The following is a 54,628-nucleotide window of genomic DNA, read 5'->3' as shown; positions in this document are numbered from 1 at the left end:
CAGCTGAAGGCGTCGCGCAGGAACACGTTGAACCGCGTGAACGCCGGCTTGCGGGCGGCAGGGATGTAGTCCTTCAGCGCGATCACGCTGGGCAGCCGCATGGTGATGCTGGGCGAGCGGACCTCGTGGTCGTATTCGTTCAGCACCGACACCCGATCGAGGAACACCGCCTTCACCGCGTCCTGCCAGGACCATACGGACAGGGGGAAGTACGACAGCGGACGGAAATCCGCATTCAGGACAAGCGCTGGAAAATGTCGCCCGCCGTCTGGCAAATCCTGCTCCCTGTCAGGCCAGGCCCAACCGCTGGGGGGAGTTCGCCAAGTCGACCCGCCAGATGTTGTGCGTCGCCGAGAACCTGCGGTTTTATCGCATCGCGGCGAACGCCCTGCAAGCCGCATGCCCACGGTTTCATCCCACCGTCATGTCAGCCGGCCGAGAAAACGCGCTGCAGGAACAACGATCCGGTCGAGAGCCCGGCCTCGTCGATGCCATGGCCGAGGCGCGGGCAGTACAGCGCCTCGACCGGGAATCCGGCGGCCTGCAACGCGGATTCGGCGAGTCGCGACCGCTCCGCGGGCACCACCTGGTCGGCTTCGCCGTGCACCAGCAGCACCGGCGGCCGGCCGGGCAGCTCTGGCACGGGGGATACCAGGGCGCCGGAGTAGGCGAGGATGGCGCGCGGCGGCGTGGCCCGGCGCAGACCCGTGAACAGCACGGCCATCGCGCCCTGGCTGAAGCCCATGAGCGCATAGGCGTCGGGCGGCAGGCCGAGTCGCAGCAGCTCGGCATCGATGAACCGGTCGAGCGGCCCCGCCGCCGCCGCGACCCCGGCCGCCACCCGTGCGGGGGTGCGGTCGGTCAGGCTGAACCATTGCCGCCCGAACGGCGCCATGTCGTACGGCTCCGGCCCGTCGGGTGCGGCGAAGGCGGCATGCGGCAGCGCCGGCGCCCAATGCGGCGCGAGGTCGATGAGGTCGTGTCCGTCCGCGCCCACGCCGTGGCACAGCACGACCAACTGCCGCGCCGCCCCATCCTTCGGCCCCCAGCGCGGGCCGTCCAGTTCCGCCATATCTCTCTCCTCCGACGCAGGCACGCTATACCGGCTCGCATGCCGCCCACCACGCGCTTTGCCCCCAGCCCGACCGGATATCTGCATCTTGGCCATGCACACGCAGCTTTGACCGCGTGGCGGCGGGCGCGTGCCGAAGGCGGGCGGTTCCTGCTGCGGCTGGAGGACATCGACCCCGGCCGCTGCCGCCCGGAATTCGCCGCCGCGATCCTGGAAGACCTGGCCTGGCTGGGCCTGGACTGGGACGGCCCGGTGCGGGTGCAGTCCGCCCACCTGCCGGACTACCAGGCGGCGCTGGACCGGTTGGCGGCGCGCGGGCTGCTGTATCCGTGCTTCTGCACCCGTGCGGACATCCAGCGCGAGGTTGCCCGTTCCGCCTGTGCCCCGCATTCCCCGGATGGCGGGCCGCTCTACCCCGGCACCTGCCGGGCGCTGTCGCCGGCGGAGCGCGCCGACCGCCTCGCCGCCGGCGTGCCGCACGCGCTGCGCCTGGACATGGCCCGCGCCCTTGCGCAGGCAGGCCCGCTGTCCTTCGAGGAGGAGGGGGAGGGGACCATCGCCTGCGACCCCGCGCGCTTCGGCGACGCCGTGCTGGCGCGCAAGGACGCGCCGGCGAGCTATCACCTTTGCGTCACCCACGACGACGCGCTGCAGGGCGTGACCCTCGTCACCCGCGGCATCGACCTGAAGCCGGCTACGCATCTGCACCGGCTGCTGCAGGCGCTGATGGGCTGGCCGGCGCCGCGCTACGCCCATCACGGCCTGCTGACCGACGCCTCCGGCCGGCGCCTGGCAAAGCGCGACAACGCGGCCACGCTGCGTGACCTACGCGCCCAGGGATGCACGCCGGCGGAGGCGCGGGCGCGTGCCGGCGTCACGGACGCTGCCTGGGCGCTGGCGCCGCCCGCTCGCCGATGAAATCTGACGGATGGCTTCTCGGCCTGATAGGCTGGAAAGCAGATGCCGCCCGTTGTTAGATGCCGCGGGCTTCATCCTCCTCGGCGAGGGCTGCCGTGATCGAGCGACGGCTGAGAGTCGCCATCCTCGTGTACCTGTGGGCCGCACTGGCGGAGGACACGCTCCTCTTTGTGCTGGCGTGGGTCATTCCGGATCTGTGGTTTCGGCTCCTCCATGAATCTGCGCCCGCCGGGCTGGAGGTCGCGCTGTTGCGCCGGTCGGCGGGACAGTGGGCAGCGTTCGCATTGGCGCAGGCAATCGCGCTGTGGCGCTGGCGGAAGCAGCCGGAATGGCTGGCCGTCGTCGCTGGCGTACGCTTCTCGGATCTGTTTACCGATGTATCGTACATTCTGGCGGTGCCAGCGCTGACGCGGCTTGGCTGGATCCTGTTGTTGCCGCCTCCGCTGCTCAACCTCGTGGGTGTCGTGATCATGCTGCGGGGCTACAGGCAGGCACGCGGTCCCGTCCGGAGCAGCGCGGAGGGGACGAACGCCCGCTAAGTGCCGAAAGCGGCTCTTTGGGCAGCGGAACAGCAGGGGGCCAGGCGAGGGCACCAGGCGTTGAATTTCAGGCGACTATGCACTTCGCAAACACGCTCAAGCCTGGAGGAAGCCCACCCGGTCGTCCTCCAGCACCGCGCAGGTCAGCCGCCCGCCGAACACCGCGCCCGTGTCGATGCCGATGCGGTTGTGGCGCAGCACCGGATCGGGCTTCGGGGTGTGGCCGTGCACCACCACCACGCCGAAATCGGCCTCGGAATACAGGAAGGCCTGGCGGATGCTCAGCAGGTCCTGCCGCGCCTGGCAATCGATCGCGATCCCTGGCCGGATGCCGGCATGCACGAACAGGTAGCCGCCTTCGCGATGCATCAGCGACAGCGCGCCCAGGAACGCGCGGTCCCGCGCAGGCACCGCGTCCGGCCAAATGCTGCGCGGCGCGTCGGGGTCGCCGCCCCAGCTGCGCAGGGCCTCGCGCCCACCGGCGATCATCCAGTCAGTCATCGCGGCACCCTGTCCGGACAACGCGTCGAGCATGGTCTGCTCGTGGTTGCCCATCAGGTTGACGGTGGGCACGCCCGGCAGCGGATCGCCCGCCGCGAGGCGCGCCACCACGCCGCGGCTGTCCGGGCCGCGATCGACGTAGTCGCCGAGATGCAGCAGCAGCGGGGCCGGGCAGGGGCGGCGCGCGAGGTCGTCGGCGATGGCCGCGTGCAGGGCGGCGAGCAGGGCGTCGCAGCCATGCACGTCGCCGATGGCATAGACGCGGCGACCCGGCGGCAGCGCGGCGGGGGCGGCGATGAACTGCATCACCCCGCCGGGGCGCCGCCTTGCCGCAGGCAGCGCGCGACGGCGGGCAGGAAGTGCTGCACGGGCGGTGTCGCGAGATCCTTCACCTTCGCCGCCTCGTCATAGCGGCGCAGCTGCACGGCGGCCGCGTATTGCGGCAGGGCGCGGAACGCCGTCACCTCGCCGGGCGACATCGGGCCGCCTTGCAGCGACAGGCTCAGCACGGAATCCCGTGACAGTTTCGAGACATAGTCGACCTCGGTCGCGCACAGGAAGCGCTTGGCCGCGACATGCAGGCGCACCGGCTCCGTTACCTCCGGGCCGAACCACTGCACCAGGAAGGCGTGGCCCAGTTCCTCGTGCCGGTCGTCGATGCCCGCCGCGGCCGGGTTGTCGCCGAGATCGTGCACCATGTGGCCGATATCGTGCAGCAGGGCGGCGGTGACCAGCGCATCGGGCCGGCCGTCGCGCTCGGCCATCATCGCGGCCTGCAGGGCGTGCTGGCGCTGGTTGATGTCGTGCAGGCCGTAGCGGCCATGGCCATGACCGTCCAGCAACGCTTCAATCCGGGCGAGGGGTTCGTCTGTCATCGGGGTGTCACTTCCAGCGATGGCTTGTTTGCCGGAAACTACTGGCCCTTTCGTGTTCGGACAAACGCCGCCATGCCCCGTGCCAGGAACGTGCTTCTGATCATCGCCGACCAGTGGCGCGGCGACAGCCTGAGCGTGCTGGGCCATCCGGCGGCGCTGACGCCCGACCTCGATGCGCTGGCCGGCGAGGGCGTGCTGTTCCGCAACCATTTCGGCCAGAGCGCGCCGTGCGGCCCGGCCCGCGCCTCCATGCTGACCGGGCAATACGTCATGAACCACCGGGTGGTGGCCAATGGCGTGCCGTTGGATGCCCGCCATCCCAACCTCGCCACCGAAGTGCGGCGCGCCGGCATGGACCCGGCCCTGGTCGGCTACACCACCACCACGCCGGACCCGCGCCTGGTGCCGCACGCCGATCCCCGTTTCGCCGAGATCGGCGACGTGATGGACGGGTTCCGCACATTCGCGCATTTCGACGAGGTGGATTTCCGCACGTATATGGGCTGGGTGGCGAGCCGCGGCTTCGCTCTGCCGGAAGACCCGCAGGATATCTGGCGGCCGCTGGAAGGACCCGCCGGCCCCTCGGCCGCGCCGAGCCGCATTCCCGCCGCCCTGTCGGACACGGCATGGTCGGGCACGCACGGCATCGAATTCCTGCGCACCACCCGGCCGGGCCGGCCCTGGCTGCTGCATCTCGGCTTCTTTCGCCCGCACCCGCCCTTCGCCGCCCCCGCGCCGTATCACGACATGGTGCCAGAGGCACGTATCCCCGCGCCGCTGCGCGCCGCCACGCGGGCGGCGGAGGCGGCGCAGCACCCGATGCTCGCGCACTGGCTGGGGGCGCAGATGCAGGCGTCGTATTTCCAGGGCGCGACAGGCCCGGTCTCGGCACTCAGCGACCGCGCCGTCATGCTGACCCGGCGCGCCTATTACGGCCTGATCGCCGAGATCGACCATTGGGTGGGCGAGGTGCTGGCCGAACTGCGGCGGTCCGGCCAGTGGGACGACACGCTGATCGTGTTCACCTCGGACCACGGCGAACAACTCGGCGACCACCACCTGCTGAGCAAGCTCGGCTGGTTCGACCAGAGCTACCACCTGCCGCTGATCATCCGCGACCCCTCGTCCGGGGCGACACGCGGGCGCGTGGTCGACGCGTTCACGGAAGCGGTGGACCTGATGCCGACGATCCTGGACTGGCTGGGGCTGGACGTGCCGGCCTGCTGCGACGGGGTATCGCTGCGCCCCTGGCTCGCGGGGGGCACGCCCGCCACCTGGCGGGATGCCGTGCATTTCGAATACGACCTGCGCGGGGGCTGGCCGCAGCCGTCGCGCCTGCCGGCGGACATTTCGCCAGACGTGGGGCCGATGGCGGCGATGCGCACCGCGCGGTGGAAATACGTGCATTTCACCGGCCTGGAGCCGGTGCTGTACGACCTCGCCGCCGATCCCGGCGAACTGCGCAACGTCGCGGCCGATCCGGCGTATCGCGGGCTGCGTGCCGAGGCGGCGTCGCGCATGCTGTCCTGGCGGATGGCGCATGCCGAGGTCGGGCTGACCCGGCTGGTGGCGTCGCCGGCGGGGTTGACGCAGCGAACCTTGCCGGCGCGACACTAGCTTCTTGTTTTCAGTGGCCTGCTGACCCCTGCGTCCGCCGCAAGATGCGGCGAACTTCGGGGGCAGGACACCAGGTCCGGGCCGGTCTTGCAACGCCGCCGCGCCGGCGGGAACCTGTCGGCCGGGCCATTGGGCGGGGAGGCCGTTATGGAGACCAGCGTGCTGGTGGTGGGCGGGGGACCCGTCGGGCTGACTGCGGCGATGGACCTCGCCTGGCGCGGCATCGATGTCACGGTGGTGGAACTGCACCATCGCGGCGCGCCGCCGAACGTGAAATGCAACCATGTCTCCGCCCGTTCGATGGAGATCTTCCGCCGCCTGGGCGTCGCCCGCGCCGTGCGCGACACCGGCCTGCCGCCCGACTACGCCAACGACATCTCCTACCGCACGACCACGCTGGGCACCGAGCTCACCCGCATCCCCATCCCCTGCCGCGCCGAGCGCTACACCGCGACGGGCGGGCCCGATACCTGGTGGCCGACGCCCGAGCCGCCGCACCGCATCAACCAGATCTTTCTCGAACCCGTGCTGTTTGCGCACGCCGCGTCCATGCCCGGCGTGCGCATTCTCAATCGCTGTTCGGTGGACGGCTTCACGCAGGATGCCGACAGCGTGACCGCCACCGTGCGCAACCTCGACAACGGCGCGACGTTCGCGATCCATGCCCGCTATCTGCTGGGCTGCGACGGCGGGCGCAGCGCCGTGCGCAAGGCCATCGGCGCCACGCTGAAGGGCGACGCCGTGGTGCAGCGGGTGCAGTCCACCTATATCCGCGCCCCGAAGCTGATCGGGCTGATCCCGGACCGGCCGGCCTGGGTGATGTTCTCGCTCAATCCGCGGCGCAGCGGCAACGTGATGGCGATCGACGGGCACGAGCGCTGGCTGATCCACAACTACCTCAGGGACGACGAGCCCGACTTCGAATCCGTCGATCGCGACTGGGCCATCCGCACCATCATCGGCGCGCCGCCGGACTTCGAATACGACGTGATCACCAAAGAGGACTGGTACGGCCGCCGCCTGGTCGCCGACCGGTTCCGCGACCGCCGCGCGTTCATCGCCGGCGACGCCGCGCATCTCTGGGTGCCCTATGCCGGATACGGCATGAACGCGGGCATCGCCGACGCCGCCAACCTGACCTGGCAACTGGCCGCCGTGCTGCAGGGATGGGCCGACACCGCGATCCTCGATGCCTACGAGGCCGAACGCCAGCCGATCACCGAACAGGTGTCGGTGTTCGCCATGAACCACGCCGCCGCCATGGCGCGCACGCGGCGCGAGGTGCCCGCGAATATCGAGGCGCCGGGGCCGGAGGGCGATGCGGTGCGCGCGCAGGTCGGCAAGGCGGCCTACGACCTGAACGTCACGCAGTATTGCTGCGGCGGCTTGAACTTCGGCTATTTCTATGCGGGTTCGCCGATCATCGCCGCGGATGGCGAGGCGCCGCCACCCTACAGCATGTACGACTTCACCCCCTCGACCGTGCCGGGCTGCCGCACGCCGCATGTCTGGTTGCGCGACGGACGGTCGCTCTACGACGCGATGGGCCCGGGCTACACGCTGCTGCGCTTCGATTCTGGCCTGGACGTCGCGCCGCTGCTGACGGCCGCGGCGCGGCGCGGGGTTCCGCTCGCGCTGCTCGACGTAGATTCCGAGGAGGCCGCTGCCGTCTACCGGCAGAAGCTGGTGCTGTCGCGGCCCGATCAGCACGTGGCGTGGCGCGGCGACGGGTTGCCTGACGACCCCGGCGGCCTGATCGAACTGATCCGTGGCGCCGATCACGCGGCACGGCGGCTGGCGGCGTAAGCGCCGACGGATTGGATCGAATTTCGGTTGACACCCCTTCGCGCCGGCAGGAATGTCGTTCCCCGGCGGGAACGCACATGCGGTCGCCAGATGCCGCCCGCGCGCGGCCGGCAAAACATCTCCAACAGCCTGACCACACGGCCGGCGGACGCAACCAGGAGTATTCCAGTGCACGACCTTGACGAGTTCACGGTCACCGAGGCCGCCCTGACGCAGATGGCGAACACCCCGGACGCGCGCCTGAAACAGATCATGGACGCCGCCGTCCGCCACCTGCATGCCTTCGCCCGCGAGGTGAACCTGACGCCCGCGGAATGGCTGAAGGGCATCACCTTCCTCACCGAGGTCGGCCATATGTGCACGCCGATCCGCGCCGAGTTCATCCTGTTGTCCGACGTGATGGGGCTGAGCGCGCTGGTCAATGCGCTGCACGACAAGACCGCCCCGGAGAAAGGCACCGATACCAGCCTGCTCGGCCCATTCTACCGCGAGGGCGCGCCGCAGCTGAAGCCTGGCGATTCCATTCTCAGCGAGACTGCGGCGCCGGAGATCGTGTTGTACGGCCGCGTGCTCGATGCCGGCGGCCAGGGCATTCCCGACGCAACCGTGCAGGTCTGGCAGACCAATGAGCACGGGCAGTACGACCTGCAGGCGCGCAGTTCCGAACAGATGGACATGCGCGGCTGCTTCACCACGGACGCCGACGGCAACTACCATTTCCGCACGGTGCGGCCGCTCGGCTACATGGTTCCGATGGATGGTCCTGTCGGCAAGCTGGTGCGGGCGCAGGGGCGGCACGGCTATCGCCCGTCGCATATCCATTTCCTGGTGGGCGCCGCGGGCTATCGCGAACTGGTCACGGCGCTGTATTTCGCCGACGACGACCATATAGACAGCGACACTGTGTTCGGCGTCTCGCGCTCGCTCGTGGTTTCCGCCAAGGCCGATCCGCAGGCGCCGCTCGATCTGCCGGCGGTGCGCTACGACTTCCGGCTCTCGCGCGCAGCCGAGGCCGGCGAATCCCGCGTCGGCGCGGACCCATCGAAGATCGTCAAGGCCGCCGAGTAAGGACGGACGCCGCTTCTACCCTGCCGCAGCCTCGCGCGTGCGCAGCCGCTGCGCATAGACGTTGATGATCAGCGCCAGCAGCAGGATCAGGCCGCGGATCAGGATCTTCAGGAAACTGTCGATCCGCACGTGGTCGAGGCCGTTGTTGAGCACGCCGAGCACCAGCAGGCCGACAACGGTGTTGCCGATGCCGCCCTGTCCGCCGAACAGGCTCGTTCCGCCGACCACCACGGCGGAGATCGAGTCCAGCAGGTAGTTGTCGAATTCGTTCTGCTGCGCGCTGCCGAAATGCGCCACGCCCAGCATCCCCCCGATGCCGCTGCAAACCGCCGAGACGAGCATCACCGCGGCCAGGATCAGCTTGACATTGATGCCGGAATATTCGGCCGCCTCGCGGTTGCCGCCCACCATATAGACGTAGCGGCCGAAGCGCGTATAGGTCAGCACCACATGGCCGAGCAGCAGGATCACGGCCGCAACGACGACAATCCAGGGCAGCGGCCCGATCGCGCCGTTGCCGAGCGTGGCGATGAAGTCGGGCACGTTGTAGGCGATCTGCCCGCGCACCAGCAGCGCGCAGATGCCGGCGCCGATCTGCAGCATCGCCAGCGTCATGATGAAGGATGGGATGCCGATCACGGTGAGGCCGAACGCGTTCACGGCGCCCAGGGCGAGGCTCGCGAGCACCGCGAGCACGACGGCCGCAACGCCGGGGAGCGGGATGTTGGCGATATTCACGCTCGCGTCCTGCGCCGTGAAGAAAGCCAGGACGATGCCGGTCGCATTGGCCAGGCTCGCCACGCTGAGGTCGATCTCGGCGCACAGGATCACGAAGGTCAGCCCGACGGCGATGATGCCGGTGACGGAAACCTGCTGCAGGATATTGGCGAGATTGTCGAACGTCGCGAAAGACGGGCTTGCGACGCTGAACAGGATCGCCAGCGCGAGCAGGGTCGCGAACGGCGCGATGTTGCGCAGCTGGCCGCGCAGCCAGGCCATGGTCGGACCGGTGCGGTTACGTATGGTCGCGTCGGCGGGGGGAGAACTCATGGGCGGAGAACCTTCATGCGGCGGCCAGCAGCCGATCCTTGCTGACAACCTCGTTCGCGAATTCCCGCGTGATGGTGCCCCGCTTCATGACCAGGATCCGGTCGGCCAGCGACAGCACTGTCTCGGGCTCGGTGGACACCACGACGACGCCGATACCCTGCGCGCGCAGCGACCGCACGATCGTCATCACGTCGTCCTTGGCGCCGACGTCCATCCCGCGCGTGGGCTCGCTCAGCACCAGCACCCTGGGCAAGTGCGTCAGCCACTTCGCCAGCGCCACTTTCTGCTGGTTTCCCCCGGACAGCGTGTTCAGGCGGCGCTCGACCCGGGGCGGACGGATCTGTAGCCGGCCGACATGCTGCCGCGCGATCTCGCGCTCGGCGGAGGGCCTGACCCACAGGCGCGAAATGCGATCGAGGATGCTGACGGAGACATTCTTGTAGACCGGCTCCTGCGCGAACAGCATGCTCCGCCGGCTTTCCGGCACGAAGGCGATGCCGGCACGGCGGGCCGCGGCGGTGCTGCGCAGGCGCGCCGCCCGGCCGTCGATGCGCAACGTGCCGGCAGCGATCGGCAGCTTCCCGAACAGCGCGCGCGCCAGCTCCAGCTGCCCCGAGCCCAGGAAGCCATAGATGCCCAGGACCTCCCCGGCGCGCACCTGCAGCGAGACGTCGCGGAATGCGCCGATCGCCGCCAGCCCCTCGGCGGTCAGCACGACCTGCGCGTCGGGGCGGCTGTTGAGCATGATTTCGCCGGTGTAGCTCTCCTCCAGCTCACGATGGCCGGCGCCGATCATCCGCTCGATGATCCATGCCTTGTCGATGTCGCGCGCCGGCGCCGTGGCGATGCGCCGGCCGTTGCGAAAGATCGTGATCGTGTCGGAGACATGCAGGATGTCATCGAGGAAATGGGAGATGAAGATGATGCTGCGGCCGCTGTCGCGCACGCGGCGCAGCAGGCTGAACAGCACGTCCACTTCCGGCGGCGACAGTGCCGAGGTCGGTTCGTCCAGGATGACGATCCGCGCACCTGAGAACAGCACGCGGGCCAGCTCGACCAGCTGCTGCAAGCCAAGCGGCAGGCGGCCGATGGGCGCGCGCGGATCGACCCGGATGCCCAGCCGGGAAAGCTGCGCCTCCGCCTCGCGATACATCGCCTTCCAGTCGATCAGGCCGAGACGATTGGTGGGCTGCACCCCCAGCAGCACGTTCTCGGCGACCGACAGCTCCGGCACGATGCTGAGTTCCTGGTGCACCATGCCGATGCCGGCAGCGAGCGAGTCCCGGATGGAGCGGAACTTCACCACTGCGCCATTGATCCGCATGGTGCCTTCGTACTCGGGATGCACGCCGGCGATGATGTTCATCAGCGTGCTCTTGCCCGCACCGTTCTCGCCGACCAGGCCGTGGATCTCGCCTTTCGCCAACGTGAAATCCACGCCGGCGAGGGCGGCCACGCCACCGAACGATTTCGAGATACCCTGAAGTTCGAGCAATGGGGGTGATGGCGCCACGGCGGGTCAGATCAGGTAGTGGTTCTCCATCCACATCATGCCCGGCGCGTTGGCCTTCGTGACCACCGGCCCGTCGGTGATGATGTTCTTGGGAATCATGCCCTGGCCGTCACCGGTTTTCTCGCCGGAGACGACCGCGGCCACGCCTGCCAGGATGGCGCCGCCATGGATGCGGCAGGAGGGGTTGCGCACGGTCGCGTGCATGCGCCCGTCGGCCACCGCGGTCAGTGCCGGCGGCATAGCATCGCAGCCGCCGATCAGGATGCTGGTGCGCCCGCGCGCCTTCATTACATTGTAGGCCGCCAGCGCCATGTCGTCATTGTGGAAATAGGCGGCGTCGATCTTGGGATATTTGGTCAGCAACGTTTCCCACAGGCGGGAGACTTTCGAGACATCCCAGTCGCCTGGCGTCGTGTCCACGACCTCGATCCCTGGGTATTTCTTCACCACGGAGTCGAACCCGCGGGCGCGTCCCTGGGCGCCGGTGTGGCCCAGTGCGCCCTGGGTCATCGTCACCACGCCTTTTCCCCCGATCGCATCGACCAGCGCCTGCGTGACCGAGGCGCCCATGAATTCATTGTCCGGCGCCAGGAAGCTGTGGACGTTGATGCTGTCCAGCGGGGCGATCAGCGTATCCATGTCGATCACCGGCACGCCGGCGTCGATCATCTTTTTCACCGGCGCCGTCAGCGTGCCGATGCCGAAAGCCTGGATGGCGACGAAGTCCCATTTCTGGCTCGCCATGCTGTCGATGGCGCTGCGTTGCTTGGTGGCATTCAATTCGCCGTCGAACCAGGTGACATCGACGTTGAACAGCTTGCCCCACCACTCCGCCGCCTGCTTGCCTTGTGCGCACCAGGTCGCCTGCAGGCCGGCATTGGAGAAGGCGGCCTTCAGCGGCTTCTCGGACCGGCCCGTTTCCTTCGCCATCTCGGCGGCAATCGCGGGATTGATGCCGAAGCCGCCCAGCAGCCCCGCCGCCATCGAGGCGGTCATCGTTCGCACGAAGCCACGGCGGTCGGGTGTCGCCACGTCGGAGATGTCGACCATCGTTTCCCCCTTCAGGTATAATGATGTTTGTCGGCGTCGGTCTCGGACTTGCGTTCAGTCTGGTTCGCTGCGGGACCGGGGGTCAAGGAAAAGACGAAAACGTAATGATTTCGATGCCTCTGCGCGGCGGCGGTGCGTTGGCCCGGTCTTTTCTCAGTCCGGTGACTCAACAATTCGCAACGCCGCCTGCTGGCCGCTGAGATAGGCGCCGCCGACGGTGCCGGCGAGGCCGTCGGTGCACACGGCCTCGCCGGCGAAGATCAGGCGGCCGCCGGCGAGAGGCGTTGCCAATATGGCGCGCGCCGCGGCGTGCCCGATGCGGGCATAGGCATAGGCGCCGCGATGGGCGGGATCGGTGCCCCATCGCGTCACCACGGCGGGGCCCAAGGTGCGGTCGGCGCGGCTGCCGAGGATCAGGCGCAACTGCGCACGGGCGAAGGCTTCGGTGGCGGCGTCTCCCGCCCTGGCCAGCGCCCAGGCTGCCGGGCCCCCGACGAAGCCCACCACGTGGTCGCGGCCGAACGGCCAGGCGAGGAAAAACATCGCGGGCTCATCGCGCCCCACCTGGCGATGCAAGGACACGGAGTCCGGCAGGCCCAGCCGGTCCGCGCCGGTCGCGCGCAACGCCACCTTGGTCAGCAGCCCCATCGGCAGGGCGGCGATGGCGGCCTGCGTCCGGGCAGGCAGCGGCGGGTCGAAGGCGATGCCGCCGGCGGCCAGGACGCCGGTTGACACCGTGACGATGCAGGCGCGGGCGGTGACGGCGCCGCGTGGGGTTTCGGCCGCCATCTTGTCGCCCCAGGCGATACGGGTGACCGGCCGGTTCAGAAGCACCGGACCAGCGCGCGGGCCGAGACGGCGCTCGACAAAGGCGCCAATGCCGCCATCGACCACGAGGTTGGCGCCGTCCAGCTCGTTGACCCGCCAGTCGTGCAAGCTGAAATCATGCGGGTCGGCGGCGGCGATCAGCGTCCCCTCCCACATTTCGATCGTGGCGGTCCAGGGATTGGCGCGCAGGCCCTCCAGGGCAGCGGAGAAGCCGATATCCTGCGCCTGCAGGGCGCGGGCGCGGGCATGTGCCTCGAAGCGGCCCCAGGCGTCGTCATAATCGGCCAGTTCCGCCGCTGTGGCCGGATGGTCGCCGACGACGATGCGGCGCGTGCGCACCCCGTCGGAGTCCAGCAGCGCGTCGCCATGAGCGCGGGCGATCGGCACCAGCGGATTGCGCCCGGCGGCGTGCAGCCAGGAGGCGCCCTCGTCGAACGGCGCGTGGCCAAGGGCGGCGGGATGGGTGGTCAGCGCGCGCCCGCCGATCCGGCCGGTGGCTTCCAGCACCACGCAGCTTTTGCCGCGCGCGCGCAACTCGGCCGCGGCAGACAGGCCGGCGACGCCGGCGCCCACCACGATCACGTCAACGTCCGATGTCATGGCGCAAGAGATCGTCATCCGCCGCGCCGGGGCAAGAGAGAGCTTGCCGCGCGGGCGCCGCCTGGCACATGAGGGCGCATGGTGTTGCGCGCGCTCCTGCTGCTGCTCCTGCTGGCCGGGCCGGCCGCGGCCCAGGATGCCGCGGGCCATGGCGGGCCCATTCGCGCGGTCGCCGCGACCGGGGATGTGGCGATCTCCGCCGGCTTCGACGGGTCGGCCATCGTCTGGCGCCGTGCCGATGGCAAGGCGCTATCGGTGCTGCGCTTCCACGACGGCGCGGTGAACGCGCTCGCCGTCATTCCCGGTGGCGGCTTCGCGACCGGCGGCGCCGACGGGCGCATCGCGTTGTGGCACGGCGGCGACGCGCCGATGCGCGTACTCACGGGCCATGACGGTCCGGTGGCGGCGCTGGCCGCGTCCGGGGAGCGCATAGCCTCGGCCGCCTGGGACGGCACTGCGCGGGTCTGGGCCGCCGATGGCACCGTGCGGGTCCTGGGGGGGCATGTCGGCAACGTCAACGGCGTGGCATTCGCGCCCGGCGGCGCTGTCGTCACCGCCGGCTACGACGCCACGCTGCGCATCTGGCCGCCCGCCGGGGCGGCGCGGGTCGTCCAGCTGCCGGCGCCGCAGAACGCCGTGGTGGTGGCGCCGGACGGCGGCATCGTCGCGGGCGGGGCGGACGGCATGCTGCGCTTCGTCAACCGCGAGGGCGGCATCGATGCGGAGCTGGAGATCGACACCGTGCCGCTGACCGCGCTCGCGCTTTCGCCGGACGGCGCGCACCTGGCCGTCGCCAGCCTGGGCGGCACGGCGGTGGTGATCGAGCGGACCCGACGCCGGATCGTCACGGTGCTGCATGCCGCGGAACGGCCGCTCTGGGCGGTGGCCTTCGCGCCGGATGGGACGGAGCTGCTCACCGGCGGCGCGGCCGGCGTGCTGCGAAGCTGGGACATCGCCAGCGGGCGGCCGACGCGTGCATTCGGCTCGCCGGGATTGACCGGCGTGCAGCCGGCGCAGGATCGCGGCGCGCAGATCTTCCGCGCCTGCGCGATCTGCCATGCGCTCAGCCCCGACGGCGGCAATCGTGCCGGGCCGACGCTGCACGGGGTTTTCGGCCGCCAGGCCGGCAGCGTTCCCGGCTACCCCTACTCGGATGCGCTGCGGCACTCCGGCATCGTCTGGGGGGCCGACACGATCGCCCGCCTGTTCGAGCTGGGCCCGCAAAGCTACACGCCAGGGACCAAGATGCCCGAGCAGGTCATCGCGAGCCCGGAAGACCGCAGGGCCCTGCTGGATTTCCTGCGCGACGCGGCGCGTTAGCGTTCAAGCCGCTCCAGGCTCCTGGGCGCCACACGCGGCCATCAGTGGCTGACGGATTTCGAGAAGACGTTGACGACAACGACGCCCGAGATGATGAGGCCAAGCCCGATCAGGGCGGGGACGTCGAGTGCCTGCTTGAACCAGACCCACCCCACCGTCGCGATCAGGACGATGCCGACGCCCGACCAGATGGCGTAGGCGATGCCTGTCGGCAGGGTGCGAAGGGTCAGGGAGAGAAACCAGAAGGCAATGGCATAGCCGACGATGGTGACGAGGCTCGGCAACAACCGGGAAAAATTCTCCGACCCTTTCAGGGCAGAGGTGGCGATGACCTCGGCGACAATCGCGATGCCAAGGTAGAGATAGGTCAACGCGCCGTTCATCGTTTCGTTCCTTCACAAGACTCGTCTGCCCGAACGGCCGCAGCATTGCAGCGCGCGGGATGGGCGTCATGGTGTGGTCGCCGAGCAGATCCGATGCCACTGGCCCTGGACGATGATCCGTCCATCGTCAAGGGGCGGCGGGCCTATTCCTCCAGGTCCTCGGCGGTGCGCGGGCGCGGGCGTGCCGGCCCGGCATGCGGGTCGAAGCTCTCGTTCATCACCGCCTCCACCCGGCAATCCTCGCACATCCGCACCACGTCGATGCGCTGCGCGGCGGCGCCGCTGAACATCCAGTGCCGCCCCTGCAACTTTGCAATGATCCGCTCGATGCTGCTGCGCGTCCCGAACGGCCTGCCGCACTTGATGCAGGAATAGGGCTCCTCGGTCTTGATGGTGACGGCCGGCGCCGACCATGCGGCGAGATCGAAACGCGGATCGAGCGCGATCACCTTCTCCGGGCAGGTGGCGCGGCACAGGCCGCATTGCACGCAGGCATCCTCGGCGAAGCGCAGCGTCGGCACGTCGGGGTCGTCGCGCAGCGCGCCGGTGGGGCAGGCGGCCACGCAGGCGAGGCACAGCGTGCAGCCGGCGGCATCCACGCGCAGCCCGCCGAACGGCGCGCCGGCGGGCAGGGGGATCGGCCCCGGTTGCAGCGGCGCGACGCGGTGCAGTTCACGCAGCGCACTTGCGGTCAGGTGCCGCCCTTCGCCCATGGCGATGAAGCGCGACGGTGTGCCGGTGGCCGGCCCTTGCGCGGCAATGGTGCCGAGCGCATCGGGATCGTCGGTCTCCAGGATGGCGCAGGAGCCGGGCGCGAACCCCATCCCCGAGAGCAGCGCCTCGGCGAGTGCGGCGGTCCGGCGCAGCCCTTCGGTGTCATGGCGTGGCTTGCCGCGCTGCAGGAACACCAGGCCGGCCGCCCCCCAGGCGAAGGCACTGGCGACCAGTTCCAGCCCGGCCTGAGTGGTTTCGTTCAGGCGCAGTGGCAGCAGGTTGGCGGGCAGGCCGCGCCCCAGCCGCGCGGCGGCGTCGATCATCGCCTGGCCATGCGCCTGGTCGTGGATCAGCAACACCGGCGCCTCTCCGCCGGCATCGCGGTAGGTCAGCAGCATCCGCCGCAGCCGGCGCAACACGGCTTCCATGGGCGGCAGGGCGTAGGTGGCCGCGCCGGTGGGGCAGACCGCGGCGCAGGCACCGCAGCCCGCGCACACCGCGGCGTCGATGGCGACATGGTCGCCGGCGGGGGTGATGGCGCCGGTCGGGCACAGATCCAGGCAGCGCGTGCAGCCGATGCGGCGGTTGCGCTGGTGCGCGCACAGGCCGGCCTCGAAATGGATGTAGCCGGGCTTGTCGAAGGCGCCGACCAGCCGTGATGCATCGAAGACCAGCCGCTCCACCGTCTCCGGCCGCGCGGGGTCGGCGCGCAGATAGCCGGGGCGCAGCTCGGCGGCCGGGAACAGCGGCGGGTCGCCGGACAGGTCCAGGATCAGGTCGCAGCGCGACGTGGCGCCGTCCCGCGCCGGGCCGAACGCCAACCGGGCGCGCGATGACACGGCGGGGCCCGCATAGTCGTTCACTTTCAGCTCGAACGCGCCGAGATGGCCCTTGGCGCCGGCGATGCTGCCCTTCAGCACCGGGAAATCGGCCAGCGCCGGCGGCACGATGTCGCCGGGGCGGGTCAGCAGCACGGTCACGTCCAGCGTATCGGCCAGTCGGCGCCCGACGGCGATGGCGATCTCGTCGCGGCCATAGATCAGGGCGACGCCTTCGCTGCGGAGCGTCACCAGCGGCGCCGGCGGCATCGGCTCGGACGCCGCGGCCAGCAACGCCGCCATCTTCGGCCCGGCCTTCGCCGCCGCGTCCGACCAGCCGGCCGCCTCGCGGATATTGGCGAAAGCAAGGTCGCTGAACCCGGCCGCATCGGCCACTTCCTGGAACAGCGGCGCTTCCTGGGTGCAGCCGACGGTGATCGGCCGGCCTTCCGCCAGCGCCGCGCGGAACGCCTCCAGCCGGGTGCGGCACAAATGGTCCGACTGCCGCAACTCGCCGCCGCAGCCGCGCAACGCGGCCGTATCCAGCGGCATGGTGTTCTCGCATGAGCAGGCGAAGACGATCCGGTCAGCCTTGGGGCTGATGTCACCGGGTTCTGTCATTTATCGTTCTTCCCTCCGGCGTGCCGTATAATAGCGCCCGGAAACGCAATGCACACAGCGTTGGATCTGCCGCCGCCCTACACACCGATCGCGCTGCGCGAAGCGGGCGACGCCTTTGCTCATGCCTGCGCCGTGGCCGCCGCGCAGGGGGCGGGCACGCTGGTCTGGGTGCGCCGCTTCGACCTCGTGGAATGCGCGGTGGTGTTTGAGCCGGAGGAGGTGCTCGCGACCGCGCGGCAGGTGCTGTTCGCCGGAATGAACGCGGCGGCCGATGCGCTGGCGGCGATCGCCCCGCCGGAGAAGCCGCTTGTGCTCGACTGGCCGGACGCGATCCGCTTCGATTCCGGCCTGATCGGTGGTGGGCGGCTGGGCTGGCCGACGGATTGCGCCGAGGGCGTCCGGCCGGACTGGCTGGTGTTCGGCCTGATGCTGCGCGCCGCACTGACCCGCGAACCGCAGCCCGGCGCGGTGCCGCCGGCGGCGCTGATCGACGAGGGGTTCGAGGATTTCGAAGTGCCAGACTTCATCGCCAGCTTCGCGCGGCACCTGATGGTGGCGCTGGACGAATGGGCGAGCGTGGGGCCGCAGTCGCAGCCGGCGCGCTGGCGCCAGCGCGGCCGATGGCGCGACGGCGACCTGGCCCTGGCGTTGCGGGCACCTTCCTGGCTGGATCCCGCGACCGGCGAGCCGATTGCATGAACGAGTTCTGGGTTTCCTCCGGCCATTTATTGCTGGACCGGTCGGCGGACGGCCAGCTGCTGCTGACCGGCGATTTCCTGAAGGCGTTCCTGGCCCGCCCGGAGCTGATGCCGCCCGAGGAAGCCTGCGCCGCCGAACGCGCGCTGCATGCGCGGCTGCTGGCCGACCCGTTCGCGTGCGCCGGGGGCGCCCACCTCGCGGCGCTCGAAGACGCGGACGCCCGCGAGAACTGGCAGGTATTCCTGGCCCTGCGCGCGGCGCTGACGGACGCACCCACGATCGAGGCCGCCTACATGCGCCTCGTGCGCGACGGGCTGGGCCGCGTGCCGCCGCTGGTGGCGGCGCAACTCGTGCACGTGATCCTGCGCAACGCGCTGCACGACTGCGGCAACGCCCTGGTGGCGCGCGCCGCCGAGCTGTTCTTCCGCCCCCAGCGCGTCAGCACCCAGGACGGCCGCGTCCTGCTCGCCGACGCCGAGGCAATCGCGCAGCACGAAGCAGCGCGCGCCGCCTCCCCATTGCTGGCCATGCTGGGCGGCCCCGCCACCGGCGCGCTCGACGTGCTGAGCGAGGCGAATGCCGATCGCTACTGGGGCCGCAGCGATGCCTTCGACATGGTGCTGGACCTCGGAGTCGGCCGCGCCGCTTTGGCCGAGGCGCTGCGGATCTGGCTGCGCCACCTGCTGCATGTGGACGCCGCGATCGACCCCGTGCCGCGGATCGAGGAGCGCGACTGGCGCTGGTTCATAGGATTGGACGAGGACGCCACCCGTATCGGCAACGCCTTGTGGCACGGCGAGGCGGCGGCCGAAGCCGAGCAGCTCCTGGCGCTGTTCCGCCTGGTGCTGGACCCGTCGGCGTCGGTGCTGGACGCCGCCCGCGACCGGCCCATCTATCTTCTGCTGGCCATGGGCGCCGACCGCATTTTGCGCCTGAAGCCGCAGAACCTGGTCGCCGGATTGCCGCTGGCCGAGGCGGTCGGCTGATGGCGACCGCAACCTATCTGGTGGGCGTCGTGCTGGAACGCCGCAAGGTCGCGAGCCCCTGGATCGACCATGTCTGGTTGCCCGTGGCGGTGCTGCCGGCGGCACCGGATCTCGCGCCCTTGACGTGGCTCGGCGCCACCGACACCGGCGAACGCTTCTTTGCCGGTGGTTTCGAGATGGATTTGCACCGCACGGACACCGCCACCTACCGCGACAACCTCGCCAGCGGCGCCCCGCGCATCTGGGTGGCTGCCCGCCCGCCGGGGAACGACGGGCCGCCGGCCGTTGTCGGCGTGACCCCCGATCCCGCCGAGGGCGAGGCCCTGACCGAGGCCGGCAACGACATCGTGGAGGCCGTACCGATGCCGCCGGAGATCGAGGCGGTGCTGATCCGCTTCATCGCCGATCACCATGTCGAGAGGCCGTTCGTGAAGCGCAAGCGCGACCGCTGGGCCGGGCCGGAGGAGGACGAATGACCGGCAGCTTCGCCCGCCGCTGGTCGCGGCTGAAACGCGCGGCATCGCCCGCGGCGCCGCCTGCACCCGAACCGGTCGAGATCCCGCCGCCCGCCGAGACCATCGACCTCGCGGACATCGCGGGCTGGCTGAAGCGCAATGTGCCGGACGCATGGAAGACCGCCGCCTTGCGCCGACTGTGGCTGTCCGACCCCGCCATCCGCGACTTCATCGGTCCGGCCGATTACGCCTGGGACTGGAACACGCCGGGCGGGGCGCCGGGCTATGGGCCGCTGCAGGCCATGGATGACGTGGGTAAGCTCCTGGCCCGCGCGATCGGCGCGCCGCCGCCCAAGGAGACACCGCCGGAGGCCCCGCCGGCCGTCCAGGCCGTCCCCGCCCCCCAGGAGAAGGTAGCTGTTGCGGCACCGACGCCCAGCCCGCCCGCCCCCGACCCGGTGGAGCCCGTGCGCCGGCGCGGTGGTGGCGCGACGCCCACATGACGAATACGACAAATCGCTTTCTGGAGTGGATATAGGCCCCCCTTATTTGGTAACATGCTTGTAACGGCCTAAGGAGTCCTCCGTCCGCGCCTGGGGAGAAAACCATGCGGGAACGTGGCCTGGATGAGGCGATCGCGGCCGCTGGCGGCGTTACGGCGCTGGCGCGCTGTCTTGGCGTGTCGCAGCCCGCCGTGTCCTGCTGGAAGCGGGTGCCGCCCGACCGCGTGCTGGCTGTCGAGGCCGCCACCGGCATCCCCCGTACCCGGCTTCGCCCCGACCTGTATGCTGCCGCACCGCTCGGAGCCCTTGTCGGTCTCGACGAGGTTTCGGCCGCGCGCGCCGATGCCTATGCACTGCTGGCCACCCTGCTGTGGCGCGCGCCGGACCAGTCGACGCTGGACCGGCTTGCGGTGCCCCCGGTGGGGCAGGGGGAGCTCGCCGCCGCCCGCGCCGCCCTGGCCGACGCCGCCGCCCTGGCCGATCTGGCCGAGGTGGAGCGCGAGCATTTCAACCTGTTCATCGGCGTCGGCGGCAGCGAACTGATGCCCTATGCCAGCTACTACCTGACGGGCTTCCTGCACGAGCGCCCGCTGGCCGAACTGCGCGCAGACCTGCACCGCCTGGGCCTGGCGCGCGCCGAGGGCGTGTCCGAGCCGGAGGACAATGTCGCCTTCCTCTGCGAGGTCATGGCCGGGCTGATCCGTGACGCGATCCCCACGCAAGGCACGCCGCCGATCGACGACGCGGTGTTCTTCGCCCGCCACCTGCAGCCCTGGGCGCGTCATTTCTTCCGCGACCTCGAACGCTGCGAGGCCGCGCATTTCTACCGCCCGGTGGGAACGCTGGGCCGGTTGGTCATGGAGATCGAGGCAGGCGCGTTCGCGCTGCCGGAGTAGGAACGATGGACAAGAGCACCGACACCAGAATCCCGTCGCGCCGCCGCCGCTTTCTCGCCGCACTCGGCATCGGCGGAGTTGCCGCCGCCGTGGCGGCCGCCGCCAGGCCCGCGCAGGCGATGACGCCGCCGGGCAGCAAAGGCGGCACGCATTACCGCGAGAGCGAGCATGTCAAACAGTACTACCGGGTGAACCGCTACTGAGCGAGGCATTGCGATGCTGATCAAGCGCCGTGAGGTCGAGGGAGTCGCAGCAGTACAAAAGAACCGCCTGCAGTCCGCCCTGGGCCTGTCGTCTTCGGGCGAATTGGCCTGCGGCGTGCTCGACCGCCGCAGCTTCCTGCGCCGCGCGGGCTTCACCGCCGGCGCGGTCGGCATGGCCGGCCTCGCGCTGGGCGCAGTGCGCCGCGCCGAGGCCGCCGCCATCGACCCGAAGCTGCAGGTCACGACTGTGAAGGCGGTGTGCACGCATTGCTCGGTCGGCTGCACGGTGGTCGCCGAGGTGCAGAATGGCGTATGGGTGCGCCAGGAGCCGGACTTCGACAGCCCGATCAACCGCGGCAGCCATTGCGCCAAGGGTGCGGCGGTGCGCGAGCTGGTGAAGGGCGCCCGCCGCCTGCGCAGCCCGATGAAGCTGGTCGACGGCGCCTGGCAGAAGCTCGACTGGGAGACGGCGCTGAACGAGATCAGCGCCAAGCTGCTGGAGATCCGCGCGAAGTCCGGGCCGGATGGCGTGTTCTGGCTGGGCTCGGCCAAGTTCTCCAACGAGGGCGCCTATCTGTATCGCAAGTTCGGCGCGTTCTGGGGCACCAACTCGGTCGATCATCAGGCGCGCATCTGCCATTCCACCACGGTCGCGGGTGTCGCGAACGTCTGGGGCTATGGCGCCATGACCAACAGCTACAACGATCTGCGCAACTCCAAGACCATGGTGATCATGGGCGGCAATCCGGCCGAGGCGCATCCGGTGTCGCTGCAGCACATTCTGTCCGGCAAGGAGCTGAACCGCGCCAACCTGGTGGTGATTGATCCGCGCTTTACCCGCACGGCGGCACACGCCACCGACTACATCCGCATCCGCCCCGGCACCGACATCCCGGTGATCTGGGGCATCCTCTGGCACGTCTTCCAGAACGGCTGGGAGGACAAGGACTTCATCGCCCAGCGCGTCTACGGCATGGACGAGGTTCGCAAGGAGGTCGCCAAGTGGACGCCCGACGAGGTCGAGCGCGTCTCCGGCGCGCCGGGCGAGCAGTTGAAGCGTGTCGCCGAGATGATGGCCAAGCAGCGCCCGGCGACGATGATCTGGTGCATGGGCGCCACCCAGAAGACGGTCGGCACCGCCAATGTGCGCGCCCACTGCACCCTGCTGCTGGCCACCGGCAATGTCGGGACCTTCGGCGCCGGCGCCAACATCTTCCGCGGCCACTGCAACGTGCAGGGCGCCACCGATGTCGGCCTCGATGTCACCACGCTGCCCTTCTACTACGGCCTGGCTGAAAGCGCCTGGCGCCATTGGGCCAGGGTCTGGGAGGTCGAGTACGACTGGCTGCTGTCGCGCTTCGAAGACAAGAAGATGATGGAGACGCCGGGCATCCCCACCACGCGCTGGTTCGATGCGGTGTTGCTGCCGAAGGACCAGGTCGAGCAGCGCGACAACGTGCGCGGCATGGTGGTGTTCGGCCATGGCGGCAACACCGTCACCCGTATGCCGGAAATGGTGAAGGGGCTGGAGAAGCTGGAACTGCTGGTCGTCGCCGACCCGCATCCCACCACGTTCGCCGTGGTGTCCGAACGCAGGAACGGCACCTACCTGCTGCCCGTCTGCACCCAGTTCGAGACCTCCGGTTCGCGCACCGCGTCCAACCGCTCGCTGCAATGGAGCTCGCAGGTGGTGGCGCCGATCTGGGAAAGCCGCGACGATTACGAGGTGATGTACCGGCTGGCCGAGAAGCTCGGCTTCGCCGACCGGCTGTTCAAGAACATCAAGGTCGACGGCAAGCATCCCAGCGCCGAAGACATCCTGCGCGAGATGAACCGCGGCGCCTGGTCCACCGGCTATACCGGCCAGTCGCCGGAGCGGCTGAAGGCGCACATGGCCAACCAGAATCTGTTCGACGTCGTGACATTGCGCGCTTCCGAAGGGCCGGTGAAGGGCGACTATTACGGCCTGCCCTGGCCATGTTTCGGCACGCCGGAGATGCGCCATCCCGGCACGCACACGCTGTACAACACCAACCTGCACGTGAAGGACGGCGGCGGCACGTTCCGCGCCCGCTTCGGCGTAGAGCGCAACGGCGTCACACTGCTGGCCGAGGGCTCCTATTCCAAGGGGTCCGAGATCAAGGACGGCTATCCTGAAGTGACCATGGGGATGCTGAAGAAGCTCGGCTGGGACGGCGAGTTGAGCGAAGCCGAACGGGCGGTGATCGCCCGTGTCGGCGGCGCGAACATCGACGCCGTGTCCTGGGCGACCGATCTTTCGGGCGGCATCCAGCGTGTCAGCATGGAGCATGGGCTGGTGCCCTACGGCAACGCCAAGGCCCGTGCCGTGGCCTGGAACCTGCCTGATCCGGTGCCGGTGCATCGCGAGCCGATCTACACGCCGCGGCCCGATCTCGTGGCGAAATATCCGGCGCTGCCGGATTTCCGCAGCTTCCGTCTCGCGAATATCGGCGCCACCGTGCAGAAGCGCGGCGTCGATCTGGGGGTGGCGAAGAACTTCCCGATCGTGCTCACCTCCGGCCGCCTCGTGGAGTACGAGGGCGGCGGCGAGGAGACGCGGTCCAATCCGTGGCTCGCCGAGCTGCAGCAGAACATGTACGTCGAGATCAACCCCGCCGACGCCGCCGAACGCGGCATCAAGGACGGCGCCTGGGTCTGGGTGACCGGCGCGGAATCCGGCAGCCGTTCCAAGGTCAAGGCTTGGGTGACGGAGCGCGTCGGCAAGGGCGTGGCATTCATGCCGTTCCACTTCTCCGGCTGGTTCATGGGGGTGGACCAGCGCGCGAAATACCCGAAAGGCGCGGACCCGATCGTGCTGGGTGAGAGCGCGAACACGCTTACGACCTACGGCTACGATCCGGTGACAGCGATGCAGGAGGCAAAAGTGACCCTCTGTCAGATCGCGGCGGCATAGGAGAGCGAGCATGGCCCGGATGAAGTTCCTGTGCGACGCGGACCGCTGCATCGACTGCAACGCCTGTGTCACCGCCTGCAAGAATGCCAACGAGGTGCCATGGGGCATCAACCGCCGCCGCGTGGTCACCATCAACGATGGCAAGCCGGGCGAGCGCAGCGTGTCGATGGCGTGCATGCATTGCACCGACGCGCCCTGTGCCGCGGTGTGCCCGGTGGACTGCTTCTACACCACGGCGGATGGCGTGGTGCTGCATTCCAAGGACCTGTGCATCGGCTGCGGCTACTGCTTCTACGCCTGTCCGTTCGGCGCGCCGCAGTATCCGCGCGTCGGCAATTTCGGCAGCCGCGGCAAGATGGACAAATGCACCTATTGCGCCGGCGGCCCCGAGGGCGAAGACGGCAGCGCGGCGGAGTTCGCGAAATACGGCTCCAACCGCCTGGCCGAGGGCAAGCTGCCGATGTGTGCGGAGATGTGCTCCACCAAGTCGCTGCTCGCCGGCGACAGCGAGGTCATCGCGCAGATCTACCGCGAGCGCGTGCAGAAGCGGGGTTATGGCAGCGGCGCCTGGGGCTGGAAGACGGCCTACAGGGAAACGGTGGACGTGTGATGCGCATTGTCCTTCTCGCCGTCCTGGCGCTGTGGATCGGCACGTCCCCGGGGCAGGCGCAGCCGCAAAACGCGCCGGTCAGCGGCTTCAATCCGACGGCCTCGTCGGTCAGCGAGGACCAGCTGCTGCAGGCGCTCGACCGCGTCACCGGACGCGTGAGCATTCCCGACAAGAAATCGGCGACGCTGGAACAACCGGCCGGGCGGATCTGGCGTGACTATCACCGCTCGTGGCTGCCCTGGATCGGCGGCGTGCTGGTGTTGGGCACGCTGGCGGCGCTCGCGGTGTTCTACTTCGTGCGCGGCCGCATCCGGCTGGAAGGCGGACGGTCGGGCCGCACCATCCTGCGCTTCACCAGCTTCGAGCGCTTCATGCACTGGCTCACCGCCTTCTCCTGGCTGGTGCTGGCATTGTCCGGGCTGAACGTCGCCTATGGCCGCCGGCTGGTGCTGCCGCTGATCGGCGAGGACGCGTTCAGCAGGTTCTCGCAGCTCGCGAAATATTCCCACAACTTCGTGGCGTTCCCGTTCACGCTGGGCATCGTGCTGATGTTCCTGGTGTGGCTGCGCCACAACATCCCGGACCGCACGGACGTCGAATGGGTCCGCCAGGGCGGCGGGATCATCGGCCATGCGCATCCGCCGGCCGGCAAGTTCAACGCCGGCCAGAAGGCCGTGTTCTGGATCGTCGTGCTGGGCGGCGCCGCGGTCGCGGTCACCGGCTATCTGCTGCTGTTTCCGTTCTACGTCACCGACATCGCCGGCCAGCAACTGGCGCAGGTCGTGCACGGCGTGGTCGCGCTGATGATGATCGCGGCCATGCTCGGCCACATCTATATCGGCACGCTCGGCATGGAAGATGCCTTCGACGCAATGGCCACCGGCGAGGTGGACCTGAACTGGGCGCGCGCGCATCACAGCCTGTGGGTCGAGGAAGAGCTGGCCAGGGCCGCGCGCCCGCCAAGCGGGGCGGCGCCGGCGGAGTAGGGGGGCTACACGTTCTTGCGGAAGAACACCCGGTCGTAGCCGTCCTGCCGGCCGCGGCCGGTTTCGGTCCAGCCCAGATGCGGGTACAGGGCGCGGTTCTCCGTCATCGTTGCATGGGTGTAGAGCCGCATCTCGGCGTAGCCGCGGCGCCGCGCCTCGGCCTCGGCGAAGTCCATCAACGCTCGGCCCAGGCCCTTGCCGTGCCACGAAGGATCAACGGCGATGTTGTCCAGCAGCAGATGGTCGGCTTCGGGCAGCAGCACGACCAGGCCGGCGACCGTGCCGCCCAGCTCGATCACCCAGACCTGGTGCGCACGGACGCGTGCCGCGTAGTCGTCCAGCATCGGGCCGGGCGGCTTGCCGATGCGAGCGGTGTATTTCGTATAGGCGGCAGCGACGATGCGCCGGATCGCGGCAAGGTCCACCCCACTGGCGGGCCGGATATGCACGCTCAGTCCACCGCGTCCAGCCGCGCACCCACCGTGGTGAACGCGACGGCCACCGGCTGCTGCATGCGCTGCAGCACCAGTGCGGCACCGCCGGCGATGACGATCATGGCAAGAACGGCCGCGAGGAAGGCACGCATGGCTGATCTCCCCTGTGCTCGTTTCGATTAAGGGTGCTGGCGCTGCGGATCAAGGGCCGCGCGCCGCCCCACGGACGTTTCGGCGCTGCCGGGCTTCCCCGCGCCGCCGCAATGCGCCACGATCGGCCGGCGAACAGGACAGGGGGCAGGCGCCATGTGGGAACCGAGCGAGCGGTACCCGGATCCGAACGTCGTGGTGATGGACCCGGCCTTCGCCGGATACAAGCTGGCGCTGGCCTCGGTCGAGCGGCTCTACACCGGCTGCCGCTGGTCCGAGGGGCCGGTCTGGTTCGGCGACGGCCGCTTCCTGCTGTGGAGCGACATCCCCAACAACCGCATCCTCAAATGGGACGAGGAGACCGGCGCCGTCACGCCCTTTCGCCGCCCCTCCAACAACGCCAACGGCAACACCCGCGACCGCCAGGGCAGGCTGATCACCTGCGAGCACGACACCCGCCGCGTCACCCGCACGGAATATGACGGCAGCATCACCGTCATCGCCGACGGCTACCAGGGCAGGAAGCTGAACTCGCCCAACGATGTGGTGGTGAAGTCGGACGGCACCATCTGGTTCACCGATCCGCCCTTCGGCATCCTCGGCTATTACGAAGGCCACCGGGACACGCAGGAACTGACGCCGGCGGTCTATCGTTTCGACCCTGCGGACGGCACGCTCGGCATGGTCTGCGACGACGTGCCCGGCCCCAACGGCCTCGCCTTCTCGCCCGACGAGAAGATCCTCTACGTCGTCGCCTCGCGTGCCGACCCGCGCGAGATCCGCGCCTTCGACGTGGTGGACGGGCGCCGGCTTGCCAACGGCCGCGTGTTCATCAACGCCGCCGGCGGCTCTCCGGACGGGTTCCGCGTCGATGTGGACGGCAATCTCTGGTGCGGCTGGGGCATGGGCGATCCCGAGCTCGACGGCGTGCGCATCTTCAACCCCGCCGGCGCGCCGATCGGCCATATCCGGCTGCCGGAGCGCTGCGCCAACCTGTGCTTCGGCGGGCGCTATCGCAACCGGCTGTTCATGGCCGCAAGCCACGGCCTGTATTCGTTGTACGTGAACACCCAGGGTGTCGCAGGAGGTTGAACCGATGCCGCAATTCGTCGTTATCGCCTATGACGGAACCGACCCGGACGCGCTGGCGCGCCGCATGGCCGTCCGCCCCGCGCATCTGGAGAACGTGAAGCCGATGGTCGCGGCCGGCCAGATCATCGCCGGCGGCGCGTTGCTGGACGATGCCGGCGGCATGATCGGCTCGGTCTCCATCGTCGACTTCCCCGACCGCGCCGGGCTCGACCACTGGCTCGCCACCGACCCGTACGTGACCGGCAAGGTCTGGCAGAAGATCGAGGTGAAGCCGTTCCGCCTGGCCGTCGCCGCCAAGGGATGACGGCGCTTTTCACGCCGCCCGAAACCTTCGCCGGCCTGCCGCACGGCCGCCCCGGCGCCGGATGCCGCGCAGCGGTGCTGGGCGTGCCGTTCGACTGTGGCACGCATCCGTTTCGCGTCGGCGCGCGGCAGGGCCCGGAGCATGTCCGGCGCCAGTCCAAACTGATGCGCCGCTTCCATGTCAGCCTGGGCGATTTCGACCCGTTGGCCCGCCTCGGCGCGGTCGATTGCGGCGATGTGGCGCTGGTGCCCGGGCGCGTGGCGCCGTCCTTCCCGGCGATCGAGGCGGCGGCCGGCACGATTCTCGATGCCGGCGCGGTGCCGGTGGCGATCGGTGGCGACGGCTCGGTCTCGCTGCCGCTGATGCGCGCGGCGGCGCGGCGCCATCCCGGCCTGGTGGCGCTGCACGTCGACAGCCACACCGACGCCTACGAATACGGCGAAGAGGACGCCTACAACGCCGCCACCCAGTTCAGCCACGCGGCGGCAGAGGGGCTGGTGGACACGGCGCATTCCTGGCACGTGGGCATCCGCGGCTTCACCTACTGTCCGGGCGTGCTGGCACGCGCGCAGGGCCTCGGCTTTCGCGTCGTCACCACCGAAGACCTGTTCCGCCGCGGCTTCGCGCAAACGGTGGCGGAGTTCCGCGACGATGCCGCGCAGCGTCCCGTCTATCTGTGCTGGGACATGGACGTGTTCGACCCGTCCGTGGCACCCGGCGTGTGCACGCCGACCTGGGGCGGATTGTCGGCGCGCGAGGGGATCGACCTGCTGCGCGAACTCTCGGGCCTGAACATCGTCGCCATCGACTTCAACACGGTCAGCCCCCCGCAGGACGTGAACGACATGGCGGCACATCTGTGTGCGCACATGGTGATGGAGGCGATGCTGCTGCTGTGCCGCCAGTTCGGCCTGGCCGGCGAAGGCTGACCACGGGCGCATCACTTTCGCGCGACATCGCGCCGCGGTGACGCGCCTCACAAAAAGGATCGTTCCGCATATCCTACGCTGCGCTCCAAGGTCAGGCGGGCGCTGCGCACGCGCAGCCCGCGCCTACGGCCTGGGGCGCCACACGACCCGTCACGCCAAGAGCCTGATGTCCTGCACGAGCCGGGCGGCCGCTCCGAGCGCAAAATCCAAGCGGAGGAAATGACGGATGCCCGACCAGAACGCGCTGAAACCCCACAGCATCCAGAAATACGGCTGGATCCCCGATCTTCCGGACATGCGCGACCATATGTATTCCGCGCCGATGCCAACGCTCGCGACGCTGCCCACCAGCGTGGACCTACGCCAGCAATGCCCTCCCGTCTACGACCAGGGCCAGCTCGGCAGCTGCACCGGCAACGCCATCGCCGGCGCGATTCATTTCGACCGGCTGAAGGCGAACCAGACGCCCGATTTCGTGCCGTCGCGCCTGTTCATCTACTACAACGAGCGTGTCATCGAGCACACCGTCTCGACCGACAGCGGGGCGATGATTCGCGACGGCATCAAGAGCGTGAACAAGCTCGGCGTCTGCCCGGAAACGCCGGACTGGCCCTACGACATCACCAAATTCGCGAAGAAGCCGCCGGCCAGCGCGTACACCGACGCCAAGCGGCATCAGGTCGTCAGCTACAGCCGCCTGCTCAACACGGTGCAGCAGATGAGAGGCTGCCTGGCCGCCGGATACCCGTTCGTGTTCGGCTTCAGCGTCTATGCCAGCTTCGAAAGCCAGCAAGTGGCGCAGACCGGGGTGGTGCCGATGCCGCAGCCGAGCGAGCAGCAGATCGGTGGTCACGCGGTGCTCGCGGTCGGTTACGACGACACGCAGCAGCGCTTCATCGTCCGCAATTCCTGGGGCACCGGCTGGGGCATGCAGGGCTATTTCACGATGCCGTATGCATACCTGACCGACAACAACCTGGCCGACGACTTCTGGACCGTGCGGATGATCGAGGCATAGGGCCACTGAAGCGGGCGTGCCAGGCACTTGGCACGCCCATCCCGGGCATCACCCGGTGACCCGGATGCGCACCGAGAACGTCGCCGCCGGCTTCGAGCCGGGGTCCCACGCGCGGGTATATGCCAGGGCCATGTCGCAGGTTCCGGGCTGCACGCCTTCGATCCGCCAGACATGGGTGCCACCCTGTCCAGGCACCGTGGCGCCTTCGGGCCGCTCCAGGAAGTCGTCCGCCAGCTTGCAGACCGGCTCGCCGCGTTTCTCGAAGTGCCAGCGGAAGCCGGTGGTGGGGTTCTCCTGCAACCGCAGTTCGATGACCTGACCGACAGGCAGATCCACCGTCTGCCCGGAGGCGGCTTCGGCAATCGTCAGCATGGCGTGTCTCCCACGCACGGGACTGCCATGCTACCGCGCGCGCGGTGCACGCTCCAGCGATAGCCTGCTGGCCCCCGGGGCGGTCGCGCGAGTCACGCCCGTCCGGGAACCAGGAATTCCCAGGGGCTGGCTTCCTGGTCGATGTCCGTCTGCACCTCGATCAGGCACGGCGCGGCCGCAGCCAATGCCGCCGTCAGTGCCGCCTCGAACCCCTCCGGCGCCGTCACCCGCCAGGACGGCACGCCGAAGCTCGCGGCGAAGGCCTGGAAATCCGGGTTGCGCAGCACCGATCCCGGAATGCGCCCGGCATACAGCCGCTTCTGGTCGCGCATCACGTTGCCATAGGCGTTGTTGTTGAACACCACGGTGATCAGGTTGATGCCGTGCTGCACCGCGGTCGCCAGCTCGGTCCCCGCGAACAGGAACCCGCCATCCCCGGTCAACGACACCACCGGCGTGTCGGGATGCGCCACCTTCACGCCCAAGGCCATCGGGAAGCCCGCCCCCAGCGTGCCCTGGAAGCCGGAGCTGACGAAGTGGCGGGGATGGTGGATGGGAAAGCCGAACGTGGCGGTGAAGCCCGCCTGGCACACTTCGTCGACGATGAAGGCGTCGTCGGGAAGCACCGCGCGCAGGACGTTCAGATAGGACATCTGCGGCTGCACCTTCCGGATTGCTTCCAGCGCCCCCGCCTTGGCCGCGGCGACCGCCGCGAGCCGCGCGGCGTTGTCGCGCGCGGCGCCGTTGAGCAGGCGGCGCAGCGCCGCGGTGAGTGCCGCGGCGCCGGCGGCGGCGTCGGCGACAATGCCGACATCGACCGGGTAGCGCCGCATCTCCGCGGGATCGATGTCGATGCGCGCGGTCTTCAGGCCAGGCGGGCCCGGCGCCCAGCGGGTGGCCGGGTATTCCATGCGGCTGCCGATTCCGATCACCAGATCCGTCTGCGGCCACAGCACATGCCCGGCAGCGACCGTCAGGCCCAGCGGATGGCGATCACCCACCACGCCGCGCCCGTTGCGGAACGCCACCACCGGCGCCCCCGCCAGCTCCGCCAGCGCCAGCACCTCGGCGCCGGCATGCGCCGCACCGCCGCCGGCGATGATCATCGGCGCTTTCGCGTCCTTCAGCAGAGCCGCCAGCCGGGCGACCACCTCGCCGTCAGGCGTCGCCGGCTGGAACAAGGGCAGGGGATCGACAGGCGTTGCCTCGCCCATGGCCGGGAACTGGTCCCACGGCATTTCCAGCGCCACCGGGCCGGGGCGGCCGGACCGCATCTCCTGGAAGGCCCGCGCCACCAGCAGCGGCGCCTGGGACGGATGCTCGATGCGGTCGGCCCATTTCACCAGCCCGCGCATGGTCGCGAGCTGGTCCGGCAATTCGTGCAGATGGCCGCGGCCGCGCCCCAGGAAGGCACTGGGCACCTGCCCGGTCAGGCACAGCACCGGCGCGTTCACGCCGGCCGCGGTGGCCAGGGCGGCGGTGGTGTTGAGCATCCCCGGGCCCGGCACCACCGCGTAGGCGCCCGGCCGGCCGGTCGATTTGGCGTATCCCAGCGCCATATAGGCGCAGCTCTGCTCGTGCCGGGTGGTAATCAGCCGCAAGCGGTTGGAGGCGCGGGCGAACGCGTCGAACAGGCCATAGACCTGGGCGCCCGGCAACCCGAACACGGTGTCGATGCCGTGGCGTATCAACCCCTCGACGATCGCTTCCCCGCCCGTCATCCGCGCCATGGACCGCCCTCCGCCATTCTGCGGATGGACCGTTGCATGGTGGCGGCGTTTCGGGAAGCGGCCCCCCTCCCACCGGGAAGGGGGCCGTAGCAACGTCAGCCGGGCGGACGCGGGGCCGCGTCACTGCCCCCGGGTGCCCCCATCGGGCCGCGCTCCATCATCGGCCCGCGACCCATTCGCTCCATCATGCCGCGATGCCCGTGGCCGTCATGCATGCGCGGGCGCGCCACATCGGTGAGCTTGGTGCTGTCGGGACCGATCTGCCGGGCCAGGACCAGGCGGCCGAGCAGCGAGGTCAGGCCGTCGCCGCGAACGAACAGTTTCTGGCCCACGGCAAGCTGGGCCGCCAGCCGCGTCGCTTCCGCGGGCGGCAGCCGCACCACGGTGCCGTCATCCAGCAGCACGCCGTTCGCCTCGCCGCGCGGCTCGTGCAGAACGGCCTTGATCGTGCCCTGCGCCTCCATCGGCGTGCGGGCACGCATGAACCGCCCGCCGCGCCCGGCGACGGTGGCGCCGGTGGCGTCGTTGGTGACCGAGGCGGCCGCCACCATCGGCACGGCGCGGGCCTTCAGGCCATGGATCGTCACGGAGTCGCCGGGGCGAACGGCGAACACCAGCTCGGCCGACAGGGCGGGGTTGATGTGCACCTCGGTGCCGTCGGCCAGGATCAGCCCGTCCACGTCGCCGCGCGGCGTCAGGGTGTACTGGGCGACCTTGCCCTTCAATTCCGGCAGTTGCGCGGGATCATAGGTCGGCCCCTGCTGCGCCAGCGCCAGGCCGGCGGTGCCGACCAGCAGCGTCGCGGCGAGCAGGGCGGATTTCACTCGTGACATTGTTCTCTCCGTCTCGTGCGAGCCGGGCTGGCCCGCGATGACCGTCATCGCAAGCCGCATGCCACAGTCTATGCTATTGATTTTGCGTTATTCACGAGCCATCGAGAGGCGCCGGATCGTCCGCGTTCCCGACAGAACCTGTCCGGTTGGCGGACATATCCAGCCCATGGCGGCGCATCTTCTCGTACAGCAGCTGCCGGTGGATGTTCAGCCGCCGCGCCGCCTCGGCCCGGTTGCCGCCCGCAGCGTCCAGCGCGCGGCGGATCATCGCGGCTTCCAGCCGCGCCAGCGCGGTCGGCAGGTCGCCCTCCAGCCAGTCCACCTCCGCCCCGCCACCCGGCATGCGCAGGAAGGCGAGGTCGGTGCCGGTGATCACCGGCCGGCGGGCCAGCGCGGCGGCGCGCTCCATGGCGTTGCGCAACTCCCGCACATTGCCCGGCCAGGGATGCGACAGCAGCCGCGCCGCCGCATCGGCGGAAAGCTGCTTCGGCGCCGCGGACCCCGCCGCGAGAGCCAGGAAATGCTCCGCCAGCGGCAGGATATCGGCCAGTCTTTCGCGCAGCGGCGGCAGATGGATGGGCACCACGCCCAGCCGCCAGAACAGGTCCTCGCGGAACCGGCCCTCGCGCACGCGTGCTTCCAGGTCCTGATGCGTGGCCGCCAGGATGCGCACATCCACCGGCACCGGCTTGCCGCCCACCGGCGTCACCACCCGGTCCTGCAGCACCCGCAGCAGCTTGGCCTGCAGCGGCGGGGCCATGTCGCCGATCTCGTCGAGGAACAGCGTGCCGCCATCGGCCTCGCGGAAGCTGCCGGTGCGGTCGGCGACGGCGCCGGTAAAGGCGCCCCGGGCGTGGCCGAACAACTGGCTCTCCAGCAGGTCGGCGGGGATGGCGGCGCAGTTCACAGCGACGAAGGGCCGCCCGGCGCGGCGGCCGTGCCGGTGCAGGGCGCGGGCCACCACCTCCTTGCCGGTGCCGGTCTCGCCGGTGATCAGCACGGTGGTGCCGGCATCGGCCAGCATGCCGATCTGCTTCTGCACCTGCCGCATCGCGGCCGAATTGCCGATCAGGTCGTCGGCCTCGCCGGCGGGCGCCACGGCGGCCGCGGCAGGGGCGGCCGGCAGCATCCGCGCGATCAGCGCCGCCAGGTCGTCGCGCCCGATCGGCTTGGCGATGTGGTCCACCGCCCCCAGGCGCATCGCCTCGATGGTGTTGGAGGCGGTCGGCACGGCGGTCAGCACCGCCACGGGCGGCGCCTCCGGGCGGTCGTGCAGGCGCCGCAGCACCTCCAGCCCGTCCATGCCGGGCATGCGCAGGTCGAGCAGCACCGCGTCCACATGCCGTCCCGCGACCGCCGCCAGCGCGGCGGCGCCGTCGGGGGCTTCGAGCGGCGTGTGGCCCAGATCGCTAATGGCCTCGGCCAGCCCCTCGCGCAGGGCAGCGTCGTCATCGACGATCAGGATCACCGGCATGGCGCGTCCAGCGGGATCTCCAGGGTGAACACGGCGCCGGGACCGGCATCGGCGAGGATGATCCGCCCGCCATGCGCCTCCACCAGCTCGCGCGCAATGGCGAGCCCCAGCCCGGTGCCGTCGGCGCGCCCGGTCACGAACGGCTCGAACAGGCTGGCCCGCAGCTCCGCGGACACGCCGGGCCCGGTATCGGCCACGCTGATGCGCAGCATCCCGTCCGCGACGGCACCTTGCAGCCTCACCATCCCGCCGGGCGGCGTATGCTGGCACGCGTTCTCCACCAGATTGTCCAGCGCCCGCCGCAGCAGCCCGGCATCGACCGCGACCGTCGCCGGCTCTGCGTCCACCCGGAGCGCCACGCCGCCGCCCTGGTGATCGGCGGCCACGCTGTCCAGCAGGCCCCTGAGATCGGTCGGCGCCGGCGACGGCATTCGCCGCTGGGTCATGGCCAGCAGCTCGGCGATCAGCCGGTCCAGCCGCGCGATCTGCGCCAGGATCGCTTCCAGCGCCCCGCGCCGGCGGGCCTCGTCGCCCGCCAGCGCGTTCTCGGCCTTCAGCCGCATGGCCGCGATCGGATTGCGGATTTCGTGCGCCACCCCCGCGGCCACCCGGCCCAGCGCCGCCAGCCGCTCCGACAGCGCCACCCGCGCCGCCAGCTCGTCGGATCGGCGCCGCGCTGCGTCCAGCCGTTCGCCGGCCGTGTTCAGCGCGGCGACAATGCGGTCGAGCTCGCGCTCCCCGGTCGGGGCGAGGCGCGGCAGCGTGCCGGCCTCATGTTGCGCCAACGCCGTCTCGATGGCGCCGATGCGCCGGGTCCAGGCGATCACGACCCAGCCCAGCAAGCCCGCCATGCCCAGCGCCAGCGCGAACAGCACGCCCAGGCCGAGCCGCAGCCGCTCCTGCCCGGGCGCGTCCTGCACCTGCGCCAGCACCCAGCCAGCCAGGCCCTGCACCGGGCCCGGCAGGGCGCAGGCCTGCAGCATCACCGTGCTGGGGCCGGCCACGATGCGGGTGCTCGCCGGCCGGTCGTCGGCGAGCGCGTCGGCTGCCAGGGCGGCGATGGTGCGGCTGACATCGTCGTCCGGCGTGACGGTGGCGGCCAGCATGCCTTCGCCCTGCCACCAGATTCCGCCTGCCAGCCCCGGCCGCCCCGCCAGCGCCAGCGTCAGCACGGCTCCGAGATCGGCGCGGAAGGCGGCATCCGCCCGGCCCTTGGCGGGGGCGGGGCCGGCCCAGCCGGCGGCATAGTAGGCGTAGCGGTCCACGATCTGGTCGCAGGCCTCGGCCACCGCTTCGGTGGCGCGGTCGATCTGGGCGGAGCTGGACTGCCGGTACAGCCCCACCAGCAACATGCCCACGGCGACCAGCGCGGCCAGCGACAGGGCCCAGAGCACGAACAGCCGGGAACGGAGCGACCCCACCGCCTAGCGCGGCCCGGCGCTCACGCGCGCGCCGCCGCCTCGAACGCCCGCAAGCCGGACTCGATGGTCTCGCGGTCGAGGTCGCGGGTGATGAACACGATGCGGCTGGTGCGCGGATCGCCCTCCGGCCAGGCCGGCAGCAGCACGGGCTCATGGAACAAATGCTGCACCCCGTGGATCGCCACCGGCCGCTCCTGGCCGATCAGGTTCAGGATGCCCTTCACCCGCAGCAGGCTTTCGCCGCGGGTGCCGATCAGCATTTCCAGGCAGGTGCCGATGCCCTGCCAGTGCAGCGGCTCGTCGAAGGTCAGGCAGAAGGCCTGGATATGCGCGTCGTGCCGGTTGGGGTCGGGGCGGCCGCGCGGCGCGTCGCGATAGGCCTCGGCATCCAGCCAGGTCTGCACATCGGCGATCTTGCCGGCGGCGTCAAACAGCCCGGCATCGAGGATGGCGGCGGGATCGAGCGCACCCATCACCGCCACATGCAGCGGCGCCCCGGGATTGAGCTGCTTCAGCCGCGCGCGCAGCGGGCCCAGGTCGCCGGCGAGGTCGGTCTTCGCCAGCACCAGCCGGTCGGCCATCGCCACCTGCCGCACCGCCTCGGCATGCGCGTCGAGCTGGCCCATGGCGTGCACCGCATCGACCACGGTGACGATGCCGTCCAGCCGGTAGCGCAGCGCCACGGAGACGTCGCTCATCAGCGTCTGCACGATCGGCGCCGGGTCGGCGAGCCCCGTGGTCTCCACCACCACCCGCGTCACCTCGCCGGCCTGCACCCGCGCCAGCAGGTCGCGCAGGGCACGGGCGAGGTCGCCGCGCACCGCACAGCACAGGCAGCCCGAAGGCAGCAGGGCGGTGTCGTCGTCGAGCTTCTCGACCAGGATATGGTCCAGGCCGATCTCGCCGAACTCGTTCACCAGCACCGCCGTCCCCGCCAGCTCCGGCCGGCGCAGCAGGCGGTTCAGCAGCGTGGTCTTGCCGGCGCCGAGGAAGCCGGTCAACACGGTGATCGGAACCGCCTCAGCCATGGCTATGGCCGTACAGCGCGTCGGGCGAGACCAGCGGCGCGGCGATCTCCTCCAGCGCGCCATCGCGGGCGGCGCGGAAGAAGCAGTCGCGCCGGCCGGTGTGGCAGGCCACGCCTTGCTGGTCCACCAGCACCAGCACCGTGTCGCCGTCGCAATCCAGCCGCAGCTCGATCAGGCGCTGCTGCTGGCCGGAGCTTTCGCCCTTGCGCCACAGCCGGTTGCGGCTGCGGCTGAAATAGCAGACCCGGCCGGTGGCCAGCGTTTCCGCCACCGCCTCCCGGTTCATCCAGGCCAGCATCAGCACCTCGCCGGTGTCGTGCTGCTGGGCGATGGCGGGCACCAGGCCGCGCGCGTCGAAGGCGATGGTGTCGAGGATGGCATCGTGCGTCATGCGCTCTTATCTTGTGCTGTGGATGTTCCGCGCAAAGGAAAACCGTTGACCGACGGATTCTCGCCCCGTACCGCCGCGTTGCTCGACCACGCCGAAGCCATGTGCGACCGGCGCGGCGCCAGGCTGACCGGGCTGCGCCGTCAGGTGCTCGGCCTGATCCTGGACGCCAAGGGCCCCACCGGCGCCTACGAGCTGCTGGACCGGCTGCGCGAGCGGCGGGGCGCGGCCGCCCCGCCCACGGTCTATCGAGCCCTCGATTTCCTGCAGGAACAGGGGCTTGTGCATCGTGTCGAACGTCTTGCCGCCTTCGTCGGCTGCGTCGAGGCGCATGGCCATGTGCATGAGCACCCCGCGCAGTTCCTGATCTGCCGCACCTGCGGCCACGTGACCGAGATCGAGGACCACGACCTCGCCCACGCGCTGGCGGCGGCGGCGAAGCGCGTGGGCTTCGCCGTCACCGGTGCGACCATCGAGGCCGAGGGCCTCTGTGCCGCGTGCGCCGGGGCTGCTAGCCCCCGAACGAGCGCAGCACCGTAAGCCCCTGGTCGAGATCCGCGCACAGATCGGCGGTGTCTTCCAGGCCGATATGCAGGCGCAGCATCTGCCCCCCGAAATCGCCCGAACCGGCGGTGCGGGTGACGAAGCCCGTGGTCGGCAGCGCCAGGCTCTCATAGCCGCCCCAGGATGCACCCATGCCGAACAGCTGCAGCGACTCGGCCATGGCATGCACGGCGTCCTGGCTGAAATGCGGATGGAACACCACGCCGAACAGGCTGCATGCGCCGGTGAAGTCGCGCTTCCAGATGTCGTGGCCGGGGGCGCCGGGCAATGCGGGGTGCAGAATCTGCTTCACCTCCGGCCGGGTCGCCAGCCATTGCGCCACCTCGATGCCCGACTGCATCTGCCGCTCCAGCCGCACCGCCATGGTGCGCACGCCACGCAGCGCCAGCCAGCAATCGTCGGGGCTGGCGTACTGGCCGAGCTGCATCGTGGTGGTGCGCACCCGGTCCCAGTCCTCCTGCGTGTTGGTGGTGACGCTGCCCAGCAGCACGTCGGAATGGCCGACCACGTATTTCGTCAGCGCCTGGATCGACACGTCGACGCCGTGGCGGAAGGGCTGGAAGAAATGGATGCCCCAGGTGTTGTCCATCAGCACCTTCGCGCCCTTGGCGCGGGCGACGGCGGCCAGGGCGGGGATGTCCTGCACCTCGAAGGTGTGGCTGCCGGGGCTTTCGGTGTACAGCACCGTGGTGTTCGGCCGGAACAGCTTCTCGATGCCCGCCGCGTAGATGCAGGGATCGTAATAGGTGGTGGCGATGCCCATGCGGGTCAGGAAATTGTCGCAGAAGCCGCGCGCCGGCCCGTAGACCGAGTCCGGCATCAGGCAATGTTCGCCCGCCTTCAGATACGCGAGCAGCGGCGTGGTCACGGCGGACAGGCCGGACGAGACGATCTGGCAGCGCGTGCCGCCCTCGATCTCCGCGATCACGTCCTCCAGCGGCCAGTGCGTCGGCCCGCCGAGCACGCCGTAGATCAGGTGCTGCTCCAGCCGGTGCGACCCGCCGGCCTTGCGCTCGGCCATGTTCGGATACAGCACCGTGGAGCCGCGATGCACCGGCGGGTTGACGAAGCCGTGCACATGCGTGCCGGCGCGGCCGGCATGCGATAGGCGGGTGTAGAAGCCCTGCTTGGCGCGCGCGGGCGAGGAGTCGTCAGGCATGTTTCTCATGTCTCCACTGGCGTGTCGGGGCGGCCGCCCCATTCGGTCCAGGACCCGTCATAGACGGCCCCCTCAGGCAGGCCCGCGAGCGTCATCGCGAGCGTCAGGATGCAGGCGGTGACCCCGCTGCCGCAGCTGGTGACCACCGGCCTGCTGCCATCGACACCGGCGGCGGCCAGGCGGGCGCGCAACGCGCCGGAGGGCAGCAGCGTCTGGTCGGGCGCGAGCAGCTCGGTGTAGGGCAGGTTGGCGCTGCCGGGAATGTGGCCGGAGCGCATGCCGGCGCGCGGCTCCGGCACCTCGGCGCGGAAGCGCGGGGCGGCGCGGGCGTCCAGCAACAGCTCCTTGCCGCTTTTCACATTGGCCAGGATGTCGCCGACGCCACGCAGGCGGGTGGGGCGGTAATTCGGGCGGAACGAGACCGGGCGGGCAGGGGTGGGGTCGCCCTCTTCGACCTTGCGGCCTTCGGCGATCCATTTCGGCAGCCCGCCATCGAGCACGGCGGCGCGGTCATGCCCGAACAGGCCCATCATCCACCAACCGCGCGCGGCCGAGGCCAGCCCCTTCTGGTCGTAGAACACGACGAAGCTGTCATTGGACACGCCGAGCTCGCCGATCAGCTTCGCGAACCGGCCGGGCGAGGGCGCCATATGCGGCAGGTCGGTGTCGGGGTCGGCGATGGCGTCGATGTCGAAGAAGCGCGCGCCGGGGATATGCGCGCGGCGGAACTCGGTCAGCCCGTCCTCCGGCTCGTTCGGCAGGTATTTCGTGGTGTCGAAGACCACCACGCCCGCCTTGACCAGGTTCTCGGCCAGCCACGCGGTCGAGACCAGCGGTTGATGCTCCATGATACGTCCCCTAGGCCGGCGCCACGACGATGCGCCGGTTCTGCTTGCCCTTGTTCTCGATCTTCACGATCGCCATCCGGCCGATGTCGCCGGTGCGCGCCACATGCGTGCCGCCGCAGGGCTGCAGGTCCACCGGGGTGTCGCCTGCGCCGATGCGCACCAGCCGCAGCCGCCCGGCGCCGCGCGGCGGCTTCACCGACAGGGTGCGAACCAGCGCCGGATTCTCGTCCAGCACCGCCTCGTCCACCCATTCGGTGCTGACGGGATGGTCGGCCTCGATCAATGCGTTCAGCCGCTCCACCAGCACCTCCTTCGCCGGCGGGTCGGGCAGGTCGAAATCCAGCCGCGAGCGATCCGCCCCGATCTGCCCGCCGGTGACCGCAGCGCCCGGCAATACCGCGCACAGCAGATGCAAAGTGGTGTGCATGCGCATCAGTGCGTGCCGCCGCGCCCAGTCGAGCCGGGCCTCGACGGTGGCCCCCACCGGCGGCAGCGCGGCGCCGGCGGCGGGCACGTGCAGGATGGTCTCGCCTTCGCCCTTCACCGTGTCGGCGATGGCGGCCTCGCCCCCATCCCAGGCGAACACACCGACATCGCCGGGCTGGCCGCCGGAGCGGGCGTAGAACACGGTGCGGTCCAGCACGATCCCCTCCGGCCCGGCCGCCAGCACCTTGGCGGTGGCGCGGGCGAGGGCGGAATCCTGCAGAAACAATCGTTCGGTCATGTCGTTTTCTTCCAAAGCTCACGAATCCGGTCGCGCCGTGCGGCCAGCCACAGCAATGCCAGCGCAGTGACCGAGTTGGGGAACCTGCCCTCAAGGGCGGCGTCGATGGCCGTCACGGCGGGCCAGACGCGAACCTGGATGTCCTCGTCCTCGGCTTGCAGCCCGGCACGACCGACCAGCCCATCGGCGCCGCCGGGCGGGGCGGTCACCTCGCCCACATGGATCGCCACGCGCTCGTCGCAGCCGCCGGGGGTCAGCACGAAATCGCCGATCGGCAGGATGCGGCGCGGCGTCAGCCCGATCTCCTCCTCCGCCTCGCGAATCAGGGTCGCGGCGGGGTCTTCCCCGGGATCGCAGAGACCCGCGGGGATCTCGACCATCAGCGGATCAACGCCCGCGGCCAGGGCGGGCAGGCGAAACTGCTCGATCAGCACCACTTGGTCGGCAATGGGGTCATAAGGCAGCAGCGCCGCCGCGCGGCCCCGCCGCCACAGCTCCCAGGTGCGCAGGCCGGAGCGCCGCCCGTCGAAGCGGGCATGGCGGAAACGGATCACCTGGAGCGGGAAACGGCCTTGCCACACGGTTTCGTCGGACTCGATTTCCAGGCCGGGAAAAGCCGGCAACGGGGCATTCTTGGGGACGGCCATGCCGGCACGATAGAGCGGCGCGCAGGCGATGCCCACCCCGCCCGTGGCGGGCGCAATGCGCGCCGGCGCATGGCCAGCGCGGCACAGGCGCCGCTGCGTCAGTTCACCCGATGCGCCTGCACCAGCTCGCGCAAACGGGTCGCGGCGGCCGCGCCCTTGATCGCCTCGCGCCACTGGGTTTCGGCCACGCGCTGATGGGCCGTGATCGCCTCGTCCGCCCCGGTGATCATGGCGACCCCGGTGGCGGCCTGCGGCGGCGTGTCCGGGCGGAACGGGTTCACCGCCAGGGTGGCGCGATCGCGGGCGCGCAGGATCTTGAAGCTGCCGCTGGGCTCGGTCACCGGCAGCAGCCCGAACTGCAGCCCCATCGGCTCGGCTTCCATCACGTCGGCGATATGCAGCAGCTCGGTCGCGGCAATCTGCCGGCAGATCCGCCGGGTCCGGTCCGACAGCGCCAGCGACGGCGCGATCCCGCTTTCGAGGAAGTCGCGCACCCGGGCTGCCGGGATCATGGCGATGATGCCCAGCTTGCGCATGCCGTACATCCGCTTGCGGGCGGCCATGATGCCCAGCACCTGCTCGGCATTGGCGCGCAGGCCCGCGCGGTCGGCGCCGGCCTGGTCGGCGGCCTCCTCGAACGCGGCGGCGAGGCCGGAATCGTAGGCATCCGTCGTGGTCAGATAGCAGATCGGGCCATCGACCTGCAGCATCTGGTCGGCCGTCTCTTCGATCTGGCGGACGCGCTCGAAATAGCCGACCGGGCGGTTGTAGTATTCGACACCGATCCCCAGCAGGGAAAGCGGCGAGATCTTCAGCAGTTCCGCCAGACGCTTGATGGTGTCCAGCTTGATCACTTCGCCCTTCTCGTAGCGATACAGGGCCGCGCGGGAAACACCGAGTCGGGCGGCGATCTCCTCCGCCCGAAGACCGGACTCCAGGCGATAGGCCCGGAGCTGCTGGCCGATTTCCGTGAAGCGCATGGGACCGGAGCCTTTGCAATGCCTGAGACAGCGCCCCGGAAAATCGGCACGCTGTCTCAGAATCGAGGAACCGCCCAGTTTATGGGCTACGCTCCGTTTAATTCAATCAGGGTCTCGAACAAAAGACGTTGATTTGACGGACTTATGACGACTCCAGGCCCGCCATCGTTTCGATCGCCCGCACCAGCGCGGAATGGTCCTGGTCGGCGCCGCCAAGCGCCGTCACCACCGAGAACATCTGCTGGGCGATCGCCGTGTTCGGCAGCGCCATGCCCATCTCCCTGGCCGCGGACAGCGCGAGGTTGAGGTCCTTCTGGTGCAGCTTGATGCGGAAACCCGGGTTGAAGGTGCGGTTGATCATCCGCTCGGCATGCACCTCCAGGATGCGCGACGAGGCGAAGCCGCCCATCAGCGCTTGGCGCACCTTGGCGGGATCGGCGCCGGCCTTGCGCGCGAAGGTCAGCGCCTCGCTCACCGCCTGGATGTTCAGCGCCACGATGATCTGGTTGCACACCTTGCAGACCTGGCCGGCGCCAGCCTCGGTGCCGACATGGGTGATGTTCTTGCCCATGAGTTCGAACAGCGGCAAGGCGCGGGCGAACGCCGCCTCGGAGCCGCCGGCCATGATCGTCAGCGTCGCCTGCCTGGCGCCGACCTCGCCGCCGGAGACCGGTGCGTCGACGTAGTCGCAGCCCAGCTTGGCGACGCGGGCGGCGAAGTCCTTGGTGGCGATCGGGCTGATCGAGGACATGTCGATCACGAGCTTGCCCTTGGTCAGCCCCTCGGTGACGCCGTTCGGGCCGAACAGCACCGCTTCCACATCGGGAGTGTCCGGCACCATCAGGATGATCGCCTCGGCCTGCTCGGCCACCGCCGCCGCATCCGACAGCACGGTCGCGGCGGCACGCAGCTCGTCGGTCAGGCTGCGGCGGTCGGGCACGAACAGCTCATGCCCCGCGGCCTTCAGGTTCAGCGCCATCGGGCGGCCCATGATGCCCAGGCCGATGAATCCGATCTTCATGTCTCTCTCCCCGAGATTGCTGTGTCAGACGCCGAAACGCGCGCGCCAAGCGAGGCCGGCGACGGTTTCGCCGGCCGGGCGGTATTCGCAGCCGACCCAGCCCTGGTAGCCCAGCGCGTCGATGCGGCGGAAAATGAACTCCCAGCCGAGTTCGCCGGTGCCCGGCTCGTTGCGGGCGGGCACGTCGGCAAGCTGCATATGCACGATGATCGGCATATGCGCCTCCATGCGTTTGGTGACGTCGCCCTCGGTGATCTGGCAGTGATAGATGTCGAACTGCAGCCCGATCCGCTCGGCGCCGATCGCTGCGATCACCGCGGCGCCCTGGGCCATGGTGTTGAGGTGGAAGCCCGGCATGTCGCGGTGGTTGATCGGCTCGATCGCGATCTTCACCCCCGCCGAGCTGGCCTGCTCGGCGGCCCAGGCGAGGTTGGCGGCATATACGGCGGCGGCGGTCGCGAACGGCGTGCCGGCGGGCGGGATGCCGGCCATGCAGTGCACCAGCCTGCAATCCAGCGCGGCGGCGTAGTCCAGCGCCTGCTTCACGCCGTCACGGAACGCCGCTTGGCGGCCGGGCAGGGAGGCGATGCCGCGCTCGCCGCCGGCCCAGTCGCCGGGGGGCATGTTGAACAGCACCTGCTGCAGTCCGGCGCCATCCAGCCGCCGCTTCAGCTCGGCTGCCGGAAACTCATAGGGGAACAGGAACTCGACCGCCTTGAAGCCGGCCTTCGCCGCGGCCTCGAAACGGTCGAGGAACGGCAACTCGTTGAACATCATGGACAGATTGGCGGCCAGACGCGGCATGGCTTGAGTCCTCCCCGGAAGGACGGGGAAGCTAGCCGCCAGGGGCCGGCTTGAACAGATGGTAGCGATCCCAAGTCGCCGACATTGAACTTGGCCGCCGCATCATGGATACCTCGCGCCGCAATTTGCGGGACCGATGAGGCGCGATGATCGCGGAACGCATACTGATGGCGCTGCTGCTGGGCGGTGTGGCGGTGGGGTGCACGGTCGTGCTCTACCCGTTCCTGTCGGCGCTGCTGTGGGCGGCGATCCTCACCTACACGACCTGGCCGGTCTATGAGTGGATGCGCGGGCAGCTGCGGCTGGGCCGCGTGCCCGCGGCCGGCGCGATGGTGGCGGTGACGGCGGTGGTCGTGGTGCTGCCGCTCGCTTTGGCCGCCCCCGGCGGCGCCAGCGACGTGAACCAGCTGGAGAAGGTCGTGCAGGACTGGCTGCAGGCCGGGCTGCCGGACGCCCCGCCGTGGCTGGCCACGGTGCCGGCGATCGGCTCCACGGTCAGCAACCTGTGGAACAGCTGGGCCGCCGACCTGACCGTGATGGTGTCGTTCTTCCGGCCGTATTTCGGCATCCTCGCGCAGTTCGGCCTGGGGCTGCTGCTGGGCCTGGCCAACGGCGTGCTGCTGTTCGTGCTGGCGCTGTTCGTGGCCTTCTTCTTCTATGCGTCTGGCGACGTGCTGGCCGACAAGATCCATATCATCCTGCACCGCATCGCCGGCCCGCGCGCCGACCGGCTGATCGAGGTCACCGGGGCCACCGTGCGCGGCGTGGTCTACGGCATCCTCGGCACGGCGGTGGTGCAGGGGATTCTGACCGCGCTGGGGCTGTGGGTCAGCGGCGTGCCGCGGCCGGCGCTGCTGGGCGTGGTGGCCGGCGGGCTGTCGGTGCTGCCGATCGGCGCTCCGGTGGTATGGATCCCGGCGTCGTTGTGGCTGGCGGCGTCGGGCCACATGTTCTGGGGGATCGCGCTGTTCGTCTACGGCGCGGTCATCGTCAGCGGCGCGGACACGCTGATCCGCCCCTACTTCATCGCCCGTGGGGCACAGCTGCCGTTCCTGCTGACCATGCTGGGCGTGCTGGGCGGCGCCATCGGTTTCGGACTGCTCGGCATCTTCCTTGGCCCGGCGCTGCTCGGCGTCGGGTTCGCGCTGGTCAACGAATGGGCCAGCCGGAGCGATTCGTCGGTGCTGGGGGGACCGCGGGAGTGATCGCAACCCCGATATTGTCGCGGTTTCGATACGATTTCGGCATGGGCTTTGCACGGTCATCGCCGTGCAATAAAAGCGGTGGGCCAGGGGGGTACGATTTGAGACTCAGCATGGAAAACCGAACGCGGCGCCACGCCCCACCGATGTCATCGTCCGCCCGGGGTGCGTCTCCGGCCGGGCGCGGCTGACCCGGCATGTTCGCATTCATCACCTCGCGCATCCTCCAGGCGATCCCGGTGCTGCTGGTGGTCGGGTTCATCGCCTTCGCCCTGTTTGCCTATGTCGGCGACCCCGTGACCATCATGCTCGGCCAGGACTACACCGCCGCCCAGCGCGAGGAGCTGGTGCGCGCGCTGGGGCTGGACCAGCCGTTCATCGTGCAATACGCGAAGTTCGTCTGGGCCGCGGTGCACGGGAATTTCGGCCTCAGCTACCGGCTGGCGCGCCCGGTGTCGCAGCTGATCCTCGAGCGCCTGCCGGCGACCATCGAGCTTGCCGTGACCGCCGCCGCGCTGGCGCTGCTGGTGGGGGTGCCGATGGGCGTCTACACCGGCATCCGCCGCAATTCGCCGACGTCGCGGCTGTTCATGGTCTTCTCGCTGATCGGGGTGTCGCTGCCCACCTTTCTGATCGGCATCCTGCTGATCCTCTTCTTCGCCGTGCTGCTGGGCTGGCTGCCCAGTTTCGGCCGCGGCGACGTGGTGCATCTGAGCCACTGGACCACCGGGTTGCTGACCGTGTCGGGCCTCAAGGCGCTGATCCTGCCGGCCATCACTCTTGGCATGTTCCAGATGACGCTGATCATGCGCCTGGTGCGTTCGGAGATGCTGGAAGTCCTGCGCAGCGACTACATCAAGTTCGCCCGCGCCCGCGGCCTGTCGGAGCGCTCCATCAATTTCGGCCATGCGCTGAAGAACACGCTGGTGCCGGTCATCACCATCGTCGGCCTGCAGCTGGGCGGGCTGGTCGCGTTCTCCATCGTCACCGAGACGGTGTTCCAGTGGCCGGGCATGGGGCTGCTGCTGGTGCAGTCCATCGGGGTTGCCGACATCCCCGTGATGTCCGCCTACCTGCTGCTGGTGGCCGTGCTGTTCGTGGCCATCAACCTGATCGTGGACCTGCTCTACTACGCCGTCGATCCGCGGCTGCGGCTGGACCGGCGCTCGATGACGGGTGGCAAATGAACCGGCGGGAGATGCAATCATGAACGCCGTCGCCCGCTTCATCGACAGCGACTTCCTCTACAGCTTCCGCCGCTCGCCGGTGGCCATTATCTCGGCCCTGGTGGCGCTGGTCTGCGTGTTCGGCGCGATCCTGTCGCCCTGGATCGCCCCGCACGACCCGTTCGACCTCGCCAGCCTGAGCCTGATGGACAGCTTCAAGCCGCCCGCCTTCATGGCCGACGGCGAGAACGCCTATCTGCTCGGCACCGACGACCAGGGCCGCGACCTGCTCTCGGGCATCATGTACGGCACCCGCATCAGCCTGTTCGTGGGCGTGCTGGCCATCGGCTTCGCGCTTGCCGTGGGCATCACGGTGGGGCTGGTCGCCGGCTACATGGGCGGCACGGTCGACGCCGTGCTGATGCGCATCGCCGACGTCCAGCTGACGTTCCCGGCCATCCTGATCGCGCTGCTGGTGGATGGCGTGGTCCGCGCCGTGCTGCCGCGCGAGTTCCACGAGAAGATCGAGATCTACGTCCTCGTCTTCGCCATCGGCATCGCCCGCTGGCCGCAATTCGCCCGCACCGTGCGCGGCTCCACGCTGGTCGAGCGCGGCCGCGAATACGTCATGGCCGCGCAGGTGATCGGCCTGTCCCGGGCCCGCATCATGATCAGCCACATCCTGCCGAACGTGCTCGGCCCGGTGCTGGTGATCGCGACCCTGAACCTGGGCCTGGCCATTCTCGACGAGGCGACCTTGTCGTTCCTCGGCGTGGGCCTGCCGCCGACACAGCCTTCGCTCGGCACGCTGATCCGGATCGGCAACGACTTCCTGTTCTCCGGCGAATGGTGGGTGACGATCTTCCCCGGCATCGCGCTGGCGCTGATGGTGCTGTCGATCAACCTCCTGGGCGACTGGCTGCGCGACGCCCTCAATCCCCGGCTGCGATAGGCGATGCCCTGATGCCTTTGCTGGAAGTCCAGAACCTCACGGTCGAGTTTCCCACGCGCCGCGGCGTGTTGCGCGCCCTGGACGGCATTTCCTTCGACATCAACGCGGGCGAGGTGCTGGGCGTGGTCGGCGAAAGCGGCGCCGGCAAGTCGCTGACCGGGGCCGCCATCATCGGCCTGCTGGAGCCGCCCGGCCGCGTCGCCGGCGGGCAGATCCTGCTGAACGGCAGCCGCATCGACAACCTCTCGCGCGACAAGCTGCGCCCCATCCGCGGCAAGCAGATCGGCGCCATCTTTCAGGACCCGCTGACCACGCTGAACCCGCTCTATTCAGTCGGCCGCCAGCTGGTCGAGACCATTCAAACCCACCTGAAGCTGTCCGACCGCGACGCGCGCGAACGGGCGGTGCAGTGGCTGGAGGAGGTGGGGATTCCCGCGGCGCGCCAGCGCATCGATGCCTATCCGCACGAGTTCTCCGGCGGCATGCGCCAGCGCGTAGTGATCGCGCTCGCCTTGTGCGCCGAGCCGCGGCTGGTGATCGCCGACGAGCCCACCACTGCGCTCGACGTCTCCATCCAGGCGCAGATCATCGCGTTGCTGCGGGGGCTGACGCGCGACCACGGCACCTCGGTGATGCTGGTGACCCACGACATGGGCGTGATCGCCGAAACCGCCGACCGCGTGGCGGTGATGTATGCCGGGCGGATCGCCGAGATCGGCCCGGTGCGCGACGTGGTGAAGCACCCCGCGCACCCCTACACGGAAGGCCTGATGGGCAGCATCCCCAGCCTTGAGCACCGTGTCGAGCGGCTGCGCCAGATCGACGGCGCCATGCCGCGCCTGACCGCCATTCCCCGCGGCTGCGCCTTCAACCCGCGCTGCCCGAAAGTGTTCGACCGCTGCCGCAACGACCGCCCGGAGCTGATGGAGGCCGGCGTCACCCGCGCCGCCTGCTGGCTGTATGCGCGGGGGGCCGCGCATGTCTGAGATCGTGCTCGATGCCGTCGAAGTCTCCCGCGATTTCGACGTCTCGAAGCCGTGGCTGCAGCGCGTGGTCTCGCGCGAGCCGAAGCGCACGTTGCGCGCGGTGGACAACGTCTCGTTCGCCATCTCCCGCGGCACCACGCTGTCGCTGGTGGGCGAGAGCGGCTGCGGCAAGTCCACCGTGGCCCGCCTGGCCGTCGGCCTCTACGCGCCCAGCGGCGGCGAGATCCGCTTCGAGGGCCAGCCGCTGTCCGCCGCCCGCGCCCAGGCGGCGTTGCGCCGGCGGATGAACATGATCTTCCAGGATCCGTACGCGTCGCTGAACCCGCGCTGGCGCGTGCGCGACATCGTTGCCGAACCGATCCGCGCCTTCGGGCTGCTGACCGCGCGCGACGCGATCACGGCCCGCGTGGGCGAGCTGCTCACCCAGGTCGGCTTGGCGCCGGCCGACGGCGAGAAATACCCGCACGAGTTCAGCGGCGGCCAGCGCCAGCGCATCTCGATCGCGCGCGCCTTGTCGAGCGAGCCGGAATTCCTGGTCTGCGACGAGCCGACCAGCGCGCTCGACGTGTCTGTGCAGGCGCAGATCCTGAACCTGATGCGCGACCTGCAGCAGCGCCTGGGGCTGACCTATCTGTTCATCAGCCACAACCTCGCCGTAGTCCGCCACATGTCGGACCGGCTGGGCGTCATGTATCTGGGCCGCATCGTCGAGCTGGGCCCGGGCGAGGATGTGTTCCGCACCCCGCGCCACCCCTACACGCGGCTTTTGCTGGATGCGATTCCCGATCTCGACATGGTCGGCAAGTCCCGCACGCCCGTGGGCGGCGAGGTGCCCAGCCCGATCGACCCGCCCTCGGGCTGCACCTTCCACCCGCGCTGCCCCCTGGCCAACGACCGCTGCCGCCGCGAAAAGCCCGCCCATACGAAGCACGGCAACGTGCTGGTGGCGTGCCACGCGGTCGAGGAGGGGCGGACGGCCTGAGGGGGCTTGCCCTTGGCAGCGGGATCGGCTTGAACCCACGCCCTTTGGCGCAGCGGGGGCGGGCATGACGGCGGTGATCGGGATCGATTTCGGCACGACCAACAGCGTCGTCTCCGTCCTTGGGCCAGGCGGCGCCATCGCCACCGCGCGCATCCCGGCGGGCGGCGAGATGCTCGACGTGTTCCGCTCGGTGCTGTGCTTCTGGACCGACGAGGTGCGCGCCGGCGGCAAGCTGCGCCACGCCGCCGGGCCGGATGCCATCGAGGCCTATCTGGACGACCCGCTGGACAGCCGGCTGATCATGTCCATGAAGACCTATCTGGCGCAGCGCAGCTTCACGGAAACCCGCATCTTCGGCCGCCCGTTCACGCTGGAGCGGCTGGTCGCGCTGTTCCTGCGCGAGCTGCTGGCGAAGGCGGGTGCCACCCCGCACGGCGCGCGCATCGTCGCCGGCCGCCCCGTCCGTTTCGCCGGCGAGTTCGCCGACGATGCGCTCGGGGAAGCGCGCCTGCGCGCCGCCTATGCCGAAGCGGCGCTTCCCGGCATCGACGTGGCGCTGGAGCCGGAGGCGGCGGGCTATCGCTTTGCCCGCACGCTGACCCGCGCCGCGACCGTGCTGATCGGCGATTTCGGCGGCGGCACCAGCGACTTCTCGCTGCTGCGCTTCGAACCCGGCGACGACGGCGGCGTGACGGCGCTGGGCCATGCAGGCATCGGCATCGCCGGCGACACGTTCGACTACCGCATCATCGACCGGGTGATCTCGCCGCGCCTGGGCAAAGGCGATGTCTACACCGTCATGGGCAAGGAACTGCCGGTGCCGCCGGAGTATTTCTCCACCTTCGCTCGCTGGCACCGCATGAGCCTGATGCGCACCCCGCGCACCCTGCGCGAGATCGGCGAAGTGGCGCGGGCCAGCGCCCATCCCGAGCGCCTGCGCGCCCTGATCACGCTGATCGAGGACGAGCTCGGCTACCGGCTCTACCAGACCGTCTCCGCGGCGAAGGCGGCGCTGTCGACGCAGGACGCGGCGGTGCTGCGCTTCCGGCACAAGAACCTCGACATCGAACGGACCGTGACCCGGGCGGAGTTCGAGGACTGGATCGCCGAGGATCTGTCGCGCCTGGCCGCCACCGTGGACCGCGCGCTCGGCGAATCCCGCGTCGACGCGCAGGCGGTGGACCACGTGTTCCTCACCGGCGGCACCTCGTTCGTGCCGGCAGTGCGGCGCCTGTTCGACGACCGCTTCGGGCGGGACAAGGTGACCGCGGGCGGCGAGTTCGTGTCGGTGGCCGAGGGCCTGGCGCTGATCGGCCGCGACCGCGCCCTGCGCGCCGCGGCATGACCGACGGGCGGCAGCGCCGGGCGGTGCGCGGCAGCCGCGCCTATGCCAGCGGCGTCGACGCCGAGGCACTGGCCTGCGCGGCCCTGGAGCGCGAGGGCTGGGCTGTGCTGGGCCGCCGTCTGCGCACGGCGGCCGGCGAGGTGGATGCGGTCGCCGAGCGGGATGGCCTGGTCGCGTTCCTGGAGGTGAAGCACCGCCCGACGCTGTCGGATGCCGCCTATGCCTTGTCCGCACGCCAACGTGAACGCCTGCTGGCCGCGGCCGAAATCCTGCTGGCGGAGAATCCCGGCTGGGGCCGGGCAGGGGTGCGTTTCGACGTGCTGCTGGTGGACGCCGCCGGCGCGGTCCGGCGCATTGCCGACGCATTCCGCCGCTATGCGTGACGTTCCTGTCCGGATTTTCATGTGCGCAGGCATGGACTTCGCGTGACGTGCCGCGTTTGTACTGAAGAACGACGACCGTTCGCAAGGAGACAACCGATGCGTTCCATCCCCGCCATCACGGCAACGTTGCTGTCGCTCGCGGCCATCCCGGCCGGGGCCCAGACACTCTCGCCGCCGCCGGGTTCGCTTGGAACGGTGCCAACCACGGCTCCGGCCGGCGCCGCACCAGACATGGCGCAAGCCACGGCGCCCGAGCGGATGCTGCCGCTCTCCAACACCCCGGCCAACATCACGCCCGGCGATACCGCCAGCGTGATCGCGCCACCGCTGCCCATGCCGCCGGTCTCCGCGGACGCCCCCACGCGCGACTTCCTGATGGCGGCCCGTCAGGCCCTGGCCGCCGGGCGCACCGGCGAGGCGCAGGAGGCGCTGGAGCGCGCCGAGAGCCGCGCACTGACCCGCGACGTCCGCCCCTCGCTCGCCGGGCAGCCGAGCGAGCAGCCCGACGTGGTCCTGATCGGCCAGGCACGCAGCGCACTCGGCGCCGGCGACAAGGCGCAGACGCTCACGCTGATCGACCAGGCCCTGAAGGCCGGCGCGGACGCCGCGGCCCGCTGAGCCGGCGCTACGGTCCCAAACCGAGAAGCTGGCGCTGCCCCTGGTATTCGGCCGGGGTGAGGAGGCCGGCATCGAGCGCACGCTTGAGGTCGGCTGCCTCCACCTCTCTGGGCACCAGCCGGTTCGTCACCACGGTGTGCTGCGCGCAGCCCGCGAGAATGAGCAACGCGGCCAGGGCAGCCCAGCCGCCGCGCTTGGAGTCGGCGGTCATGGCGCCGCGAGGATCTTCTGGCGCTGGGCGTCGTATTCGCTCTGCGAGATCGCGCCGGTATCCAGCGCTTTCTTCAGGTCGATCAGTTGCTGCCCCTTGCTGACGGTGGTGTTCTGCACCGCCGTGGTGGACGTGGAGCCGCTGCCCCCGCATGCCGCCAGCGGCACCGCGGCGAGCATGGCGAGGGCCAGGCACGCGAGCGAAATTTTCGACATCCGGCGTTTCCCCTCGGCGATTGGCCGTTACGCCTGGGTATCGTGCCGCGCCGCGGCGGACGGTGTAAATTCATTAAACCGTGCACGCCGGGGTCGGCGTCATAGCAGCGGCCATGAAGAATGACCGCTGGCATGAGTCGTTATTTTTCGCGCCGCCGCCCACCAAGCCAGCGACAGGCACGCGCTTGCGTGCCGCAAGCGGATCGGCGCGCGATACCTACGGCCCTTGACGATGGAAGGGTCATCGTCAAGGGCCGTAGGTATCAGACCTTCCGCCCGGGCATGCGGTGGCGGAAAGCCAGCGCCTCGGCCACGTCCTGGCGGCGGATTGTCGTCGCTCCCGCCAGGTCGGCGATGCTGCGCGCCACCCGCAGCGTGCGGGTGAATCCGCGGGCGGACAGCCGTAGTTTCTCCGCCGCCTGCTCGGCCAGCGTCCGTGCATCGGCTTGCATCGGCAGGTCCTTCACGTCGGCCTCGGCGTTGGTCGTCGGTCCGGCCTCGCCGTAACGGGCGCTCTGGGCCGCACGGGCCCGGGCGATACGCTGGGCCACGGCGGCGCTGGCCTCGCCGGCCGGGGCGCGCGACAGCTCCGCCGGCGGCACCGGCTGCACATCGACGGTCAGGTCCACACGGTCCAGCAACGGCCCGCTGATGCGGTTCTGGTAGTCCTCGCCGCAGCGCGGCGCGCGGCCGCATTCGCGCGCGGCGTCGCCGAGATGACCGCAGCGGCACGGGTTCATCGCAGCCACCAGCTGGAAGCGCGCGGGATAGGTGATGTGGGCGCTGGCCCGCGACACCGTGGTGCGGCCGCTTTCCATCGGCTGGCGCAATGCTTCAAGCGCCTGTCGCGGGAATTCCGGCAGCTCGTCGAGGAACAGCACGCCGCGATGCGCCAGCGACACCTCGCCCGGTTTCGCGCGCTGGCCGCCGCCGGTCAGCGCCGCCTGGGAGGCGCTGTGATGCGGCTCCCTGAACGGTGGGCGCATCACCAGCCTGCCGCCGTCCAGCATGCCGGCCACGCTGTGGATCATGCTGACCTCCAGTGCCTCTTTCGGCTGCAGGTCGGGCAGCAGCCCGGGCAGGCGGGCCGCCAGCATCGACTTGCCGGAGCCGGGCGGTCCGACGAGCAGCAGATTGTGGCCGCCGGCCGCGGCGATCTCCAGCGCCCGCTTGGCGCTTTCCATGCCGCGCACATCGGCGAGGTCGGGCGCGCCCATGCCGTCAGCGACGCCGCCCGGTTCGGGAGGCGTCAGCACCTGCGCGCCGCGGAAATGGTTCACCAGGCTCAGCAGGTCCGGCGCGGCCAGCACCTGAATCTGCCCGGCCCAGGCCGCTTCGCCGCCCTGTCCCTGTGGGCAGATCAGGCCGAGTTCCAACGTCGCGGCGCCGATTGCCGCCGGCAACACGCCGGCCACAGGATTCAGCGTGCCGTCCAGCGACAATTCGCCGAGGGCGGAGAACTCCGCCAGATCCTCGCGCGGCACCACGTCCATGGCGGCGAGCACGGCAAGCGCGATCGGCAGGTCGAAATGGCTGCCTTCCTTCAGCAGGTCCGCCGGCGCGAGGTTGATCAGCACGCGCTTGGGCGGCAAGGCGAGTCCCATGGCCGTCAGCGCCGCGCGCACACGCTCGCGCGCCTCGCCGACCGCCTTGTCGGGCAGCCCCACCACCAGGAAAGCGGGAAGGCCGCTGGAGATCTGGACTTGTACCTCGACCGGCACGGCCTCGATGCCGGAGAACGCGAAGGAACGGATGCGGGCGATCGTCATGCGGCAGTCATGTTGGCACGGAAACGAGCGATCGTTCCAGCCGCCGCTCGCGCCTCCGCAAGGCTTTCCGATTGCATCGGGCTATTGAGCCCCGACCCCGGCCTTGAGGATGGCGGGGCATCCGGTTGATATGCGCCAGGCAAGATGAGGCGAAAGCGTGACGATTCCGAACGTGACGGCTTCGGCACGAGGTGCCGGCAGCGGCGACGTTCTGCCCGACCTGCTCGGTCCCGGGTTGCGGGTGGTGTTCTGCGGAACCGTCGCAGGGACCGTCTCGGCTGCTCGCGGCGCCTATTACGCGGGCCCCGGCAACCGCTTCTGGCCCATCCTGGCGGCCACGGGACTCACTCCGCGCCTGTTCCGGCCCGCCGAGTTCCGCTGCCTGCTGGCGATCGGGATCGGGCTGACCGATCTCGCCAAGTCGGTATCGGGTGCCGATACTGCCCTGCCGGCGCGGGCCTTCGATGCCGCCGGCCTCTCTGCCCGCATCCGCGCGGCCCGGCCGGCGATGCTGGCGTTCAACGGCAAGAAGGCGGCAGCGACATTCCTGAATATTCCGGGCCCGCGCCTGGCCTACGGTCCCGGCCCGGTGCTGCCGGACTTTCCGCCGGTGTTCGTGCTGCCCTCCACCTCCGGCGCCGCGCGCGCCAACTGGGACCCGGCCCCGTGGTTCGCGCTGGCGGCGGCGCTCAGCCCGCCAGCCCCTGCAGGAAGCGCGTCAGCAGCCGGCCGATGACATCGACGTTGTAGCCGCCCTCCTGCACGATCGCGGCCGGCCGCTGCACTGCGCCGATCGCCGCCCCGGCGCGGGCGAACCCGTCATCGCTGACGGCCAGATAGCCCAGCGGCTCGTCCTTGCTGGCGTCGAAGCCCAGGCTGATCACCAGCGCGTCCACGCCGCAACGCTCGATATGCTTCAGCCCGGCCGAAACCGCGGCCAGCCAGCCCGCGTCGCCGGTGCCGCGGGCCAGCGGCAGGTTCACGTTGAAGCCGGCCCCGGCGCCCGCGCCACGCTCGCCAGGATGGCCGACATACCAGGGATAGTAGCCGTTGGGATCGCCATGCACGGACACGAACACCACGTCGTCGCGCTCCCAGAAGATGCCCTGGGTGCCGTTGCCGTGATGGCTGTCGATGTCCAGCACCGCCACGCGCGCCGCCCCGCGCGTGCGCAGCCGCTCGGCGGCGATGGCGGCGTTGTTGAGATAGCAATGGCCGCCGGCGCGCCGCGCATAGGCGTGGTGTCCGGGCGGCCGGGCCAGCGCATAGGCGTGCCGCCCCGCCGCGGCCTCGTCGGCGGCGGCGATGGCGCC

Annotated in this window: 58 protein-coding genes and 1 pseudogene (1 of these 59 cut by a window edge); 29 read left to right on the top strand and 30 right to left on the bottom strand. The window is 70.1% G+C overall.

Annotated elements, in window-relative coordinates:
• Together OL599_RS06260 and OL599_RS06255 are read right to left on the bottom strand one after the other, a co-directional pair.
• Positions 1-275: the 5' portion of an HNH endonuclease gene (locus tag OL599_RS06260; RefSeq protein ID WP_264712804.1), read on the bottom strand. It extends 286 nt beyond the left edge of the window; 275 of the gene's 561 nt are visible here — the first part of the coding sequence; the start codon lies at positions 273-275; its stop codon lies off the left edge, out of view.
• 152 nt (positions 276-427) lie between these two features.
• Positions 428-1,072: an alpha/beta hydrolase gene (locus OL599_RS06255; RefSeq protein WP_264712803.1), complete on the bottom strand. Its 645-nt coding sequence runs from the start codon at positions 1,070-1,072 to the stop codon at positions 428-430.
• Between the two features lie 39 nt (positions 1,073-1,111).
• Between OL599_RS06255 and gluQRS the strand changes: the two genes are divergently transcribed.
• Together gluQRS and OL599_RS06245 are read left to right on the top strand one after the other, a co-directional pair.
• Positions 1,112-1,990, top strand: coding sequence for a tRNA glutamyl-Q(34) synthetase GluQRS (gene gluQRS, locus OL599_RS06250; protein ID WP_264712802.1), 879 nt, complete (start codon positions 1,112-1,114; stop codon positions 1,988-1,990).
• A 95-nt stretch (positions 1,991-2,085) separates the two neighbouring features.
• Complete coding sequence (locus OL599_RS06245) at positions 2,086-2,529, top strand: hypothetical protein (RefSeq protein WP_264712801.1); 444 nt, start codon at positions 2,086-2,088, stop codon at positions 2,527-2,529.
• Between the two features lie 96 nt (positions 2,530-2,625).
• On the opposite strand, the gene OL599_RS06240 is transcribed toward OL599_RS06245, so the two are convergent.
• Positions 2,626-3,336: a metallophosphoesterase gene (locus OL599_RS06240; protein ID WP_264712800.1), complete on the bottom strand. Its 711-nt coding sequence runs from the start codon at positions 3,334-3,336 to the stop codon at positions 2,626-2,628.
• Positions 3,336-3,905, bottom strand: coding sequence for an HD domain-containing protein (locus OL599_RS06235; protein ID WP_264712799.1), 570 nt, complete (start codon positions 3,903-3,905; stop codon positions 3,336-3,338). The genes OL599_RS06240 and OL599_RS06235 overlap by 1 nt, the downstream gene beginning before the upstream one ends.
• 90 nt (positions 3,906-3,995) lie before the next feature.
• Here OL599_RS06235 and OL599_RS06230 point away from each other — a divergent pair, with 90 nt between their 5' ends.
• From OL599_RS06230 to OL599_RS06220, 3 genes are all read left to right on the top strand, one after another.
• Positions 3,996-5,522 carry a sulfatase-like hydrolase/transferase gene (locus tag OL599_RS06230; protein WP_264712798.1) on the top strand — a complete coding sequence of 509 codons (1,527 nt, stop codon included), beginning with the start codon at positions 3,996-3,998 and terminating at the stop codon, positions 5,520-5,522.
• Between the two features lie 147 nt (positions 5,523-5,669).
• Positions 5,670-7,328 carry an FAD-dependent oxidoreductase gene (locus OL599_RS06225; protein ID WP_264712797.1) on the top strand — a complete coding sequence of 553 codons (1,659 nt, stop codon included), beginning with the start codon at positions 5,670-5,672 and terminating at the stop codon, positions 7,326-7,328.
• A 168-nt stretch (positions 7,329-7,496) separates the two neighbouring features.
• Positions 7,497-8,396, top strand: coding sequence for a dioxygenase family protein (locus OL599_RS06220; protein WP_264712796.1), 900 nt, complete (start codon positions 7,497-7,499; stop codon positions 8,394-8,396).
• Positions 8,397-8,411: 15 nt separating this feature from the next.
• Here OL599_RS06220 and OL599_RS06215 read toward each other — a convergent pair whose 3' ends face one another.
• The 4 genes from OL599_RS06215 to OL599_RS06200 form a co-directional block, all read right to left on the bottom strand.
• On the bottom strand, positions 8,412-9,446 hold the full coding sequence (locus OL599_RS06215) for an ABC transporter permease (RefSeq protein ID WP_264712795.1): 1,035 nt from the start codon (positions 9,444-9,446) through the stop codon (positions 8,412-8,414).
• A 13-nt stretch (positions 9,447-9,459) separates the two neighbouring features.
• Positions 9,460-10,902 (bottom strand): sugar ABC transporter ATP-binding protein, encoded by a 1,443-nt coding sequence (locus tag OL599_RS06210; RefSeq protein WP_264712794.1) that lies wholly within the window; start codon positions 10,900-10,902, stop codon positions 9,460-9,462.
• A gap of 63 nt (positions 10,903-10,965) precedes the next feature.
• The gene (locus OL599_RS06205) at positions 10,966-12,009 is read right to left on the bottom strand and encodes a sugar ABC transporter substrate-binding protein (RefSeq protein ID WP_264712793.1); all 1,044 of its coding nucleotides are present in this window, start codon (positions 12,007-12,009) and stop codon (positions 10,966-10,968) included.
• A 153-nt stretch (positions 12,010-12,162) separates the two neighbouring features.
• Positions 12,163-13,437 (bottom strand): flavin monoamine oxidase family protein, encoded by a 1,275-nt coding sequence (locus OL599_RS06200; RefSeq protein WP_264712792.1) that lies wholly within the window; start codon positions 13,435-13,437, stop codon positions 12,163-12,165.
• Positions 13,438-13,515: 78 nt separating this feature from the next.
• On the opposite strand from OL599_RS06200, the gene OL599_RS06195 reads away from it, so the two are divergent.
• Positions 13,516-14,757: a c-type cytochrome gene (locus tag OL599_RS06195; protein ID WP_264712791.1), complete on the top strand. Its 1,242-nt coding sequence runs from the start codon at positions 13,516-13,518 to the stop codon at positions 14,755-14,757.
• 41 nt (positions 14,758-14,798) lie between these two features.
• Here OL599_RS06195 and OL599_RS06190 read toward each other — a convergent pair whose 3' ends face one another.
• Both OL599_RS06190 and OL599_RS06185 read right to left on the bottom strand, forming a co-directional pair.
• Positions 14,799-15,140, bottom strand: coding sequence for an SMR family transporter (locus OL599_RS06190; RefSeq protein WP_264712790.1), 342 nt, complete (start codon positions 15,138-15,140; stop codon positions 14,799-14,801).
• Between the two features lie 143 nt (positions 15,141-15,283).
• Positions 15,284-17,293 carry a 4Fe-4S dicluster domain-containing protein gene (locus OL599_RS06185; protein ID WP_264712789.1) on the bottom strand — a complete coding sequence of 670 codons (2,010 nt, stop codon included), beginning with the start codon at positions 17,291-17,293 and terminating at the stop codon, positions 15,284-15,286.
• 48 nt (positions 17,294-17,341) lie between these two features.
• Between OL599_RS06185 and OL599_RS06180 the strand changes: the two genes are divergently transcribed.
• From OL599_RS06180 to OL599_RS06135, 9 genes are all read left to right on the top strand, one after another.
• On the top strand, positions 17,342-17,992 hold the full coding sequence (locus OL599_RS06180) for a biotin/lipoate--protein ligase family protein (RefSeq protein ID WP_264712788.1): 651 nt from the start codon (positions 17,342-17,344) through the stop codon (positions 17,990-17,992).
• A complete protein-coding gene (locus tag OL599_RS06175; RefSeq protein WP_264712787.1) occupies positions 17,989-18,978 on the top strand; it encodes a DUF6352 family protein in 990 nt (329 codons plus the stop codon). The genes OL599_RS06180 and OL599_RS06175 overlap by 4 nt, the downstream gene beginning before the upstream one ends.
• Positions 18,978-19,454: a DUF3305 domain-containing protein gene (locus OL599_RS06170; protein WP_264712786.1), complete on the top strand. Its 477-nt coding sequence runs from the start codon at positions 18,978-18,980 to the stop codon at positions 19,452-19,454. Before OL599_RS06175 ends, OL599_RS06170 begins: the two co-directional genes overlap by 1 nt.
• Positions 19,451-19,936, top strand: coding sequence for a DUF3306 domain-containing protein (locus OL599_RS06165; RefSeq protein WP_264712785.1), 486 nt, complete (start codon positions 19,451-19,453; stop codon positions 19,934-19,936). The genes OL599_RS06170 and OL599_RS06165 overlap by 4 nt, the downstream gene beginning before the upstream one ends.
• A gap of 104 nt (positions 19,937-20,040) precedes the next feature.
• Positions 20,041-20,832: a Cro/CI family transcriptional regulator gene (locus tag OL599_RS06155; RefSeq protein ID WP_347403190.1), complete on the top strand. Its 792-nt coding sequence runs from the start codon at positions 20,041-20,043 to the stop codon at positions 20,830-20,832.
• 5 nt (positions 20,833-20,837) lie between these two features.
• Complete coding sequence (locus tag OL599_RS06150) at positions 20,838-21,035, top strand: twin-arginine translocation signal domain-containing protein (protein WP_264712784.1); 198 nt, start codon at positions 20,838-20,840, stop codon at positions 21,033-21,035.
• A 13-nt stretch (positions 21,036-21,048) separates the two neighbouring features.
• Entirely contained in the window at positions 21,049-23,970 is a 2,922-nt protein-coding gene (locus tag OL599_RS06145; RefSeq protein WP_264712783.1) for a formate dehydrogenase subunit alpha, read from the top strand.
• A 10-nt stretch (positions 23,971-23,980) separates the two neighbouring features.
• Entirely contained in the window at positions 23,981-24,580 is a 600-nt protein-coding gene (gene fdh3B / locus OL599_RS06140; protein WP_264712782.1) for a formate dehydrogenase FDH3 subunit beta, read from the top strand.
• Positions 24,580-25,566 carry a formate dehydrogenase subunit gamma gene (locus OL599_RS06135; protein WP_264712781.1) on the top strand — a complete coding sequence of 329 codons (987 nt, stop codon included), beginning with the start codon at positions 24,580-24,582 and terminating at the stop codon, positions 25,564-25,566. The genes fdh3B and OL599_RS06135 overlap by 1 nt, the downstream gene beginning before the upstream one ends.
• 5 nt (positions 25,567-25,571) lie before the next feature.
• On the opposite strand, the gene OL599_RS06130 is transcribed toward OL599_RS06135, so the two are convergent.
• Positions 25,572-26,015, bottom strand: coding sequence for a GNAT family N-acetyltransferase (locus OL599_RS06130; RefSeq protein ID WP_264712780.1), 444 nt, complete (start codon positions 26,013-26,015; stop codon positions 25,572-25,574).
• Positions 26,016-26,017: 2 nt separating this feature from the next.
• Positions 26,018-26,152, bottom strand: a complete 135-nt coding sequence (locus OL599_RS06125) for a hypothetical protein (RefSeq protein WP_264712779.1) — start codon at positions 26,150-26,152, stop codon at positions 26,018-26,020.
• A 154-nt stretch (positions 26,153-26,306) separates the two neighbouring features.
• Here OL599_RS06125 and OL599_RS06120 point away from each other — a divergent pair, with 154 nt between their 5' ends.
• From OL599_RS06120 to OL599_RS06105, 4 genes are all read left to right on the top strand, one after another.
• Entirely contained in the window at positions 26,307-27,242 is a 936-nt protein-coding gene (locus OL599_RS06120; RefSeq protein WP_264712778.1) for an SMP-30/gluconolactonase/LRE family protein, read from the top strand.
• Positions 27,243-27,246: 4 nt separating this feature from the next.
• The gene (locus tag OL599_RS06115) at positions 27,247-27,546 is read left to right on the top strand and encodes a YciI family protein (protein ID WP_264712777.1); all 300 of its coding nucleotides are present in this window, start codon (positions 27,247-27,249) and stop codon (positions 27,544-27,546) included.
• Positions 27,543-28,475: an arginase family protein gene (locus tag OL599_RS06110; RefSeq protein ID WP_264712776.1), complete on the top strand. Its 933-nt coding sequence runs from the start codon at positions 27,543-27,545 to the stop codon at positions 28,473-28,475. The genes OL599_RS06115 and OL599_RS06110 overlap by 4 nt, the downstream gene beginning before the upstream one ends.
• Positions 28,476-28,701: 226 nt before the next feature.
• Positions 28,702-29,493, top strand: coding sequence for a C1 family peptidase (locus OL599_RS06105; protein ID WP_264712775.1), 792 nt, complete (start codon positions 28,702-28,704; stop codon positions 29,491-29,493).
• Positions 29,494-29,541: 48 nt separating this feature from the next.
• Here the strand turns inward: OL599_RS06105 and OL599_RS06100 are convergent, their stop codons facing one another.
• The 7 genes from OL599_RS06100 to hisI form a co-directional block, all read right to left on the bottom strand.
• Positions 29,542-29,865: a protease inhibitor I42 family protein gene (locus OL599_RS06100; protein WP_264712774.1), complete on the bottom strand. Its 324-nt coding sequence runs from the start codon at positions 29,863-29,865 to the stop codon at positions 29,542-29,544.
• A gap of 92 nt (positions 29,866-29,957) precedes the next feature.
• Entirely contained in the window at positions 29,958-31,595 is a 1,638-nt protein-coding gene (locus OL599_RS06095; RefSeq protein ID WP_264712773.1) for a thiamine pyrophosphate-dependent enzyme, read from the bottom strand.
• 95 nt (positions 31,596-31,690) lie between these two features.
• Positions 31,691-32,428, bottom strand: coding sequence for a hypothetical protein (locus tag OL599_RS06090; protein ID WP_264712772.1), 738 nt, complete (start codon positions 32,426-32,428; stop codon positions 31,691-31,693).
• Between the two features lie 91 nt (positions 32,429-32,519).
• Positions 32,520-33,902, bottom strand: a complete 1,383-nt coding sequence (locus OL599_RS06085) for a sigma-54-dependent transcriptional regulator (protein ID WP_264712771.1) — start codon at positions 33,900-33,902, stop codon at positions 32,520-32,522.
• Positions 33,893-35,296 carry a sensor histidine kinase gene (locus OL599_RS26015; protein WP_264712770.1) on the bottom strand — a complete coding sequence of 468 codons (1,404 nt, stop codon included), beginning with the start codon at positions 35,294-35,296 and terminating at the stop codon, positions 33,893-33,895. The genes OL599_RS06085 and OL599_RS26015 overlap by 10 nt, the downstream gene beginning before the upstream one ends.
• 47 nt (positions 35,297-35,343) lie before the next feature.
• The gene (locus OL599_RS06075) at positions 35,344-36,351 is read right to left on the bottom strand and encodes a CobW family GTP-binding protein (protein WP_264712769.1); all 1,008 of its coding nucleotides are present in this window, start codon (positions 36,349-36,351) and stop codon (positions 35,344-35,346) included.
• Complete coding sequence (gene hisI / locus OL599_RS06070; protein ID WP_264712768.1) at positions 36,344-36,742, bottom strand: phosphoribosyl-AMP cyclohydrolase; 399 nt, start codon at positions 36,740-36,742, stop codon at positions 36,344-36,346. Before hisI ends, OL599_RS06075 begins: the two co-directional genes overlap by 8 nt.
• Before the next feature lie 99 nt (positions 36,743-36,841).
• Here hisI and OL599_RS06065 point away from each other — a divergent pair, with 99 nt between their 5' ends.
• Entirely contained in the window at positions 36,842-37,279 is a 438-nt protein-coding gene (locus OL599_RS06065) for a transcriptional repressor (protein ID WP_264713115.1), read from the top strand.
• On the opposite strand, the gene metC is transcribed toward OL599_RS06065, so the two are convergent.
• From metC to otnI, 7 genes are all read right to left on the bottom strand, one after another.
• Positions 37,251-38,462: a cystathionine beta-lyase gene (metC, locus tag OL599_RS06060; RefSeq protein WP_264712767.1), complete on the bottom strand. Its 1,212-nt coding sequence runs from the start codon at positions 38,460-38,462 to the stop codon at positions 37,251-37,253. The genes OL599_RS06065 and metC overlap by 29 nt on opposite strands.
• Before the next feature lie 5 nt (positions 38,463-38,467).
• On the bottom strand, positions 38,468-39,310 hold the full coding sequence (sseA, locus tag OL599_RS06055) for a 3-mercaptopyruvate sulfurtransferase (protein ID WP_264712766.1): 843 nt from the start codon (positions 39,308-39,310) through the stop codon (positions 38,468-38,470).
• Between the two features lie 10 nt (positions 39,311-39,320).
• Positions 39,321-40,034, bottom strand: coding sequence for an alanyl-tRNA editing protein (locus tag OL599_RS06050; RefSeq protein ID WP_264712765.1), 714 nt, complete (start codon positions 40,032-40,034; stop codon positions 39,321-39,323).
• Positions 40,031-40,717, bottom strand: coding sequence for an NUDIX domain-containing protein (locus OL599_RS06045; protein WP_264712764.1), 687 nt, complete (start codon positions 40,715-40,717; stop codon positions 40,031-40,033). Before OL599_RS06045 ends, OL599_RS06050 begins: the two co-directional genes overlap by 4 nt.
• A gap of 62 nt (positions 40,718-40,779) precedes the next feature.
• On the bottom strand, positions 40,780-41,661 hold the full coding sequence (locus OL599_RS06040) for a helix-turn-helix domain-containing protein (RefSeq protein ID WP_264712763.1): 882 nt from the start codon (positions 41,659-41,661) through the stop codon (positions 40,780-40,782).
• A gap of 142 nt (positions 41,662-41,803) precedes the next feature.
• Complete coding sequence (locus OL599_RS06035; RefSeq protein ID WP_264712762.1) at positions 41,804-42,682, bottom strand: 2-hydroxy-3-oxopropionate reductase; 879 nt, start codon at positions 42,680-42,682, stop codon at positions 41,804-41,806.
• Positions 42,683-42,706: 24 nt separating this feature from the next.
• The gene (gene otnI / locus OL599_RS06030; protein WP_264712761.1) at positions 42,707-43,486 is read right to left on the bottom strand and encodes a 2-oxo-tetronate isomerase; all 780 of its coding nucleotides are present in this window, start codon (positions 43,484-43,486) and stop codon (positions 42,707-42,709) included.
• A 146-nt stretch (positions 43,487-43,632) separates the two neighbouring features.
• On the opposite strand from otnI, the gene OL599_RS06025 reads away from it, so the two are divergent.
• The 8 genes from OL599_RS06025 to OL599_RS05990 all read left to right on the top strand — a co-directional run bounded on the left by OL599_RS06025 (position 43,633) and on the right by OL599_RS05990 (position 51,120).
• Complete coding sequence (locus OL599_RS06025; protein WP_264712760.1) at positions 43,633-44,691, top strand: AI-2E family transporter; 1,059 nt, start codon at positions 43,633-43,635, stop codon at positions 44,689-44,691.
• A 194-nt stretch (positions 44,692-44,885) separates the two neighbouring features.
• Positions 44,886-45,875, top strand: a complete 990-nt coding sequence (locus tag OL599_RS06020) for an ABC transporter permease (protein WP_264712759.1) — start codon at positions 44,886-44,888, stop codon at positions 45,873-45,875.
• A gap of 19 nt (positions 45,876-45,894) precedes the next feature.
• On the top strand, positions 45,895-46,806 hold the full coding sequence (locus tag OL599_RS06015) for an ABC transporter permease (protein WP_264712758.1): 912 nt from the start codon (positions 45,895-45,897) through the stop codon (positions 46,804-46,806).
• A gap of 11 nt (positions 46,807-46,817) precedes the next feature.
• Positions 46,818-47,792, top strand: coding sequence for an ABC transporter ATP-binding protein (locus tag OL599_RS06010; RefSeq protein WP_264712757.1), 975 nt, complete (start codon positions 46,818-46,820; stop codon positions 47,790-47,792).
• On the top strand, positions 47,785-48,774 hold the full coding sequence (locus tag OL599_RS06005; RefSeq protein WP_264712756.1) for an ABC transporter ATP-binding protein: 990 nt from the start codon (positions 47,785-47,787) through the stop codon (positions 48,772-48,774). Before OL599_RS06010 ends, OL599_RS06005 begins: the two co-directional genes overlap by 8 nt.
• A gap of 64 nt (positions 48,775-48,838) precedes the next feature.
• Positions 48,839-50,119 carry an Hsp70 family protein gene (locus tag OL599_RS06000; RefSeq protein WP_264712755.1) on the top strand — a complete coding sequence of 427 codons (1,281 nt, stop codon included), beginning with the start codon at positions 48,839-48,841 and terminating at the stop codon, positions 50,117-50,119.
• Positions 50,116-50,502 carry a YraN family protein gene (locus OL599_RS05995; protein WP_264712754.1) on the top strand — a complete coding sequence of 129 codons (387 nt, stop codon included), beginning with the start codon at positions 50,116-50,118 and terminating at the stop codon, positions 50,500-50,502. The genes OL599_RS06000 and OL599_RS05995 overlap by 4 nt, the downstream gene beginning before the upstream one ends.
• Before the next feature lie 96 nt (positions 50,503-50,598).
• Positions 50,599-51,120: a hypothetical protein gene (locus OL599_RS05990; RefSeq protein ID WP_264712753.1), complete on the top strand. Its 522-nt coding sequence runs from the start codon at positions 50,599-50,601 to the stop codon at positions 51,118-51,120.
• A 7-nt stretch (positions 51,121-51,127) separates the two neighbouring features.
• On the opposite strand, the gene OL599_RS05985 is transcribed toward OL599_RS05990, so the two are convergent.
• The 3 genes from OL599_RS05985 to OL599_RS05975 all read right to left on the bottom strand — a co-directional run bounded on the left by OL599_RS05985 (position 51,128) and on the right by OL599_RS05975 (position 53,315).
• Positions 51,128-51,331, bottom strand: a complete 204-nt coding sequence (locus tag OL599_RS05985; RefSeq protein ID WP_264712752.1) for a hypothetical protein — start codon at positions 51,329-51,331, stop codon at positions 51,128-51,130.
• The gene (locus OL599_RS05980; protein ID WP_264712751.1) at positions 51,328-51,546 is read right to left on the bottom strand and encodes an SHOCT domain-containing protein; all 219 of its coding nucleotides are present in this window, start codon (positions 51,544-51,546) and stop codon (positions 51,328-51,330) included. Before OL599_RS05980 ends, OL599_RS05985 begins: the two co-directional genes overlap by 4 nt.
• Before the next feature lie 263 nt (positions 51,547-51,809).
• A complete protein-coding gene (locus OL599_RS05975) occupies positions 51,810-53,315 on the bottom strand; it encodes a YifB family Mg chelatase-like AAA ATPase (RefSeq protein WP_264712750.1) in 1,506 nt (501 codons plus the stop codon).
• A gap of 157 nt (positions 53,316-53,472) precedes the next feature.
• Between OL599_RS05975 and OL599_RS05970 the strand changes: the two genes are divergently transcribed.
• Entirely contained in the window at positions 53,473-54,051 is a 579-nt protein-coding gene (locus OL599_RS05970) for a mismatch-specific DNA-glycosylase (protein ID WP_264712749.1), read from the top strand.
• Here the strand turns inward: OL599_RS05970 and OL599_RS05965 are convergent.
• Positions 54,005-54,628 (bottom strand): annotated as a pseudogene (locus OL599_RS05965) (histone deacetylase family protein); the annotation flags it as partial. The gene OL599_RS05970 and the pseudogene OL599_RS05965 overlap by 47 nt on opposite strands.

It is taken from the genome of Limobrevibacterium gyesilva (genome assembly GCF_025989185.1).
GTDB lineage: Bacteria > Pseudomonadota > Alphaproteobacteria > Acetobacterales > Acetobacteraceae > Limobrevibacterium > Limobrevibacterium gyesilva.
The sequence above is the reverse complement of the archived record's forward strand: the minus strand, read 5'-3'. Positions and strand labels throughout refer to the sequence as shown.

Excerpts from the sequence above, each read along its gene's own strand:
- OL599_RS06145 (WP_264712783.1), top strand. The coding sequence starts at position 21,049 with ATGCTGATCAAGCGCCGTGAGGTCGAGGGAGTCGCAGCAGTACAAAAG.
- OL599_RS06155 (WP_347403190.1), top strand. The coding sequence starts at position 20,041 with ATGCGGGAACGTGGCCTGGATGAGGCGATCGCGGCCGCTGGCGGCGTT.
- OL599_RS06015 (WP_264712758.1), top strand. The coding sequence starts at position 45,895 with ATGAACGCCGTCGCCCGCTTCATCGACAGCGACTTCCTCTACAGCTTC.
- OL599_RS06085 (WP_264712771.1), bottom strand. The coding sequence starts at position 33,902 with ATGCCGGTGATCCTGATCGTCGATGACGACGCTGCCCTGCGCGAGGGG.
- OL599_RS06215 (WP_264712795.1), bottom strand. The coding sequence starts at position 9,446 with ATGAGTTCTCCCCCCGCCGACGCGACCATACGTAACCGCACCGGTCCG.
- OL599_RS06075 (WP_264712769.1), bottom strand. The coding sequence starts at position 36,351 with ATGGCTGAGGCGGTTCCGATCACCGTGTTGACCGGCTTCCTCGGCGCC.
- sseA (WP_264712766.1), bottom strand. The coding sequence starts at position 39,310 with ATGGAGCATCAACCGCTGGTCTCGACCGCGTGGCTGGCCGAGAACCTG.
- OL599_RS05975 (WP_264712750.1), bottom strand. The coding sequence starts at position 53,315 with ATGACGATCGCCCGCATCCGTTCCTTCGCGTTCTCCGGCATCGAGGCC.
- OL599_RS06020 (WP_264712759.1), top strand. The coding sequence starts at position 44,886 with ATGTTCGCATTCATCACCTCGCGCATCCTCCAGGCGATCCCGGTGCTG.
- OL599_RS06115 (WP_264712777.1), top strand. The coding sequence starts at position 27,247 with ATGCCGCAATTCGTCGTTATCGCCTATGACGGAACCGACCCGGACGCG.
- OL599_RS06200 (WP_264712792.1), bottom strand. The coding sequence starts at position 13,437 with ATGACATCGGACGTTGACGTGATCGTGGTGGGCGCCGGCGTCGCCGGC.
- OL599_RS06000 (WP_264712755.1), top strand. The coding sequence starts at position 48,839 with ATGACGGCGGTGATCGGGATCGATTTCGGCACGACCAACAGCGTCGTC.
- hisI (WP_264712768.1), bottom strand. The coding sequence starts at position 36,742 with ATGACGCACGATGCCATCCTCGACACCATCGCCTTCGACGCGCGCGGC.
- OL599_RS06165 (WP_264712785.1), top strand. The coding sequence starts at position 19,451 with ATGACCGGCAGCTTCGCCCGCCGCTGGTCGCGGCTGAAACGCGCGGCA.
- gluQRS (WP_264712802.1), top strand. The coding sequence starts at position 1,112 with ATGCCGCCCACCACGCGCTTTGCCCCCAGCCCGACCGGATATCTGCAT.
- OL599_RS06125 (WP_264712779.1), bottom strand. The coding sequence starts at position 26,152 with ATGCGTGCCTTCCTCGCGGCCGTTCTTGCCATGATCGTCATCGCCGGC.
- OL599_RS06225 (WP_264712797.1), top strand. The coding sequence starts at position 5,670 with ATGGAGACCAGCGTGCTGGTGGTGGGCGGGGGACCCGTCGGGCTGACT.
- OL599_RS05990 (WP_264712753.1), top strand. The coding sequence starts at position 50,599 with ATGCGTTCCATCCCCGCCATCACGGCAACGTTGCTGTCGCTCGCGGCC.
- OL599_RS06035 (WP_264712762.1), bottom strand. The coding sequence starts at position 42,682 with ATGAAGATCGGATTCATCGGCCTGGGCATCATGGGCCGCCCGATGGCG.
- OL599_RS06010 (WP_264712757.1), top strand. The coding sequence starts at position 46,818 with ATGCCTTTGCTGGAAGTCCAGAACCTCACGGTCGAGTTTCCCACGCGC.
- OL599_RS05980 (WP_264712751.1), bottom strand. The coding sequence starts at position 51,546 with ATGTCGAAAATTTCGCTCGCGTGCCTGGCCCTCGCCATGCTCGCCGCG.
- OL599_RS06110 (WP_264712776.1), top strand. The coding sequence starts at position 27,543 with ATGACGGCGCTTTTCACGCCGCCCGAAACCTTCGCCGGCCTGCCGCAC.
- OL599_RS06175 (WP_264712787.1), top strand. The coding sequence starts at position 17,989 with ATGAACGAGTTCTGGGTTTCCTCCGGCCATTTATTGCTGGACCGGTCG.
- fdh3B (WP_264712782.1), top strand. The coding sequence starts at position 23,981 with ATGGCCCGGATGAAGTTCCTGTGCGACGCGGACCGCTGCATCGACTGC.
- OL599_RS06180 (WP_264712788.1), top strand. The coding sequence starts at position 17,342 with ATGCACACAGCGTTGGATCTGCCGCCGCCCTACACACCGATCGCGCTG.
- OL599_RS06090 (WP_264712772.1), bottom strand. The coding sequence starts at position 32,428 with ATGTCACGAGTGAAATCCGCCCTGCTCGCCGCGACGCTGCTGGTCGGC.
- OL599_RS06050 (WP_264712765.1), bottom strand. The coding sequence starts at position 40,034 with ATGACCGAACGATTGTTTCTGCAGGATTCCGCCCTCGCCCGCGCCACC.
- OL599_RS06185 (WP_264712789.1), bottom strand. The coding sequence starts at position 17,293 with ATGACAGAACCCGGTGACATCAGCCCCAAGGCTGACCGGATCGTCTTC.
- OL599_RS06135 (WP_264712781.1), top strand. The coding sequence starts at position 24,580 with ATGCGCATTGTCCTTCTCGCCGTCCTGGCGCTGTGGATCGGCACGTCC.
- OL599_RS06150 (WP_264712784.1), top strand. The coding sequence starts at position 20,838 with ATGGACAAGAGCACCGACACCAGAATCCCGTCGCGCCGCCGCCGCTTT.
- OL599_RS06235 (WP_264712799.1), bottom strand. The coding sequence starts at position 3,905 with ATGACAGACGAACCCCTCGCCCGGATTGAAGCGTTGCTGGACGGTCAT.
- OL599_RS06105 (WP_264712775.1), top strand. The coding sequence starts at position 28,702 with ATGCCCGACCAGAACGCGCTGAAACCCCACAGCATCCAGAAATACGGC.
- otnI (WP_264712761.1), bottom strand. The coding sequence starts at position 43,486 with ATGCCGCGTCTGGCCGCCAATCTGTCCATGATGTTCAACGAGTTGCCG.
- OL599_RS06120 (WP_264712778.1), top strand. The coding sequence starts at position 26,307 with ATGTGGGAACCGAGCGAGCGGTACCCGGATCCGAACGTCGTGGTGATG.
- OL599_RS06040 (WP_264712763.1), bottom strand. The coding sequence starts at position 41,661 with ATGCGCTTCACGGAAATCGGCCAGCAGCTCCGGGCCTATCGCCTGGAG.
- OL599_RS06195 (WP_264712791.1), top strand. The coding sequence starts at position 13,516 with ATGGTGTTGCGCGCGCTCCTGCTGCTGCTCCTGCTGGCCGGGCCGGCC.
- OL599_RS06190 (WP_264712790.1), bottom strand. The coding sequence starts at position 15,140 with ATGAACGGCGCGTTGACCTATCTCTACCTTGGCATCGCGATTGTCGCC.
- OL599_RS05995 (WP_264712754.1), top strand. The coding sequence starts at position 50,116 with ATGACCGACGGGCGGCAGCGCCGGGCGGTGCGCGGCAGCCGCGCCTAT.
- OL599_RS06240 (WP_264712800.1), bottom strand. The coding sequence starts at position 3,336 with ATGCAGTTCATCGCCGCCCCCGCCGCGCTGCCGCCGGGTCGCCGCGTC.
- metC (WP_264712767.1), bottom strand. The coding sequence starts at position 38,462 with ATGCCTGACGACTCCTCGCCCGCGCGCGCCAAGCAGGGCTTCTACACC.
- OL599_RS06095 (WP_264712773.1), bottom strand. The coding sequence starts at position 31,595 with ATGGCGCGGATGACGGGCGGGGAAGCGATCGTCGAGGGGTTGATACGC.
- OL599_RS06100 (WP_264712774.1), bottom strand. The coding sequence starts at position 29,865 with ATGCTGACGATTGCCGAAGCCGCCTCCGGGCAGACGGTGGATCTGCCT.
- OL599_RS06170 (WP_264712786.1), top strand. The coding sequence starts at position 18,978 with ATGGCGACCGCAACCTATCTGGTGGGCGTCGTGCTGGAACGCCGCAAG.
- OL599_RS06065 (WP_264713115.1), top strand. The coding sequence starts at position 36,842 with ATGTGCGACCGGCGCGGCGCCAGGCTGACCGGGCTGCGCCGTCAGGTG.
- OL599_RS06025 (WP_264712760.1), top strand. The coding sequence starts at position 43,633 with ATGATCGCGGAACGCATACTGATGGCGCTGCTGCTGGGCGGTGTGGCG.
- OL599_RS05985 (WP_264712752.1), bottom strand. The coding sequence starts at position 51,331 with ATGACCGCCGACTCCAAGCGCGGCGGCTGGGCTGCCCTGGCCGCGTTG.
- OL599_RS06205 (WP_264712793.1), bottom strand. The coding sequence starts at position 12,009 with ATGGTCGACATCTCCGACGTGGCGACACCCGACCGCCGTGGCTTCGTG.
- OL599_RS06255 (WP_264712803.1), bottom strand. The coding sequence starts at position 1,072 with ATGGCGGAACTGGACGGCCCGCGCTGGGGGCCGAAGGATGGGGCGGCG.
- OL599_RS06005 (WP_264712756.1), top strand. The coding sequence starts at position 47,785 with ATGTCTGAGATCGTGCTCGATGCCGTCGAAGTCTCCCGCGATTTCGAC.